Annotated in this window: 55 protein-coding genes (1 of these 55 cut by a window edge); 26 read left to right on the top strand and 29 right to left on the bottom strand. The window is 72.0% G+C overall.

The window, feature by feature from the left end:
* Positions 1-1,758, top strand: partial view of an Ig-like domain-containing protein gene (locus QRN49_RS09980; protein WP_284755481.1) — the 3' end only. The gene continues 3,777 nt to the left of window position 1, outside the view; 1,758 of the gene's 5,535 nt are visible here — the last part of the coding sequence; the start codon falls outside the window, past its left edge; its stop codon occupies positions 1,756-1,758.
* Between the two features lie 86 nt (positions 1,759-1,844).
* On the opposite strand, the gene QRN49_RS09985 is transcribed toward QRN49_RS09980, so the two are convergent.
* Together QRN49_RS09985 and QRN49_RS09990 are read right to left on the bottom strand one after the other, a co-directional pair.
* Complete coding sequence (locus tag QRN49_RS09985; protein WP_111024260.1) at positions 1,845-2,576, bottom strand: SOS response-associated peptidase; 732 nt, start codon at positions 2,574-2,576, stop codon at positions 1,845-1,847.
* A 108-nt stretch (positions 2,577-2,684) separates the two neighbouring features.
* Positions 2,685-3,326, bottom strand: a complete 642-nt coding sequence (locus QRN49_RS09990) for a hypothetical protein (RefSeq protein WP_284755484.1) — start codon at positions 3,324-3,326, stop codon at positions 2,685-2,687.
* A gap of 247 nt (positions 3,327-3,573) precedes the next feature.
* On the opposite strand from QRN49_RS09990, the gene QRN49_RS09995 reads away from it, so the two are divergent.
* Genes QRN49_RS09995 through QRN49_RS10005 form a run of 3 tightly spaced genes read left to right on the top strand, consistent with a single transcriptional unit; the run spans position 3,574 to position 5,384 of the window.
* Positions 3,574-3,999, top strand: coding sequence for an organic hydroperoxide resistance protein (locus QRN49_RS09995; protein ID WP_071404380.1), 426 nt, complete (start codon positions 3,574-3,576; stop codon positions 3,997-3,999).
* A 10-nt stretch (positions 4,000-4,009) separates the two neighbouring features.
* Entirely contained in the window at positions 4,010-4,396 is a 387-nt protein-coding gene (locus QRN49_RS10000) for a YchJ family protein (protein WP_284755487.1), read from the top strand.
* A gap of 34 nt (positions 4,397-4,430) precedes the next feature.
* Entirely contained in the window at positions 4,431-5,384 is a 954-nt protein-coding gene (locus QRN49_RS10005; RefSeq protein WP_284755489.1) for an SDR family NAD(P)-dependent oxidoreductase, read from the top strand.
* Positions 5,385-5,403: 19 nt separating this feature from the next.
* Here QRN49_RS10005 and QRN49_RS10010 read toward each other — a convergent pair whose 3' ends face one another.
* A complete protein-coding gene (locus tag QRN49_RS10010) occupies positions 5,404-6,270 on the bottom strand; it encodes a shikimate dehydrogenase family protein (RefSeq protein ID WP_284755491.1) in 867 nt (288 codons plus the stop codon).
* Positions 6,271-6,328: 58 nt separating this feature from the next.
* Here QRN49_RS10010 and QRN49_RS10015 point away from each other — a divergent pair, with 58 nt between their 5' ends.
* On the top strand, positions 6,329-7,336 hold the full coding sequence (locus tag QRN49_RS10015; protein ID WP_071404382.1) for an iron-siderophore ABC transporter substrate-binding protein: 1,008 nt from the start codon (positions 6,329-6,331) through the stop codon (positions 7,334-7,336).
* A 93-nt stretch (positions 7,337-7,429) separates the two neighbouring features.
* Here the strand turns inward: QRN49_RS10015 and QRN49_RS10020 are convergent, their stop codons facing one another.
* Positions 7,430-7,834 (bottom strand): DUF1304 domain-containing protein, encoded by a 405-nt coding sequence (locus tag QRN49_RS10020; RefSeq protein WP_084740587.1) that lies wholly within the window; start codon positions 7,832-7,834, stop codon positions 7,430-7,432.
* A gap of 60 nt (positions 7,835-7,894) precedes the next feature.
* Here QRN49_RS10020 and QRN49_RS10025 point away from each other — a divergent pair, with 60 nt between their 5' ends.
* Together QRN49_RS10025 and QRN49_RS10030 are read left to right on the top strand one after the other, a co-directional pair.
* Positions 7,895-8,218, top strand: coding sequence for a chorismate mutase (locus tag QRN49_RS10025; protein ID WP_111024253.1), 324 nt, complete (start codon positions 7,895-7,897; stop codon positions 8,216-8,218).
* Positions 8,215-9,303, top strand: coding sequence for a lactonase family protein (locus QRN49_RS10030; RefSeq protein ID WP_284755495.1), 1,089 nt, complete (start codon positions 8,215-8,217; stop codon positions 9,301-9,303). Before QRN49_RS10025 ends, QRN49_RS10030 begins: the two co-directional genes overlap by 4 nt.
* 16 nt (positions 9,304-9,319) lie before the next feature.
* On the opposite strand, the gene QRN49_RS10035 is transcribed toward QRN49_RS10030, so the two are convergent.
* Genes QRN49_RS10035 through purS form a run of 4 tightly spaced genes read right to left on the bottom strand, consistent with a single transcriptional unit; the run spans position 9,320 to position 13,605 of the window.
* The gene (locus QRN49_RS10035; RefSeq protein ID WP_182709610.1) at positions 9,320-10,240 is read right to left on the bottom strand and encodes a 2-hydroxyacid dehydrogenase; all 921 of its coding nucleotides are present in this window, start codon (positions 10,238-10,240) and stop codon (positions 9,320-9,322) included.
* 13 nt (positions 10,241-10,253) lie between these two features.
* The gene (gene purL, locus QRN49_RS10040; protein WP_284755500.1) at positions 10,254-12,635 is read right to left on the bottom strand and encodes a phosphoribosylformylglycinamidine synthase subunit PurL; all 2,382 of its coding nucleotides are present in this window, start codon (positions 12,633-12,635) and stop codon (positions 10,254-10,256) included.
* A 17-nt stretch (positions 12,636-12,652) separates the two neighbouring features.
* Positions 12,653-13,348, bottom strand: coding sequence for a phosphoribosylformylglycinamidine synthase subunit PurQ (purQ, locus tag QRN49_RS10045; RefSeq protein WP_027465024.1), 696 nt, complete (start codon positions 13,346-13,348; stop codon positions 12,653-12,655).
* A 5-nt stretch (positions 13,349-13,353) separates the two neighbouring features.
* Complete coding sequence (gene purS / locus QRN49_RS10050) at positions 13,354-13,605, bottom strand: phosphoribosylformylglycinamidine synthase subunit PurS (protein ID WP_017886272.1); 252 nt, start codon at positions 13,603-13,605, stop codon at positions 13,354-13,356.
* 178 nt (positions 13,606-13,783) lie between these two features.
* On the opposite strand from purS, the gene QRN49_RS10055 reads away from it, so the two are divergent.
* Together QRN49_RS10055 and QRN49_RS10060 are read left to right on the top strand one after the other, a co-directional pair.
* Positions 13,784-14,392 carry a PadR family transcriptional regulator gene (locus QRN49_RS10055; RefSeq protein WP_284755509.1) on the top strand — a complete coding sequence of 203 codons (609 nt, stop codon included), beginning with the start codon at positions 13,784-13,786 and terminating at the stop codon, positions 14,390-14,392.
* Positions 14,389-15,933 carry a DHA2 family efflux MFS transporter permease subunit gene (locus QRN49_RS10060; protein WP_111033672.1) on the top strand — a complete coding sequence of 515 codons (1,545 nt, stop codon included), beginning with the start codon at positions 14,389-14,391 and terminating at the stop codon, positions 15,931-15,933. Before QRN49_RS10055 ends, QRN49_RS10060 begins: the two co-directional genes overlap by 4 nt.
* A 95-nt stretch (positions 15,934-16,028) precedes the next feature.
* Here the strand turns inward: QRN49_RS10060 and QRN49_RS10065 are convergent, their stop codons facing one another.
* Together QRN49_RS10065 and QRN49_RS10070 are read right to left on the bottom strand one after the other, a co-directional pair.
* The gene (locus QRN49_RS10065) at positions 16,029-16,850 is read right to left on the bottom strand and encodes a cytochrome c oxidase assembly protein (protein ID WP_035808048.1); all 822 of its coding nucleotides are present in this window, start codon (positions 16,848-16,850) and stop codon (positions 16,029-16,031) included.
* Between the two features lie 166 nt (positions 16,851-17,016).
* Positions 17,017-18,330 carry an acyltransferase family protein gene (locus tag QRN49_RS10070; protein ID WP_284755514.1) on the bottom strand — a complete coding sequence of 438 codons (1,314 nt, stop codon included), beginning with the start codon at positions 18,328-18,330 and terminating at the stop codon, positions 17,017-17,019.
* Positions 18,331-18,499: 169 nt separating this feature from the next.
* Here QRN49_RS10070 and QRN49_RS10075 point away from each other — a divergent pair, with 169 nt between their 5' ends.
* The gene (locus QRN49_RS10075) at positions 18,500-18,964 is read left to right on the top strand and encodes a Fur family transcriptional regulator (protein WP_284755516.1); all 465 of its coding nucleotides are present in this window, start codon (positions 18,500-18,502) and stop codon (positions 18,962-18,964) included.
* Positions 18,965-19,059: 95 nt separating this feature from the next.
* Complete coding sequence (locus tag QRN49_RS10080) at positions 19,060-20,577, top strand: catalase (protein ID WP_284755518.1); 1,518 nt, start codon at positions 19,060-19,062, stop codon at positions 20,575-20,577.
* A 76-nt stretch (positions 20,578-20,653) separates the two neighbouring features.
* On the opposite strand, the gene QRN49_RS10085 is transcribed toward QRN49_RS10080, so the two are convergent.
* The 3 genes from QRN49_RS10085 to QRN49_RS10095 form a co-directional block, all read right to left on the bottom strand.
* Complete coding sequence (locus QRN49_RS10085) at positions 20,654-21,220, bottom strand: GNAT family N-acetyltransferase (RefSeq protein WP_071405850.1); 567 nt, start codon at positions 21,218-21,220, stop codon at positions 20,654-20,656.
* A gap of 110 nt (positions 21,221-21,330) precedes the next feature.
* Complete coding sequence (locus QRN49_RS10090; RefSeq protein ID WP_284755522.1) at positions 21,331-22,200, bottom strand: VOC family protein; 870 nt, start codon at positions 22,198-22,200, stop codon at positions 21,331-21,333.
* Between the two features lie 68 nt (positions 22,201-22,268).
* Positions 22,269-23,054 (bottom strand): SDR family oxidoreductase, encoded by a 786-nt coding sequence (locus tag QRN49_RS10095; protein ID WP_071405848.1) that lies wholly within the window; start codon positions 23,052-23,054, stop codon positions 22,269-22,271.
* Between the two features lie 127 nt (positions 23,055-23,181).
* Here QRN49_RS10095 and QRN49_RS10100 point away from each other — a divergent pair, with 127 nt between their 5' ends.
* From QRN49_RS10100 to QRN49_RS10115, 4 genes are read left to right on the top strand one after another with little or no spacing between them, the layout of a single operon-like run.
* A complete protein-coding gene (locus QRN49_RS10100) occupies positions 23,182-23,757 on the top strand; it encodes a hypothetical protein (protein WP_139196520.1) in 576 nt (191 codons plus the stop codon).
* The gene (gene lepB, locus QRN49_RS10105) at positions 23,754-24,401 is read left to right on the top strand and encodes a signal peptidase I (RefSeq protein WP_284755527.1); all 648 of its coding nucleotides are present in this window, start codon (positions 23,754-23,756) and stop codon (positions 24,399-24,401) included. Before QRN49_RS10100 ends, lepB begins: the two co-directional genes overlap by 4 nt.
* Entirely contained in the window at positions 24,377-25,216 is an 840-nt protein-coding gene (locus QRN49_RS10110) for a helix-turn-helix transcriptional regulator (protein ID WP_284755529.1), read from the top strand. The genes lepB and QRN49_RS10110 overlap by 25 nt, the downstream gene beginning before the upstream one ends.
* A 38-nt stretch (positions 25,217-25,254) precedes the next feature.
* Positions 25,255-26,112: a helix-turn-helix domain-containing protein gene (locus tag QRN49_RS10115; protein WP_209133104.1), complete on the top strand. Its 858-nt coding sequence runs from the start codon at positions 25,255-25,257 to the stop codon at positions 26,110-26,112.
* A gap of 33 nt (positions 26,113-26,145) precedes the next feature.
* Here QRN49_RS10115 and QRN49_RS10120 read toward each other — a convergent pair whose 3' ends face one another.
* Positions 26,146-26,685 (bottom strand): MmyB family transcriptional regulator, encoded by a 540-nt coding sequence (locus QRN49_RS10120; protein ID WP_284755531.1) that lies wholly within the window; start codon positions 26,683-26,685, stop codon positions 26,146-26,148.
* Between the two features lie 281 nt (positions 26,686-26,966).
* Here QRN49_RS10120 and QRN49_RS10125 point away from each other — a divergent pair, with 281 nt between their 5' ends.
* Entirely contained in the window at positions 26,967-27,698 is a 732-nt protein-coding gene (locus tag QRN49_RS10125; protein ID WP_284755533.1) for an alpha/beta fold hydrolase, read from the top strand.
* 81 nt (positions 27,699-27,779) lie between these two features.
* Entirely contained in the window at positions 27,780-29,399 is a 1,620-nt protein-coding gene (locus tag QRN49_RS10130) for an MFS transporter (RefSeq protein WP_284755535.1), read from the top strand.
* A gap of 22 nt (positions 29,400-29,421) precedes the next feature.
* On the opposite strand, the gene QRN49_RS10135 is transcribed toward QRN49_RS10130, so the two are convergent.
* Entirely contained in the window at positions 29,422-29,739 is a 318-nt protein-coding gene (locus QRN49_RS10135) for a hypothetical protein (protein WP_284755537.1), read from the bottom strand.
* Between the two features lie 88 nt (positions 29,740-29,827).
* Between QRN49_RS10135 and QRN49_RS10140 the strand changes: the two genes are divergently transcribed.
* Positions 29,828-31,060 (top strand): PP2C family protein-serine/threonine phosphatase, encoded by a 1,233-nt coding sequence (locus QRN49_RS10140; protein WP_284755539.1) that lies wholly within the window; start codon positions 29,828-29,830, stop codon positions 31,058-31,060.
* A gap of 199 nt (positions 31,061-31,259) precedes the next feature.
* On the opposite strand, the gene QRN49_RS10145 is transcribed toward QRN49_RS10140, so the two are convergent.
* The gene (locus QRN49_RS10145) at positions 31,260-32,129 is read right to left on the bottom strand and encodes a phosphoribosylaminoimidazolesuccinocarboxamide synthase (RefSeq protein WP_111024227.1); all 870 of its coding nucleotides are present in this window, start codon (positions 32,127-32,129) and stop codon (positions 31,260-31,262) included.
* Complete coding sequence (gene purD, locus QRN49_RS10150) at positions 32,126-33,394, bottom strand: phosphoribosylamine--glycine ligase (protein WP_284755542.1); 1,269 nt, start codon at positions 33,392-33,394, stop codon at positions 32,126-32,128. The genes QRN49_RS10145 and purD overlap by 4 nt, the downstream gene beginning before the upstream one ends.
* Positions 33,395-33,451: 57 nt before the next feature.
* Between purD and QRN49_RS10155 the strand changes: the two genes are divergently transcribed.
* Positions 33,452-33,823, top strand: coding sequence for a sterol carrier family protein (locus QRN49_RS10155; RefSeq protein ID WP_111224905.1), 372 nt, complete (start codon positions 33,452-33,454; stop codon positions 33,821-33,823).
* A 355-nt stretch (positions 33,824-34,178) separates the two neighbouring features.
* On the opposite strand, the gene QRN49_RS10160 is transcribed toward QRN49_RS10155, so the two are convergent.
* A complete protein-coding gene (locus QRN49_RS10160) occupies positions 34,179-36,767 on the bottom strand; it encodes a helix-turn-helix transcriptional regulator (protein ID WP_259475519.1) in 2,589 nt (862 codons plus the stop codon).
* 108 nt (positions 36,768-36,875) lie between these two features.
* On the opposite strand from QRN49_RS10160, the gene QRN49_RS10165 reads away from it, so the two are divergent.
* Positions 36,876-37,277, top strand: a complete 402-nt coding sequence (locus QRN49_RS10165; RefSeq protein WP_110858851.1) for a hypothetical protein — start codon at positions 36,876-36,878, stop codon at positions 37,275-37,277.
* A gap of 144 nt (positions 37,278-37,421) precedes the next feature.
* On the opposite strand, the gene purF is transcribed toward QRN49_RS10165, so the two are convergent.
* Entirely contained in the window at positions 37,422-38,879 is a 1,458-nt protein-coding gene (purF, locus tag QRN49_RS10170; RefSeq protein ID WP_027465037.1) for an amidophosphoribosyltransferase, read from the bottom strand.
* Positions 38,880-38,953: 74 nt separating this feature from the next.
* Between purF and purM the strand changes: the two genes are divergently transcribed.
* On the top strand, positions 38,954-40,069 hold the full coding sequence (purM, locus tag QRN49_RS10175; protein WP_110858852.1) for a phosphoribosylformylglycinamidine cyclo-ligase: 1,116 nt from the start codon (positions 38,954-38,956) through the stop codon (positions 40,067-40,069).
* A gap of 258 nt (positions 40,070-40,327) precedes the next feature.
* On the opposite strand, the gene QRN49_RS10180 is transcribed toward purM, so the two are convergent.
* Positions 40,328-40,546, bottom strand: a complete 219-nt coding sequence (locus QRN49_RS10180; protein WP_017886249.1) for a DUF3073 domain-containing protein — start codon at positions 40,544-40,546, stop codon at positions 40,328-40,330.
* Positions 40,547-40,704: 158 nt separating this feature from the next.
* Here QRN49_RS10180 and QRN49_RS10185 point away from each other — a divergent pair, with 158 nt between their 5' ends.
* On the top strand, positions 40,705-41,850 hold the full coding sequence (locus QRN49_RS10185) for an NAD(P)-binding domain-containing protein (RefSeq protein ID WP_284755549.1): 1,146 nt from the start codon (positions 40,705-40,707) through the stop codon (positions 41,848-41,850).
* Positions 41,851-41,978: 128 nt separating this feature from the next.
* Here the strand turns inward: QRN49_RS10185 and QRN49_RS10190 are convergent, their stop codons facing one another.
* From QRN49_RS10190 to QRN49_RS10205, 4 genes are all read right to left on the bottom strand, one after another.
* A complete protein-coding gene (locus QRN49_RS10190) occupies positions 41,979-42,419 on the bottom strand; it encodes a DoxX family protein (protein ID WP_071405836.1) in 441 nt (146 codons plus the stop codon).
* A gap of 120 nt (positions 42,420-42,539) precedes the next feature.
* Positions 42,540-42,815 (bottom strand): DUF3072 domain-containing protein, encoded by a 276-nt coding sequence (locus QRN49_RS10195; RefSeq protein ID WP_017886246.1) that lies wholly within the window; start codon positions 42,813-42,815, stop codon positions 42,540-42,542.
* A 158-nt stretch (positions 42,816-42,973) separates the two neighbouring features.
* Positions 42,974-43,657, bottom strand: coding sequence for a hypothetical protein (locus tag QRN49_RS10200; protein ID WP_284755552.1), 684 nt, complete (start codon positions 43,655-43,657; stop codon positions 42,974-42,976).
* An 83-nt stretch (positions 43,658-43,740) separates the two neighbouring features.
* Positions 43,741-45,990: an APC family permease gene (locus QRN49_RS10205; protein WP_284755554.1), complete on the bottom strand. Its 2,250-nt coding sequence runs from the start codon at positions 45,988-45,990 to the stop codon at positions 43,741-43,743.
* 130 nt (positions 45,991-46,120) lie between these two features.
* Between QRN49_RS10205 and QRN49_RS10210 the strand changes: the two genes are divergently transcribed.
* Positions 46,121-46,573 carry a MerR family transcriptional regulator gene (locus tag QRN49_RS10210; RefSeq protein ID WP_284755555.1) on the top strand — a complete coding sequence of 151 codons (453 nt, stop codon included), beginning with the start codon at positions 46,121-46,123 and terminating at the stop codon, positions 46,571-46,573.
* Positions 46,574-46,714: 141 nt separating this feature from the next.
* Here QRN49_RS10210 and QRN49_RS10215 read toward each other — a convergent pair whose 3' ends face one another.
* From QRN49_RS10215 to yczE, 3 genes are all read right to left on the bottom strand, one after another.
* A complete protein-coding gene (locus QRN49_RS10215) occupies positions 46,715-47,296 on the bottom strand; it encodes a PadR family transcriptional regulator (protein ID WP_071405831.1) in 582 nt (193 codons plus the stop codon).
* Complete coding sequence (locus tag QRN49_RS10220) at positions 47,293-48,174, bottom strand: DUF4097 family beta strand repeat-containing protein (RefSeq protein ID WP_284755557.1); 882 nt, start codon at positions 48,172-48,174, stop codon at positions 47,293-47,295. The genes QRN49_RS10215 and QRN49_RS10220 overlap by 4 nt, the downstream gene beginning before the upstream one ends.
* 200 nt (positions 48,175-48,374) lie before the next feature.
* Positions 48,375-49,058, bottom strand: coding sequence for a membrane protein YczE (gene yczE / locus QRN49_RS10225; protein ID WP_284755560.1), 684 nt, complete (start codon positions 49,056-49,058; stop codon positions 48,375-48,377).
* 61 nt (positions 49,059-49,119) lie between these two features.
* Between yczE and yczR the strand changes: the two genes are divergently transcribed.
* The 3 genes from yczR to QRN49_RS10240 all read left to right on the top strand — a co-directional run bounded on the left by yczR (position 49,120) and on the right by QRN49_RS10240 (position 54,992).
* A complete protein-coding gene (yczR, locus tag QRN49_RS10230; protein WP_284755562.1) occupies positions 49,120-50,571 on the top strand; it encodes a MocR-like transcription factor YczR in 1,452 nt (483 codons plus the stop codon).
* A gap of 175 nt (positions 50,572-50,746) precedes the next feature.
* Positions 50,747-51,421: a DUF6518 family protein gene (locus tag QRN49_RS10235; RefSeq protein ID WP_284755564.1), complete on the top strand. Its 675-nt coding sequence runs from the start codon at positions 50,747-50,749 to the stop codon at positions 51,419-51,421.
* 109 nt (positions 51,422-51,530) lie between these two features.
* A complete protein-coding gene (locus QRN49_RS10240) occupies positions 51,531-54,992 on the top strand; it encodes an efflux RND transporter permease subunit (protein ID WP_284755567.1) in 3,462 nt (1,153 codons plus the stop codon).
* Here the strand turns inward: QRN49_RS10240 and QRN49_RS10245 are convergent.
* Both QRN49_RS10245 and QRN49_RS10250 read right to left on the bottom strand, forming a co-directional pair.
* Entirely contained in the window at positions 54,989-55,285 is a 297-nt protein-coding gene (locus QRN49_RS10245) for a hypothetical protein (protein ID WP_111225321.1), read from the bottom strand. The genes QRN49_RS10240 and QRN49_RS10245 overlap by 4 nt on opposite strands.
* A 158-nt stretch (positions 55,286-55,443) precedes the next feature.
* Entirely contained in the window at positions 55,444-56,460 is a 1,017-nt protein-coding gene (locus QRN49_RS10250; RefSeq protein WP_284755570.1) for an alpha/beta hydrolase, read from the bottom strand.
* Between the last annotated feature and the right edge of the window lie 72 nt (positions 56,461-56,532).

A 56,532-nucleotide genomic window follows, 5' to 3' on the forward strand; every position in this document is an offset into this window, starting at 1 on the left:
ACCGCGGTCTCGAAGCCCGGCCACGGCACCGCCACGATCACCGGCAGCGCGACGACCGGCGGAACCGGCGGCGGCGCAACCGGCCCGACCGGTGCCAGCTCGGTCACGTACACGCCCGCCGGCGGGTTCTCCGGCACGGACACGTTCACCTACACGGTGACCGACCCGACCGGCGGCACCGCGACGGCGACCGTCACCGTGACCGTCACGCCGACCGCGGTCGCCGACGCCCTGCGCACCGCGGCGAACACCGCGCTGCCGATCAGCGGCGCGACCCTGACCGGCAACGACCGCGGCACCGGCCTCGCCGTCACCGCGCACGGCCGCGCTGAGCACGGCACCGTGACCGAGGGCACCGAGCCCGGCTCGCTCGTCTACACCCCGGCGAAGGGCTTCTCCGGCGCGGACACGTTCGAGTACACGGTGACCGACGGTGCCGGACGGACCTCGACCGCGACGGTCACGGTCGTCGTCGGCGTCGCCGCGATCGACCACTGGCACACCATGTCGACGAACCGCAGCATGCGCATGGCCGCCGACAAGGGCGTGCTGGTCGGTGACTCCGGTCGTGGGCTCTGGGCCGCCATGGAGACGAAGCCGTTCAACGGAACGCTGTCGCTCGAGAAGGACGGCTCGTACGTCTACACGCCCACGTCGAACTGGTCCGGCCGTGACTGGTTCACCTACTCGGCCAACGACGCCGACGGCACCGCGGCGTTCGCGCGCGTCATCATCGACGTCGCCCCGTCCGCGAAGGACGACAAGGCGACGACCACGGCCGGCAAGACGGTCCGGGTCGCCGGCCACGGCGTGCTCGGCAACGACCACGGTGACGCCCTGACGGTCGTCGCGGTGGGTCAGGCCCGTCACGGCACGGCCTCCATCGCCGCCGACGGCACGTTCGTCTACACCCCGGCGAAGGGCTTCTCGGGCACCGACACCGTCACGTACCGTGCGCAGGACTCGATGGAGCAGCAGGTCGACGCCACCGTCACGATCACGGTCGGCATCGCCGCAGCGGACGACACCGGGCACACCGTGTCCGGCACGCCCGTCACCCGTGACGCCCGCCACGGCCTGCTCGCCGACGACCAGGGCACCGGCCTCACCGCCGCCCCGGCCCGGAAGCCCGCCCACGGCACCGTGACGATCCAGCGGAACGGCGCGTACGTCTACACGCCGGCCGCCGGCTTCACCGGCACGGACGCCTTCACCTACACGGTGACGGACGCCTCGGGGCAGACGGCCACCGCCACCGCGACCATGACCGTGGTCGCCGTGGCGGTCGCCACCGACGACTCCGCCACCGGGATCGTCGGACACCGGGTCGTCGTGGATCCGCTCGACAACGACTCCGCCACCGGCGGCGCCGCGTTCGAGCCGGGCACGCTGCACCTGCTCCACCCGGAGTCCGGCACACCGACCGACCGCGTGGTCGTCGCCGACGAGGGCACGTGGACCATCCGCGACGGCCGGGTCGTCTTCACCCCGCAGGAAGGCTTCACCGGAACTACCTTCATCGGTTACGAGATCACCGACAGCGCGGGACAGACGGTCAGCGCGACCGTCACAGTCCGGTTCCCGACCGGGCTCGCCGCGATCGTCCACGGCACCGAGCTCGCCTTCACGGGCGTGACCGGGCTGGTCGGCCTCGGGCTCGCGGCACTCGCGCTCATGCTGGCGGGCGTGCTCCTGGTGACCCGACGACGGATCGCGGTCCGTGTCGCGCCGGGCATCCGCCGCAGCGCACGTCCGTAACAGGGCACCGGACTGGAGGCCCGGATCACCGCAGCAGACCCGCTGCGGTGATCCGGGCCTCCTGTCTGCGCGCGGGGCGCGACCGCCTACGCGACGGGCGCGATGAGCTGCGGTCCGTCGTTCCGCACGCTGTTCACCGTGCGGGAGACCTCGTACTGCTCCAGGCCCGCGGCCACCGCAAGCGACTCGTGGTCGAGCAGGGCGAGCAGGTCGTCTGAGCGGAGGTCGCCGCCGAGCCAGTCGTCGTAACCGTCGGGCGTCAGGAACGCGGGCATGCGGTCGTGGACCTCGCCCGGGGCGACGTGGGCGTCACGGGTGATGATCGCGAGCGACAGGCGCCACTTGTCCGGGTCGCCCTCGGGCTTCGTGGGGTCGGGCCAGGCGCTGACGACGCCGGCCATCGCCAGGGCGCCGCCGGGTTCGTGCACGAAGTGGGGTTCCTTGCCGTCCTCGCGCACCACCCACTCGTAGTACCCCTGCGCCGGGACGATGCATCGGTTCGTGGCGAAGGCCCGCTTGAACATGCCGCTCGTCGCGACCGTCTCGATGCGGGCGTTGATCGGCTTCGGGCGCTGCTTCTGGAAGTCCTTCGCCCAGCTCGGCACGAAGCCCCAGCTGATCTGCGGCAGCTCGCGTTCACCGTGCCGCTGGCGGACGGCGTACACGGGGTCGGTCGGGGCGACGTTCCAGCTCGGGGCGAGGCCAGGGTGCACCTCGCCGGTGTCCTCGTCGACGTGCTCGGTCCGGGCGGCGAGCTCGCCCATGAGCTCGGGCAACAGATCGGCCGTGGTGTCGGAGACGACGAACCTTCCACACATGCGCCCAGTGTGCCCGACGCCGCCGACAGTGGTGCGCGTCGGGGCGCGCCGTTCACGCTTCGTGAGCAGGAATGGTCGAGTGCCCGACAGCAACTCGACCGCTTCTGCTCACGAAGTGGGGCGTGCGGGCGTCTCGGGTGCGGGTGCGGGTGCGGGCTCGAGGGACTCGGCGGCCAGGCGGGCTCGTTCGGAGCGGCCGAGGCGGATGACGTACTCCGACAGCCCGACCGTGTACACCGCGATCCAGAGCACGTGGAACCAGCTGGCGGGCCCGAGGATGAACGCCCCGAGGACGGCGACGAGACCCGAACCGAGCAACGGTGCGACGCGGGCGAGCGTGCCGATCAACCCCCGCCGAAGCAGGACCGTGTCGGTGCGGACGATCTCGCGGTGCTCCGGCAGGACCGGCACCGGCCGACGCTGCACGTACAGCTGTGTGGCTCCCCGCGCGGCGAGCTGCCACGAGGGCCGCACCTGCCGACCGTTGATCGTCGTCGAGGGGTCCGGCGGCCGCCACGTCGGGATGTACGCGAAGGTGAGCAGTCCGACGCCGAGCGCCAGCAGCACCATCGCGACCACGCTGCGGACCGGAGTGGTCCCCGTCCAGTCGACCCGGGCCTCCAGGACGGCCATGCCGACCAGCGCGACGACCGCCGCGATGCCGGACCACAGGGCGGCACGACGGACGCGTGCCGGATCCAGCACGTCCGTGACGTGCCGACGGAAGACCTGCCACCCGATCTTGAACACTCATCATGTCTACCCGGTGCTGGTGCGGGGTGCCCGGGCGCTCGCGTTCGTGAGCAGAAGATGTCGGGTGCGGGCGGGGGACTCGACATCTTCTGCTCACCAAGCGAGGCGCTCGCATCCGCACCGCGCGCCGGCCCGCGCCGCCCCCACTCGGACACGCCCGAGCGCCCTGCGCCCGGAGCCACCGCACCCGCGACGTGGTGCTGCCGCTCAGGATTCGTCCAGGCGAGCACGGTGACCTCGGATCATGAGTCTCGACATCGTCTACACCGCCGCTGCCCACGCCACCGGAGGCGGCCGCGACGGACACGTCCGCAGCGAGGACGACCGGCTCGACCTCGACACCCGCCCGCCCAAGGAGATGGGCGGCAGCGGCGAGGGCACCAACCCCGAGCAGCTCTTCGCCGCCGGGTACGCCGCGTGCTTCCTCGGTGCCCTGCACGCCGCCGGCAAGGAGCTCGAGGTCGACACCACCGGCGCCGAGGTCTCCGCCGAGGTCGGCATCGGCGGCACCGGCGACGGCGCCTTCGGCCTCGCGGTGGAGCTCGACGTCTACGCCCCGAACGCCCCGCAGGAGCAGCGTCAGCGACTGGCCGAGCGTGCACACGAGATCTGCCCGTACTCGAACGCCACCCGCGGCAACATCACCGTCACGCTGTCCATCGTCGACTAGCGTTCGGCCGGTGGTCACCGACACGACGCGCTGCCCCTGCCTGAGCGGCAACCCCTACGGGGAGTGCTGCGGCCCCCTGCACGCCGGGGCCGTGGCGCCGACCGCGGAACGGCTCATGCGCTCCCGCTTCAGCGCCTTCGCGCTGGGCCTGCCGGAGTACCTGCTGCTCACCTGGCACCCGCGCACCCGCCCGGCGGGTATCGAGTTGGACCCGACCCAGCGCTGGACCCGGTTGGACGTGCTGGCGACCACCTCGGGAGGCCCGTTCGACTCCCACGGCACCGTCACGTTCCGCGCGTGGTGGCGTTCCGACGACGAGCGCGGCACGCTCGAGGAGACGAGCGACTTCGTCCGCGAGCAGGGACGATGGTTCTACGTGGACGGCGTGGTCGCCTGACGACTGCGCACCACGCCAGCTGACAGGAGCCCACATGCCCGCACGCGACCTCACCCGCTTCGGCGACCGGACCACGGCCGCCGAGGTCGTCGACGGCCTCGACCTGACGGGGCGCACGGCGATCGTCACCGGCGCTGCGTCCGGCATCGGCGTGGAGACCTCCCGAGCCCTCGCCGGAGCCGGGGCGCGCGTGACCCTGGCGGTGCGGGACGTCGATGCCGGCCGACGGGTGGCGGACGACATCGCCCGGACGACGGGGACGGAAGCACCGGCCGTCCTGGAGCTGCACCTGGACCGTCCGGCTTCCGTCGAGGCCTTCGCCGCAGCGTGGTCGGGGCCGCTCGACGTGCTCGTCGCCAACGCGGGCATCATGGACGCGCCCGAGTCGTACACGCCCGCCGGGTGGGAGTCGCACTTCGCGACCAACCACCTCGGGCACTTCGCCCTCGCGCTCGGGCTGCACGACTCCCTGGCCGCCTCGGGTTCGGCACGGATCGTCTCGGTGTCGTCGAGCGGACACGGTGGTTCGCCCGTCGTGTTCGACGACCTGTTCTTCCGCCGGCGTCCCTACGAGCCCGGACTCGCGTACGGGCAGTCGAAGACCGCCAACGTGCTGTTCGCCGTCGCTGCCGGCAGCCGGTGGGCCGCCGACGGCATCACCGCGAACGCCCTCATGCCCGGCGGGATCTGGACCGGGCTGCAGAAGCACTGGGACCCGGAGGTCCTGGCCGCCACGAAGATCGCCGCGGCCGATGCCGTGAAGACCCCGGAGCAGGGAGCCGCGACCTCGGTCCTGCTCGCCACCGCGCCCGAACTCGACGGGGTCACGGGCCGGTACTTCGAGGACTGCCACGAAGCAGCGGTGGTCGAGCGGATCGAGGACGGCCTGCACGGCGTGCTGCCATGGGCGCTCGATCCGGACCAGGCCGATCGGCTGTGGGACGTCTCCGTCGCGCTGCTCGACGCCGAGGCGCGGTCCCGCGGCTGAGCGAGGCTCCCGGGTCCGGCTAGCTGCCGATGACGGCGGGCAGGTCGACCGCGGTGCGCATCGCCCGGCGGACCCCGGCCTCGTCGGGGAGCAGCTCGTCCTCGTCACCGGTCAGGAAGAACCGGATCTGCCCGATCGCCTGCTCGGTGAGCATGTCGAGGCCGTTCAGCACGCGGCCCCCGGCCTCGGTCCACCGGCTGGCGACCACGGTGGGCCACGGTTCGTAGGCGACGTCGAACAGGACGGCGTCCAGCCCCGACGGACGGAACTCGAGCGGATCCGCGGCACCGCCCGGCAGCGTCGAGAGGACGAACCCGTGGTGGGTGCCGGCGAGTTCGGCCAACGGGTGGACCTCGAGCGTCACCCCGAGCCGGACGGCCAGGTCGACCAGCGCGTGCGTCTTCGCGGTGTCGCGGACGAACACCCGGACGAGCGATGCCCCGAGCCGGACGGCAGCGGTCAGGGCGCTCGCCGCGGTGGCTCCGCCGCCCAGGACCGTGGCCTCGCCGGGAAGGTGTCCGAGTGCCTCGACCGGGCGGACGAGCCCCTGCACGTCGGTGTTCGCGCCGGCTCGGACGAGCGTGGAGCCCTCGTGGCGGAACGCGACCGTGTTGGCGACCCCGAGCTCGTCGACGAGCGGGGTGGTGCGGTCGAGCAGCGGCAGCACCTCACGCTTGAGCGGCATCGTGAGGCTCAGCCCACGCCATTCCGGACCCAGCCCCGCGACGAACGCGGCGAGCTCGCCGGACGCGACCTCGTGCCTCCCGTACGTGAAGGGCAGGTCGAGCGCATCGTAGGCCGCAGCGTGGAGCGTGGGCGAGAGCGAGTGCGCGATGGGGGAGCCGAGCACCGCGAGGTGCGTGCGGCCTGGATCGGTGAACGCCACGGTCACCCAGCCTAGCCAGCCGTTTTCCTGCGCACCCCGTTAGGTTAGGCTACCCTTCGTGAACCGTTCTCCCTTGCGTCTCCGACGCGTGCTCGCCGCAGCCGGCGCCGTCGTCGCAGCGTCCCTCGTCCTCGCCGGCTGCGCGTCCGGCTCCGGCTCCTCGACCGACTCGGCGTCGTCGGGGTCGTCCGACGCCGCGTTCCCGGTCTCGATCACGACCGGCCTCGGCACCACCACCATCGAGTCGGCACCGAAGCGCGTCGTCGCGCTCGGGTGGGGCGACGCCGAGACCGCGCTCGAGCTCGGTGTGCAGCCGGTCGGTGCGAGCGACTGGCTCGCGTTCGGCGGCGACGGTGTCGGTCCGTGGCTCAAGGGTGCGTACGACAAGTCCCCGAAGATCATCCAGACGCTCGAGCCGAGCTACGAGGACATCCTCAAGCTGAACCCCGACGTGATCCTCGACGTGAAGTCCTCGGGTGACAAGGAGCGGTACGACAAGCTCTCCGCGATCGCGCCGACCGTGGCGATCCCGAAGGGCGGCGCGAACTACCTCGCGTCGACCGAGCAGCAGACGACCATGATCGCGAAGGCGCTCGGCAAGGAGTCCGAGGGCAAGAAGCTGCTCTCCGGCCTCGACGACGCCTACGCCGCAGCACGCAAGGCGCACCCGGACTTCGAGGGCAAGACAGCCGTCGTCGGTGCCTACAGTTCCGAGGGCTTCGGGGCGTACGCCTCCACCGACAGCCGTTCGACCTTCATGCGGAACCTCGGCTTCGAGATCCCGAAGGCCATCGACGAGCAGGCCGGCAAGGAGTTCTCCGTGCACCTGTCCGACGAGAACCTCGACCTGCTCGACGCCGACCTGACGCTGATCCTGCCGATCTACGTCGACGCGTCGGAGGCCTCGTCGAACAAGCTGTTCCAGAAGGTGCCGTCGGTCGAGGCTGGACACTCGATCGTCTTCGACGACAAGGACGTGTCGTCCGCGTTCTCGATGGGCACCACGGCTGCCATCGAGTGGGCGCTCGACAAGCTGCCGGCGCAGTTCGAGGAGAAGCTCGGCTAGCGCAGGTCTCGACCTGCACGCGAAAGCGACAGGGTGCCGCCGATGTCCGGTGGCACCCTGTCGCTTTCGCAGTTCGGGGGAGGGGGAGCTGGGCTAGACGCCGATGGTGGAACCCAGCAGCGCGAAGAGCAGCGCGATCAGGGGGAGCGTGCCCTGCTTGAACGCGGAGTTGACGTACTTGCGACCCGAGCCGACCAGGATCACCGCGGCACCGAGCATGCTCGCGGTCGAGAACACCACGAGGGTCCAGCCGCTCACGGTGTTGCCAGCCAGCACGAGCACGACGCCGAGGATCGCCCCGATCGCCAGGAACAGGTTGTAGAAGCCCTGGTTGAAGGCGAGCGAACGGGTCGCCACGGCTTCGGTCTCGGAAGCGATGCCGAAGATCCGGCGCGCTTGCGGACTGGTCCAGATGACCGATTCGAGGAAGAAGATGTACACGTGGATGAGGCCCGCGAGGACCGCACAGACACCCGAGATCACCAGCAGGACCGACATGTGCACATTCTCGCAGCAGCGGGCCGGGTTCCGCTGCACGTCCGCCAGTAGGCTCGGACCATGAACGACGACGTCACCCTGTCCGAGGCCGACGCGAGCGCCGTCGCCGAACTGCGGAGCATCCGGCAGAGCATCGACAACATCGACGCCGCCGTGATCCACATGCTCGCGGAACGCTTCAAGTACACGCAGCGCGTGGGGCACCTGAAGGCCGAGTCGGGCATGCCCGCCGCCGACCCGGACCGCGAACGGATCCAGGTCGCACGGCTCCGGTCGCTCGCCGCCGACTCCCACCTCGACCCCGCCTTCGCCGAGAAGTTCCTGAACTTCATCGTCGCCGAGGTCATCCACCACCACGAGCGCATCGCGGGCCGCGACGAATGAGCGCCGAGCTGCCGTCGCTGCTCATCGGGTCGTACACGGCGACCGGTGGCGGCAACGCCACGGGCATCTCGCTGGTCGACGCCGGACCGGTCGGAGCCGTTCCGGCGCCCCGGACCGTCGCGGTGCTCGACGACCCCTCGTTCCTGGCGGTCTCGGGTGACCGGGTCTACGCGGTCTCCGAGACGAACGACGGTGCCGTGTCGGCCTTCCGGCTGCAGGGCGGCGCACTCGAGCACCTGTGGGACGCCCCCGCCGGTGGGGACGCCCCGTGCCACGTGCGGGTCGACCCCTCGGGCGCGCTCGTCGTCACGAACTACGTCTCGGGCACGGTCACGGCGATCTCGCTCGCCCCGGCCGAGTCGCACGCCGCCTCGGTGACCGCCAGCGACGGCGTGGTGCTGCACGGGGACGCCGACCAGCGCTCCGTGCCGACCGAGGCCGTCGCGGTCGCCGTGCTGCCCGACGCGACGGGTCCTGACGACGACCGCCAGGACGGCCCGCACGCCCACCAGTCGATCGCCACCCCGGACGGCACGGTGCTCGTCGCCGACCTCGGCGGCGATGCCCTGCACGAGTTCCGCGTCACGGTGTCGGCCGACGGGGTCCCCACCATCGAGGCGCTCCGCGTGCACCACGTGACACCCGGCGCCGGCCCGAGGCACATGGCTTGGGTCGACGGTGGCCTGCTCGTCGCCGGTGAACTCGACGGGCGTGTGCACCGGCTGCGCCGTGACGACTCCGGGTCGTTCGTGACGGTCGCCGCCGTGCCGACGTTCGACGGCGCCGTGGGGGAGTCGCTGCTGAGCCACATCGAGGTCGACGAGGCCGGCCGCGTGTACGTGGCGGTGCGGGGGCGGGACCTGCTCGTGGTGCTCGACGCACGTGACGGCGGGCTCGCCGTCGTCGGGTCGGTGTCCTGCGGTGGGGTCTGGCCGCGGCACTTCGCTCGGGTGCCCGGGTTCGTCCTGGTGGCGAACCAGATGTCCGACGCCGTCGCCGTGCTGCCGCTCGACGCCGAGGGCATGCCCGGCGAAGCCGTCGCGCAGATCCCGGTCGGCACCCCGACCTGCGTCGTCCCGCTCTGACGTCGGGACCAGCCGGCTAGAACTCGATCAGGTTCTCGAACGGGCGACCCTCGGCCAGCGCGGCGACCTGCTTGCGCATCAGCTCGATCGACCGCGGCACGCTCAGGTCGGTGTTGCCGCCGACGTGCGGGGTGAGCACGGTGTTCGGCGTCGTCCAGAGCGGGTGCCCGGCGGGCAGGGGCTCCGGGTCGGTGACGTCGAGGGCCGCGAACAGCCGCTCCGACCGCAGCTCGGCGACCAGGGCGTCGGTGTCGACGACCTTGCCGCGCGCCACGTTCACCACGAGGGCACCATCCGGCAGCGCCGCGAGCAGCTCCGCGTCGACCAGGCGTTCGGTCTCGGCGGTGAGCGGCGCGATGAGCACGAGGACGTCGGTCGTCGGAGCCAGCTCGGGCAGCTCGCCGAACGCGTGCACGTGCCGGCCGTCCTGCTCGCGAGCGGTCCGGGCGACCACGGTCACCTCGGTGCGGAACGCCTCGAACCGGGTGGCGATCGCGGACCCGATCGCCCCGTAGCCGACGACGGTCACCCGGCGGTCGGCGAGCGATCGGGTCTCGCGGGAGTCCCAGACGCCGTTCGCCCGGTCGACCTGGAACGCCGAGATCTCACGGAGCGACGTCAGCGCGAGGCCGACCGCGAGCTCGGCGGTCTCGTCGTCGTGGATGCCGCGACCGTTCGCCAGCTGCGCGTGACCCGGCACGTGCGGGACGGCGTGCTCGTACCCGGCGCTCGGCAGCTGCAGCAGCTGGAGCTCGGGCAGGTCGTGCACGAACTGCCAGCGGTGCCGCCCCTCGAAGTAGAACGGCAGGAACGTGATCGCGACGTCGTCCGGGCGACCGTACGGCGACTCGACGTCCCAGACGTCCAGCTCGATGCCGTCCGGCACGGGGCCGAACCGGTCGACGAGCTCGGCGAAGGGCAGGGTGACGATCGGCATCCGCGACCCGGACCTAGGCGTCGGTGCGCGGGGAGAATGCACCGTCGGAGTCGAGCGGCCCGCGGCCGACGTACCCCTCGGTGACGTCCTCGACGATCACGTCGCCGAAGCGGGCCGGCAGCGTCGCGGCGTGGGTGCCGCGCAGCTCGTCGACCGTGGCCTCGAACGCGCCCTGGACCTCGAGCGTGCTCGACGTCGCGTCGGTCACGCCGATGCGCAGTACCGGGAAGCCCCGGCCGTCGCACATGCCCTGGAACCGCACGTCGTCCTCGCGGCGGACGGTCACGATGACGCGACCGGTCGACTCGGAGAACAGCGCGGTTGCGGTGTCGATGCCGTCGCGGGTCTCGAGCTCGTCGAGGACCACGCGGGCGCCGATGCCGAAGCGGAGCACCGACTCGGCGAGCGACTGGCCGAGGCCGCCGTCCGCCAGGTCGTGGGCGCTGGTGAGCAGCTGCTCGCCGGACGCCGCGTACAGCAGCTCGGCGAGGGCCTTCTCGCGCTCGAGGTCGACCGCCGGCGGACGCCCGCCCAGGTGCCCGTGCACGGTGCCGGCCCACGCGGAGCCGTCGAGCTCGAGGCTCGTGGTGCCGAGCAGGTAGATGTTGTGGCCGTCGTCCTGCCACCCGGACGGCACGCGCTTGGCGACGTCGTCGATGATCCCGAGCACGCCGACGACGGGCGTCGGGTGGATGGGGGTCGAGCCGGTCTGGTTGTAGAACGACACGTTGCCGCCGGTGACCGGGATGCCGAGCTCCATGCAGCCGTCCGCCAGGCCCTCGACCGCCTCGGAGAACTGCCACATGACCTCGGGGTTCTCGGGGGAGCCGAAGTTCAGGCAGTCGGTGACGGCGGCGGGGACGGCACCGGTGACGGCGACGTTGCGGTAGGCCTCGGCCAGGGCCAGACGGGCACCCTGCTTCGGGTCGAGCTGGCAGTAGCGGCCGTTCGCGTCGGTGGCGATGGCGACACCGAGCCCGGTCTCCTCGTCGACGCGGATCATGCCGCCGTCGTCGGGGAAGGACAGCGCGGTGTTGCCGAGCACGTAGGTGTCGTACTGGTTCGTGACCCAGTTCTTCGACGCCAGGTTCGGCGAACCGAGCAGGCTGAGGAACTGCGCCTTCAGCGCGGGGCCGTCGGCCGGTCGGTCGAGCGAGGCGGCGGTGTCGGCCTGCAGTGCGTCGATCCAGGTCGGGTAGGCGACCGGGCGGTCGTAGACCGGGCCGTCGACGGCGACGGTGCGCGGGTCGACGTTCACGATCTCCTGGCCCTGCCAGTCGATGACGAGTCGGCCGGTGCCGGTGACCTCGCCCAGCACGCTGGTCTCGACCTCCCACTTGCCGACGACGCTGAGGAAGTCGTCGAGCTTGTCGGGGCGGACGACCGCCATCATGCGCTCCTGGCTCTCCGACATCAGGATCTCTTCAGCGGTGAGCGTGGGGTCGCGGAGCAGGACGTCGTCGAGCGAGATGTGCATGCCGCCGTCACCGTTGCTCGCGAGCTCCGAGGTGGCGCAGGAGATGCCCGCGGCGCCGAGGTCCTGGATGCCCTCGACCAGGTCCTTCTGGAACAGCTCGAGGCAGCACTCGATCAGGACCTTCTCGGCGAAGGGGTCGCCGACCTGCACGGCCGGACGCTTGGTCGGGCCGCCCTCGGTGAAGGTGTCGGACGCCAGGATCGACGCGCCGCCGATGCCGTCGCCACCGGTGCGGGCACCGAACAGGACGACCTTGTTGCCGGCACCGGACGCGTTCGCCAGGTGCAGGTCCTCGTGGCGGAGCACGCCGACCGCGAGGGCGTTGACCAGCGGGTTGCCCTGGTACACCGGGTCGAAGTAGGTCTCGCCGCCGATGTTCGGCAGGCCGAGGCAGTTGCCGTAGAACGAGATGCCACCGACGACGCCGTGCACGACGCGTGCGGTGTCCTCGTGGTCGATCGCGCCGAAGCGGAGCTGGTCCATCACGGCGACGGGGCGGGCGCCCATCGAGATGATGTCGCGGACGATGCCGCCGACACCGGTGGCCGCGCCCTGGTACGGCTCGACGTAGGACGGGTGGTTGTGCGACTCGACCTTGAAGGTCACCGCCCAGCCGTTGCCGACGTCGACGACACCGGCGTTCTCGCCCATGCCGACCATCAGGTTCTTCGTCATCTCCGGCGTGACCTTCTTGCCGAACTGACGGAGGTAGTTCTTCGAGGACTTGTAGGAGCAGTGCTCGCTCCACATCACCGAGTACATCGCCAGCTCACCCGAGGTGGGGCGGCGGCCGAGGATCTCCTTGATGCGGGCGTACTCGTCCGGCTTCAGGCCCAGCGCGTCGTACGGCTGCTCCTTGTCGGGGGTGGCTGCCGCGTCCTGCACGGTGTCGGGCTTCGGGCGAACGGGTGTCGTCACGGTGTCGTTGTTCCCTGTCACTTGACGAGCGCGTGCTCGATCACGGAGGTGAAGAAGGTCAGGCCGTCGGTACCCGAGGCCATCGCAGCGGGGGTGTCCGGGCCGAAGCCGGCCTCGGTCGCGTGCTCGGGGTGCGGCATCAGGCCGACGACGTTGCCGCGCTCGTTCGAGACGCCGGCGATGTCGTCGATGGAGCCGTTCGGGTTCACGCCGACGTAGCGGAACACGACCTGGCCGTTGTCCTCGATGCGCTTGATGGTGTCGGCGTCCGCGACGAAGCGGCCGTCGGCGTTCTTCAGCGGGATGGTGATCTCCTGCTGGGCGCTGAAGCCGGAGGTCCAGGCGGTCGCGGTGGTCTCGACGCGGAGCTTCTGGTCGCGGCGGATGAACTGCTGGTGCGCGTTGCGGGTGTGCGCTCCGGGGACCAGACGGGCCTCGGCCAGCATCTGGAACCCGTTGCAGATGCCGAGCACGGGCATGCCCTTGCCGGCGGCGTCGATGACCTCGGCCATGATCGGGGCCTTCGCGGCGATCGCGCCGGCACGCAGGTAGTCGCCGTACGAGAACCCACCGGGCAGCACGATGGCGTCGACGCCCTGCAGGTCGTGGTCGCCGTGCCACAGGGCGACGGGGTCGGCACCGGCGAGACGGACGGCGCGCTGGGCGTCGCGGTCGTCGAGCGAGCCGGGGAACGTGATGACGCCGATGCGCATCCGGGTCACTGGCCTTCGACGGTCACGGACACGACGTCCTCGATGACCGCGTTCGAGAAGACGTCGGCTGCGATGTCGCGGACCTCGGCGAGCTTGGCATCGTCGACGGGGCCGTCGACGGTCACCTCGAAGCGCTTGCCGATGCGGACGTTGGTCAGGTCGGCCTTGCCGAGGCGGGCCAGGGCGTTGCCCACGGCCTTCCCCTGGGGGTCGAGGATCTCGGCCTTGGGCATGACCTCGACGACGATCGTTGGCACGTGTTCTCTCCAGCACTTCAGGGGTGGGGGGACGCGACCAGTCTACGGGGCGCGCGCGACACGCCGGGACGGCCACGGGCCTCCAGACCGGCCCTTGCTGTGCGGTTGTTCATGTCTGTTCCAACGCGTATATTCCACTTCGAATAGTCAACAACGAACAAGCGGACTGGAGGCACGTGTGCCGTCGCTCACGCCACTCGCGTTCGCCGCGCTCGGGCTCCTGGCCGAGGGGCCGACGCATCCCTACGAGATGTTCCAGACGATGACGCACCGACGGGACGGCCGGAACGTCAAGGTCCGGCCCGGCACCCTGTACCACCAGGTCGGCCGCCTGGTGGAGCTCGGCTTCGCCGAGGTCGTCGGGACCGACCGGGCGGGCAACCGTCCGGAACGCACCACCTACGCCATCACGGACGACGGGTGGGCGGCGCTGCACGACGGGCTCGTCCGGCTGATCGCCGAACCGGCCGAGGAGTACCCCGTCTTCCACCTGGCCGTCGCCGAGATCGAGAACCTGTCGGTCGACGAGGCCGAGTCCGCCCTCCGTGCGCGGGTCACCGCACTCCAGGCCCAGCGCGACGAGGCGGACGAGATCCTCGGGATCGTCCGAGCGAAGGACCTGCCCGAGCGGTACTGGCTCGACGTGTCGTACGTGCGTGCCATGCTCACGACGCAGATCGAGTGGCTCGCCGCCACGGCCGACCGGATCGCCGCCGGCCACATCTCCTGGGACGCCTCCGTCGCGTCCGCAGACACCACCACGAACAGCAAGGAAACCACTCGATGACCACCGTCACGCCTCCGCGGACGACCGAGAAGAAGCCGTGGCCTGCCCTGTGGGCACTCGTCGTCGGGTTCTTCATGATCCTCGTCGACTCGACCATCGTGTCGGTCGCCACCCCCACCATCGCCCAGGAGCTCGACGCGGACATCAACTCCGTGATCTGGGTGACGAGCGCCTACCTGCTCGCCTACGCCGTGCCGCTGCTCATCACCGGCCGGCTCGGTGACCGCTTCGGCCCGAAGGTCATGTACCAGATCGGCCTCGTGGTCTTCACGCTCGCCAGCCTGTGGTGCGGCCTGGCCGGCTCGATCGAGGTGCTGATCGTCGCCCGCGTCGTGCAGGGCCTCGGCGCCGCGATGATGAGCCCGCAGACCATGTCGGTCATCACGCGCATCTTCCCGCCGCAGAACCGCGGCGCGGCCATGGGCCTCTGGGGTGCCGTCGCCGGTGTCGCGTCGCTCGTCGGCCCGATCGTGGGCGGCCTGCTCGTCGACGGCTTCGGCTGGGAGTGGATCTTCTTCGTGAACGTCCCCGTCGGTGTCGTCGCGTTCGTGCTCGCGCAGCGCTTCGTGCCGTCGTTCGAGCGGCACGGACACCGCTTCGACTACCTCGGCATCTTCCTGTCGGCAGCGGGCCTGTTCCTGCTCGTCTTCGGCATCCAGGAGGGCGAGACGTACGACTGGGGCGTCATCGCCGGCCCGATCTCGGTGTGGTCGCTCATCATCGTCGGCCTCGTGGTGCTGGCCGGCTTCGTCGTCTGGCAGGGCGTGCAGAAGGGTGAGCCGCTGCTGCCGCTCGGCCTGTTCAAGGACCGCAACTTCACGCTGGCCAACGTCGCCATCACGGCCGTCGGTGTCGCGATCGCCTCGTTCGCGCTGCCGATCATGCTGTGGGCCCAGGACGTCCTGCGCTTCTCGCCGACCCAGGCCGCACTGCTCCTCGTGCCGCAGGCCGTGCTGTCCGCCGCGCTCGCGCCGATCGTCGGGAAGAACCTGAACCGCTGGAACCCGCGCTGGGTCGCCTCGTTCGGGCTCGCCTGCTTCTCCGTCGGCCTGTTCTGGTTCGGTGCCCTGCTGTCGAGCGGTGCCGAGTGGGGCTGGGTGCTCCTGCCGAGCGCGCTCCTCGGTCTCGCCAACGCCTGCATGTGGGGACCGCTGTCCGTCTCGGCGACGCGCAACCTGCCGCCGAAGCTGGCCGGTGCCGGCTCGGGTGTCTACAACACCACGCGTCAGATCGGTGCGGTGCTCGGTTCCGCCGGCATCGCCGCCCTGATGGAGGCCCGGATCACCGCGAACTTCCCGGCGTCGTCCGGTGGAGCCACTGCCGGTGGCGCGGAGCAGCAGGTCGGCGCGCTGCCGGGCTTCCTGCTCGAGCCGTTCTCCAAGGCCATGGGCGAGTCGCTCTACCTGCCGGCGATCGTGCTGATCGTGGCCATCGTCGCGGCGCTGTTCCTGGCGAAGCCGAAGCAGACCGTCGCGTGGCAGCAGACCGGCTCGGTCACCACGCAGCCCGACGCCGAGCCCGCTGGGGCCCCGTCGAAGTAGGGCACGAGCGCACTTCGTGAGCAGGAATGGTCGGGTCGCCTTCGGGCACCCGACCATTGCTGCTCACGAAGTGGGACGAGGCGCACCCCCGCCCGTCACCTGCGGCGCTGCAGGTGCGCTCGGGTGAGCTCGTCCATCTGCTCGTCGGTCAGGGCGTCGACGGCCCGGGCCTCGCGGCGGTCGGTCCGCTGCCACCGGATGAACAGGGCGACGAGCACGGGGATGTCCGCCACCTCGGCGATGAACCACAGCAGGTCGCCCGCCAGGTGCTGGTCCTGCAGCGGCGACGGGTACCAGGCCCGCCCGACCACCGGCACGAGGGACCCGTCGAGCACGTGGTTCGTGATCCGCAGCACGATGCCGGGCACCGCGTCGACGACGAGCTCGACGAACGCGAGCAGGAACTCGGCCGTGGCGAACGTCGACGAGACGAGCACGCCGACCTCGGACAGCGGTGCGAGCAGGCCGAACCCGAGCGCCGGCACCGCCACGGTGATGACGGCGGCCCAGGCGGGGGACTCCCGGATCACCGCCGAGAACGGGGTGAGCAGGACGGCGAACAGCGCGAGCGCGACCAGCGGAGCGACGATCGCGTTGCCGAGCAGGCGCACCGGACGTGACCCCATGACCGCGTCGGCGACCTGCGCGAGGCGAGCCGGGCCTCCGATCCGGAGCAGTGCGACGGGCGCACCGAGCGCGGCGAAGGTGGGGACCGCGAAGAACAGCAGGGCGGCCCGCAGGACGAACGCCCAGCGCAGCCGCTCGTCGTCGACACCGACGATGCCGAACTGCAGGACGCCGAACAGCACGAGCGCCGTGGCGAAGGCGAGCGTGCGCCACCACGGCCATCGGGCACCCCGTCGAGCCGCGCCGACGACCCACCGGCCGTAGGCGACCGCGGCGACGACGAGGAGCACCGCCGCCAGGGGGTCGAACCGCCAGGTGCTCCAGAACTCGGGTGTCGACGGCGTGGGGAGCCTCCTGGGGATCAGGCGGACTCGTCCTTCGTGCCGCCGGAACCATCCTCCGTCCGCCCGAGGCCCGCCGGGGGTCCGTCGTGGCCCCGCGACGGTGAGAACCGGTTCAGATCCGGGCGACCCCGGGTGCCGGGACGGTCCGTGACAGCAGCCAGACGCCCACCGGCACGGCCACGGCACCGACGAGTGCGACGGCGAACGACAGGTGCAGCTGCATCACGAGGAACGCCGGGCCGATCGTGCAGAGGGCGGCGACCGCGACGACCGGCCAGGACGGACGGTCGGCCGACGGCAGCAGCCGGGGGAGCGGCCGGTCGAACCAGCGCAGGGCCCGGGCCACCCCGATCGCGACGGCGAGCACCACCACGAGTGCGACGATGCGCGACGCCCACCACGGACCGGAGCCCGGCGCCGGGAACGGCACCCCGACGAGCAGGGCGATGCCGTTCAGCGCGATGAACAGCGGCAGGTGCCACAGGTAGATCGTCATGCCGTCGCGGCCGAGGACGAACACGGCGCCGAGGGCTGCCCGCGTGCGCATCAGCCGGGTGAGCGGCGCGTGCACGAGCTGGACCAGGCAGGCCTGCGCGATCGCCAGGAACGCCAGCGGGAGCATCGGCGGGTTGAGGTCCTGCAGCATGTCGGGTGCCCAGAGCCCCACCGAGGTCATCGGCACGAGCACGGCGTACGCGACGACGGCGATGCCGAGCAGGAGCACCTTCGACCGTCGAGCGAACCAGCCGTCGGCCCAGAGGAACCCGAGCTGCTGCGCGAAGAGCCACACCGGGCCGAGGTTGAGCAGCCCGACCTCGGCGACCCCGGTGGCCAGGCGGACGGCGTCGACCGCCCCGGCGAGCACGAGCAGCACGGCGAGGGTGGCCCACGGTGCTCGCTCGTGCAGGCGCATCATCACGGGGACGCAGCACTGGGTGATGCCGTAGGCGGCGAGGAACCAGAGCGGTGAACCGATGCCGAACGCGACCTCGGCCAGGAGCTCCGGCGGCGTCCCAGCGGCCGTGGCGACCCCGAGCCCGAGCGCGAGGAACACGAACAGCGGCACCGCGGGCCGGAACAGCCGCACCAGGCGGATGGCCAGGTAGTCGCGGGCGGGGCTCGGCGCACCACGGGCGACGGTGCTGCGCCAGCCGACGGCACTCGCGAACCCGCCGACCACGAAGAACAGCGGCATCACCTGCCCGACCCAGGTGGCGGCGACGTACCAGGGGAGTTCCTGCAGCGGGCTCGTCACCCGCACCCCCTGGTCATCGGCGGCGACGCCGACCATCGTGACGTGCACGATGACGACGAGGACGACGCAGGCCGTCCGGATGAGGTCGACGACCAGGTCCCGCTTCGCGATGATCCCCCGGACGTCCGCGGTGCTGTTCGCCTGTTCAGGCAGACCCTGGCTCGTGGACATGTCCGGACGTTAGCGTGCGGAACGGTCGGTCCGGTGTCGTCCCAGCTGATCGCGACCGGATCGTGACACTTCGTATTCCGGTGGCGGCATGCGTCCCCTCGCTGGTCGGCAGCAGAAGCTCGTGTACAGTGAACGCGTTGTCTTGATTCCTGCAAAAGAAAGGCTCAGCATGGACGCCGACGCCGATCTGCTCCGTTCCTCGGGGCTCCGGGTCACGACCCCGCGACTCGCGGTGCTCCGAGCGACCGACTCGATGCCGCACGCCACCGCGGACGACATCGTCACCGCGCTCGCCGTGGCGCTGCCGACCACCAGTCACCAGGCCGTCTACGGCGTGCTGAACGCCCTGACCGGCGTCGGACTCGTCCGCCGCATCGAACCGGCCGGCAGCCCTGCACGGTACGAGCGCCGCACCGGTGACAACCACCACCACATCGTCTGCACCCTGTGCGGCGCGATCGAGGACGTCGACTGTGCGGTCGGCCACTCGCCCTGCCTGACACCGTCCGAGACCCACGGCTTCGCGGTCACCACCGCCGAGGTCACCTACTGGGGCATCTGCGAGCGCTGCGCAGCGGCGGAGCGCGACGACGCGGAGCGCGACGACCCAGACGTCGCCCCCACGCCCGCCTGACGGCGACCGCCCACCGCACCGGCCGCACGACGCGCCGGACCCCGAACCACCCGAGCACCCCTGACCGAACCAACGTCCCACCTCCAGGAGGAACCGTGTCCGACCAGAACACGCCGACCGGCACCCCGACCACCACGACCAACAGCGGCGCACCCGTCTCGAGCGACGAGCACTCGATGGGCGTCGGGGCCGACGGCCCCCTCGCGCTGCACGACCACTACCTGGTCGAGAAGCTCGCCCAGTTCAACCGCGAGCGCGTCCCGGAGCGGGTCGTGCACGCCAAGGGCGGCGGCGCCTTCGGTACCTTCACCGTCACGCAGGACGTCTCGCGCTTCACCCGTGCCGCGTTCCTGCAGCCGGGCAAGCAGACCGAGATGCTGGCCCGCTTCTCCTCCGTCGCTGGTGAGCAGGGCTCCCCGGACACCTGGCGCGACCCCCGCGGCTTCGCGCTGAAGTTCTACACCGAAGAGGGCAACTACGACCTCGTCGGCAACAACACCCCGGTGTTCTTCATCCGCGACGGCATCAAGTTCCCCGACTTCATCCGCTCGCAGAAGCGCCTGCCGGGTTCGCACCTGCGCGACCACGACATGCAGTGGGACTTCTGGACCCTGTCGCCCGAGTCGGCGCACCAGGTCACGTGGCTGATGGGCGACCGCGGCCTGCCGGCGAGCTGGCGCGAGATGGACGGCTTCGGCTCGCACACCTACCAGTGGATCAACGCCGCGGGCGAGCGCTTCTGGGTGAAGTACCACTTCATCACCGAGCAGGGCCACAAGACCCTGACGCAGGAGGACGCCGACCGCATCGCCGGTGAGGACGCGGACTTCCACATCCGTGACCTGCACGCCGCGATCGAGCGTCAGGACTTCCCGCGCTGGACCCTCAAGGTGCAGGTCATGCCCTACGAGGACGCCGCGACCTACCGCTTCAACCCGTTCGACCTGACGAAGGTGTGGCCGCACGCGGACTACCCGCTCATCGAGGTCGGCACGATGGAACTCAACCGCAACCCGGAGAACTACTTCGCGCAGATCGAGCAGGCGACCTTCGCCCCCTCGAACTTCGTGCCCGGCATCGCGGCGAGCCCGGACAAGATGCTCCTGGCGCGCATCTTCAGCTACGCGGACGCCCACCGCTACCGCGTCGGCACGAACCACGCCCAGCTGCCGGTGAACGCCCCGAAGAACGAGGTCCACTCGTACTCCAAGGACGGCGGCATGCGCTTCGACTTCCAGAAGTCCGAGGTGCCGGTGTACGCGCCGAACTCGCTCGGTGGGGCGCACGCCGACCCGAACGCGACCGACGACGCCCCGGGCTGGGAGTCCGACGGTGCGCTGCAGCGTTCCGCCGCGACCCTGCACCCGGAGGACGACGACTTCGGTCAGGCCGGGACGCTCGTCCGCGAGGTCCTGGACGACGCCGCCCGTGAGCGCCTGGTCGGCAACATCGCCGGCCACGTCTCGAAGGTGACGCGCGACGACCTGCGCGAGCGCGTGTTCGCCTACTGGACGAACGTCGACGGCGACCTGGGTGCGCGCGTGCGTGCCGCGGTCGCGCCGAGCGCGCCGGGCTCCAACGAGGACCCGGAGAAGGTCGCGGTCGAGGCGTAAGCCTCGCTGCACCACCTGACGGACGGGAGGCCCGGTACCAGCTGGTACCGGGCCTCCCGTCCGTTGGTCGTTGCGTCTAGACCTGCTGCCCGTTCAGCCAGATCGGGCCGGCGGGCCAGTCCTCGAGCTGCGCTGCCACCGGCAGCGCCATCCAGCCGCCCTGCTCCGTGTTGCTGACGCCCGCGCCCTCGGCGGTGAACGCCGAGAAGGTGCCGACGGCCTCGGGGAACTCGTGCCAGCCGAGCTTCGCGTAGAAGGGGATCCGGTCCTCGCCGGCGCCGAGGAAGCCGAAGGGGACGCGGAGTCCCTCGAGGACCGCCGCGGTCCGGGTCATCAGCTCGCGGCCGACGCCGGTGCCCTGCAGTCGGGGCGACACGGCGACCAGGCCGGTGTCGCCGACCAGGACGTCTTCGCCGCCGACGGAGATGTACATGCGGCGGATGCCGACGTGGGCCAGGACGACCCCGTCGGCGTCGTGCGCGAGCACCCGGCGTTCTGGCTGCATGCCGGACCAGCTCCGGCCGCCCACGTACCAGTGCGACCAGTCGGGGAAGGCCTGCCCGAGCAGCGCTGCGATCGCTTCGTGGTCGGGGAGCGACAGCGTGCTCTCCTCGACCACCTCCCACCGGATGTCGTCAGTCACGGGTCCATCCTGCCGGTCCGGCGGCCGGTGTGGGGAGGTTTCGCGCTGGGCGACACCTCGCGGGTCCGGGCGCGCGTGGGGTGTCGGTCAGCGCGAAGTGCCGCGACGTGTCAGCCGCGACCGGGCGTGGTCACCTCGATGCGGTTCGCCCAGGGGTCGTCGAACGCGACTGTCCGGCCGTCGTCGGCGAGCTCGACGCCGCCGTGCCGCATGCGTTCGGTCAGGGCGCCGAGGTCGTCGGCCGCGGGGACCTCGATGCGCACGAGCCCCAGGCCGAGTGCGAGCTGTCGACGCCCGGCGCCGCGGGAGTTCCAGGTGTTCATGGCCATGTGGTGGTGGTACCCGCCGGCGCTGACGAACAGTGCCTCGCCGAAGCCGGCGGTGGTCTCGAAGCCGAGGGTGTCCACGTAGAAGGAGCGTGCGGTGGCGACGTCGCCGACGGACAGGTGCACGTGGCCGACCTTGCCCGGGCGTGCCGCGGCGGTGTCCAGGGCGTCCTGCGTCAGGTGGGACTGCAGGAACGCGTTCGGGTCGACGTACTTCGTGTCCATGTCGACCATGCCGTGCGTCCACGACCACTCGGTGCGGTCGCGGTCCCAGTACAGCTCGACGCCGTTGCCCTCGGGATCGGTGAAGTAGAACGCGTTGCTCACCAGGTGGTCGGCGCTGCCGGTGAAGCCCGCCGGGTACTGCGTGGCGACCGAGTACAGCGCGGCGGCCAGGTCGGCACGGGTGTCGAACAGGATCGCCGTGTGGAACAGGCCGGCCTCGCGGGGTCCGGCGTGCCGCATCGCGGGTGCGTGCTCGAGGACCACGATCGGCGTGCTGCCCCGGCCGAGCACGGCGACGCCGCCGTCGTGGGAGAGCAGCGACAGCCGCACGCCGTCGCGGTAGTACCGGATCATCGCGTCGAGGTCGGCGACGCGGAGCGTGACGGCGCCCATCCCGGTGTCGGCCGCGAGCAGTTCGTGCGTTTGCATGCACCTAGTGTGCGCCGAATTGGTTGACGCGTCAACCAATTCGATGACGCGTCAACCAGATCGGTGCGTCAGGCGCTGTTCGAGATCCCGCCGTCCGACTTCAGCAGCTGTCCGTTCACCCACGCGCCCTGCTCCGAGCAGAGGAACCCGACGAGCGCGGCGGTGTCCGACGGGCGTCCGAGTCGGCCGAGCGGGGTGCCCTCGACGGCCCACCCCTTGACCTCGTCGGACATCCAGCCGGTGTCGTTCGGGCCCGGGTTCACCACGTTGGCGCTGACACCGAGGCTGCCGAGCTCCTTCGCGGCGCCGAACACGATCCGGTCGAGCGCGCCCTTCGACGCCCCGTACGGCAGGTTGTACGCGATGTGGTCGCTCGTCAGGGCGACGATCCGGCGTCGGTCGCGCGGTGCGGCGTCCCCGGCGCGCTCGAGCCCGGCCGCGTAGGCCTGCACGAGCAGGAACGGGGCGCGGGCGTTCACGGCGAAGTGGCGGTCCCACGACTCGACCGTGGTGGTGCGGAAGTCGGAGTCGACGGACTCGCAGTGCGACATGACGAGGGCGGTGACCGGGGCGCCGGCTTCCGCCTCGGCGCGGCCGACGAGTGCGGCCGCCTGCTCCGGGTCCTCCAGGTCGACCGGGAGGCGCGTCACCCGTGCTCCCGCCGCCTCGCACTCCTGCACCACCGACTCGACCCCGTCCGGGTCCGCCCCGCCGCTCACGCGGTCGTCGTAGGGCCCCCACCACGAGATGGCGAGGTCCCAGCCGTCGGTCGCCAGCCGGGTGGCGAGCGCTGCGCCGATGCCGGCTCTGCGGCCCACCCCGGTCACCAGGGCGAGTGGTCGTGCGGACGTCATCCGTGCCTCCTGTCCGGCGCTCCGTCGCACCGATCGGCACCCAGTCTGCCGGAACCGGCCACCCGTGTGACCATCGCACCCGGTGTCCTGTCGGCGGACGGCCGACCGCTGGGGCCAAGATGGACGGATGCCACGCACACGACGGCCCTCCCGACCGGGGCGCGGACCCCGCGGCGGTCGCCCGGACCCCCGCGACCTGCCGCTCGAGCACGTCCGCGACCGGATGTCGTCGTACATCTACGGCAACATCACGGTGCTCGCCGTCGCGATCGCGGTGAACCCGGAGCAGATCCACCACGGCGCCGCGGTGGCGACCGTCCTGGCGACCGCGGTGCTGACGTACCTGGCGCACGTGCTCGCGCACCTGGTCGCGCACGGGCTCGGCGACGACGGCGAGGAGTCCGCTGCGGACCGCGCTGCGCGCCGCGACTCGGTCGCGACGATCGTCCGGAACGCCAACCCGATCGCGACCTCCGGGCTGATCCCGGCGGTGCTCTACGCGGCTGCCTGGATCGGGTGGCTGCCGGCCGAGTGGGCGCAGATCGCCGCGACCGTGATCCTGGTGGTGCGCATCGGGCTGGTGGGCGTGTTCATGCAGCGGTTCAGCGGGAAGCAGCCCACGTTCCTCGGGCTGTGGGGCGGGATCGTGCTCGCCGCGGTGGCGTTCGTGATCGGTGTCGTCAAGGTGGTGTTGACGCATTGAGTGACACGCACGCCCACGCCGAACCTCACTCCGAACCCGCCCCCGACAGCGAGCCGAAACGCGGCGGGCTGCGGTTCCTGCGCGACCTCGTCATCATCGTCGTCGTGGCGCTGTTGGCGTCCTTCCTGGTGAAGGCGTACCTGGTCCGTTCCTTCTACATCCCCTCGGCCTCGATGCAGAACACACTGCTCATCGGGGACCGGGTGCTCGTCAACGAGCTCGTGCCCGGGGTCGTCCCGCTGCAGCGCGGTGACGTCGTGGTGTTCCAGGACCCGGGCGGCTGGCTCGGCATGGGCCAGGGCGATGACCTGATCAAGCGGGTCATCGGCCTGCCGGGCGACACGGTGTCGTGCTGCGACGCCCGGGGCCGTCTGTCGGTGAACGGGCACGCGGTGGACGAGCCCTACGTCGTGCTCGAACGCGGGTCGGACCGCGTCGCCGGGAAGGACTTCGAGATCACCGTGCCGGAGGGGCGCATCTGGGTGATGGGCGACAACCGCTACGACTCCGCGGACTCGCGTGTGCACGGCACCGTGCCGGTCGACGACGTAGTCGGGCGCGCCTTCGTGACCACGTGGCCGATCTCGCGGTGGTCGGTGCTGTCCCGGTACGGCGACGAGTGGGACCGGGTCCCGACGCCGTGACCGCGGACGACGAGGGCTTCCGCTACGAGACCGGCGGGGACGACGACCTGTCGATCCACCGGATCGCGACGCCGGGCAAGCGGTCGGGGACGATCGGTCCACGCCCCGACCACGTCGTGTTCTGGCTCGCCGACGGCCGGGCCAGCCTGACCGCGGACGACGGCGAGCACTGGGAGGTCGGCGCCGAGCGGCCGATGATGCTCTCGGCGTCCGTCGCGTACGGGTTCGAGACCGACGCGACCGCCACGACGCTGCTGCACCTGTCGCCGTCGCTGCTCGGCGACACGGGGGAGTCCTCGGTGTTCGGGCAGCCGGACGCGGCCGATCCGGCACTCGAGCCGCTGCGGGCACTGCTGCGCGAGGCCTCCGGGCGCATCCTCGACCCGGCCCTGCCCGCCGACGACCGTGCGGCCCTGAACCGGCGGATCGCGACCGTCGTCCTGTCGACCTTCGCCCGGTCGCGATCGGACGTCGCGGACCGGATGCGGCGGGCGATCGGCTTCGTGCACGACCACGCCGACCGGACGCTGACCGTGGCGGACGTCGCAGCGGCCTGCGACCTGAGCGAGCGCGGCCTGCAGGACCTGTTCCGCCGTCGTCTCGGCGTCACCCCCATGCAGTACCTGCGCGAGGTCCGGCTCGACCGGGTGCACCTGGAGCTGGGGCGGCCGGGTTCCCGCGCGCTGCTCGTCAGCGAGGTCGCGCGGCGGTGGCGGTTCACCCACCTCGGGCGGTTCGCGGCGTACTACCGGGAGCGGTTCGGGGAGCCGCCGCACCAGACCATCGCGCGGAGCGGCACACCCGGAGAACGGTAGTTCTCGCGTTCTTTGCGGATTCCGGCTATCCTGCTCGCGTGGATGCGCGACGGTCCGAACTGGGGCAGTACCTCCGCGCCCGTCGGGCACTCGTCCAGCCCGAGGACGTCGGCCTCACCCGCGAGCCCGGACGACGAGTGGACGGCCTGCGCCGTGAAGAGGTCGCGCGGCTCGCGGGCATCAGCCCCGAGTACTACCTGCGGCTCGAACGCGGCCGCGACCACCAGCCGTCCGACCAGGTGCTCGTGGCGCTCGGCCGGGCCCTGCGGCTCGACCACGAGGCCGTCGACTACCTGCGCCGCCTCGCGCACGCCGAACGCCGCCGCCCCGAGGGGGTCGTGCCGCCGGGACTCGACGACTCGGTCCGGTCGCTGCTCGCGCAGTGGTCGCACACCCCGGCGTTCGTGATGGACCGCAACCAGGACATCATCCTGTCCAACGCCCTGGCGAGCGCCCTCGGCCCCGGCTACATGGAGCCGGGCGCGAACCTCGTCCTGCAGATGTTCTCCGAGGCGTCCCGGCAGCACGCCGCCGACTGGGACCGCACCGCGCACCGGGTCGTCGCCGCGCTCCGGCTGCACGCCGAGCCCGAGGACCCCCGGCTGCAGGAGATCGTCGGCACGCTGACCCTGCAGGACCCGGAGTTCGCCCGCATCTGGGCGCGGCACGACGTCGCCGTGCAGCGCACCGGGGTCTCGCGGCACTGGATCGACCCGATCGGGTGGGTCGAGTTCCGCTGGCAGAACCTCGCGATCCCGGGCAGCTCGCACGTACTCGTCACCTTCTGGGCCGACCCCGGCACGCCGGCAGCCGCGGCCGTCGCGTACCTCGCCGCGCAGGTGCAGCAGGGCACCGCGCGCCGGGAACCGGTCGCGGGCGAGACCGCGGTGGGGTAGCCGAGCGGTCGTCACGGTGGCCGCGCTCGCCGGTCAGGCGGTCGTCGCGCCCTCGTCGAGCAGCCCGCGGAGCGTCGTGAGCCGTGCGGCGGACTCCTCGTCCGCCGCCGTCCACACCACGAGCACGTGCTCGGGGTCCTCCAGCCGACGCAGTTGCTCCCACCGCAGGTCGATCCGGCCCACGAGCGGGTTCTCGAACGCCGACTCCCCGCGGCGAGTCGGCCGGACCGCTCCGCCAGCCCACTCGGTCGCGAACGTCGTGCTCCTGGCCATCAGCTCGCCCAGGAGTTCCTGGAACCGGTCGTCGGCGTCGTGCTCGTCCAGCGAGTCCCGGAGCATCGCGGCGGTGCGGTGCGCCTCGGCCTCCCAGCCGTCCACCGAGTCCTCGACCCAGGGGTTCAGGAAGGTGAACCGCGCCAGGTTCGTGCCGACGGTGAGGGACGCGGACAGGGCACCGGCGAGCCGGTTCGCCGCCACGACGTCCAGGTGGCGGTCGAAGACCACGACCGGCTCGGCGAGCGCGTCCACGAAGTCCTGGGCCGACGTCGTCGTCGTGCCGTCCTCGTGTTCCATGCGATCACGCTAACCGGCCGGGCCGTGGAGCAGGGGGGAGAAGGGGGCCCCGGCGGGGACCCCGTCGCGGTGCCTCCGCCCCGCAGGGGGACCCCGGCGCGGTGTGTCCGACCGTCGGAGGGCACCGTGCGCCGCACCCGGGGCCGCCGGCACGCGCTGTCGTCGGGGGTGACGGGCAACGACAGGGACACGACGACGCAGCACCCCCAGCCCTAGCGTGACGACGCCGGGACCCCCGGTCCCCGCACCACCCAGACGTTCGTCACGAAGGAGACCCGCACATGGCTGCACCGACCATCGTCCTCGTCCACGGCGCGTTCGCCGACTCCGCCAGCTGGGCACCCGTCACCCGCGAGATGCTCGACCGCGGCCACACCGTCCTCGTCCCGCCGGTCTACAACCGCAGCCTCGCCGAGGACGCCGCCTCGATCCGCGCCGTCGCCGAGCACGTCGACGGGCCGGTCGTCCTCGCCGGTCACTCGTACGGCGGGGCCGTGATCACCGTCGCCGGCGAGGCCGAGAACGTCGTCGGACTGGTCTACGTCTCCGGCTACGTGCTCGAGGTCGGCGAGAGCCTCGGGCAGCTGCAGGGCGGGTTCCCCGACTCCGACCTCGCCGCGAACCTGGTGTACACGCCGTACCCGGTCGCCGGCGCCGAGGACGGCACCGACGTCTCCGTCGCGATCGACGCGTTCCCGCAGGTCTTCGCCGCCGGGGTCGACCCGCGCGTCGCCGAGGTGCTCGCCGTCTCGCAGCGCCCGCTGTCCGGTGCCGCCTTCGGCGAGCCGGCGTCCGCCGCCGCGTGGAAGACCACCCCCGCGTGGGCGATCGTCTCGTCCGACGACCACACCATCAACCCCGAGGTCGAGCGCTTCGGCTACTCCCGCGCCGGCATCACCGACGTGACCGAGATCGCCGCCCCGCACCTGGTCATGCAGACCCACCCGAAGGACGTCGCCGACGTCATCGAGCGCGCCGTCGCCGCGACCAGCGCGACCGACGCCGCCGCCTGACCCGACCATCCCTGGAGGCGCGGCGTGCGCCCGACGCGCACCGCGCCTCCAGGATCTCCCCGTCCCACCCCAGGAGGCGACGTGACCACGGAACGCACCACCCCGGCACCCCGCGGCGGCGCCCTGGCGCCGCTCGCGATCCCGGTCTTCCGCGCCCTGTGGATCGCGGTGCTGGTGAGCAACATCGGCAGCTGGATGCAGACCGTCGGCGCGCAGTGGCTGCTCGTCGACGAGCACGCCGCACCCGTCGTCGTCGCCCTCGTGCAGACCGCGTCGAGCCTGCCGGTGCTGCTCGTCGGGATCCCCGCCGGGGTGATCGGCGAGTTCGTCGACCGACGGAAGCTGCTCATCGGCGTGCAGGCGTTCCAGGTGGTCGTCGGCGTCGTGATGACCGTGCTCACCGCGACCGGCGACATGACCCCGGCGCTCCTGCTCACCGTCACGTTCCTGCTCGGGACCGCCTCGGCGCTCCAGCTGCCCGCGTACCAGGCGCTCGTGCCCGAGATCGTGCCGCGCGCCGCGATCACCGACGCCGCGGCGCTCAGCTCCGTCGGCGTCAACGTCGCCCGGGCGATCGGACCGGCGCTCGCCGGGGTGGTGATCGCGCAGCTCGGCGTGCCGTTCGTGTTCGCCGCCAACGCGCTGTCGTTCGCGCTCTTCCTGGTGGTGCTCGTCGCCTGGCGCGGCTACCAACGCCCCGAGACGCGGGCCGAACCGTTCATCGACGCCACCCGCGCCGGGCTGCGGTACGTCCTGCACGCGGCCGTCGTCCGCCGGCTGCTCGTGCAGCTCGCCGTCTTCATGGTGCCCGCGAACGCGCTCTGGGCACTCCTGCCGCTCGTCGCCGACGGCTCGCTCGGGCTGTCCTCCGGCGGGTACGGACTGCTGCTCGCCGCCGTCGGCATCGGGTCCGTCGGCGGGGCGTTCCTGATGCCGGCGGTCCGTGCGCGGCTCGGCATCGGCCGCACGGTCGGCATCGCCTCGGTGGTGTTCGGTGTCTGCACCACCGTCGTCGCGCTCGTCCCCGTGCTGGCGGTCGTACTCGTCGCGCTGCTGGTCGGCGGGGTGGCCTGGATCGCCGTGGTGACGACGCTGAACGGCACCGTGCAGGCGTTCCTGCCCGCCTGGGTCCGGACCCGCGGGCTCGCCGCCTACCAGCTCGTGCTGTTCGGCTGCACCGCGATCGGTGCGGCGCTCGCCGGCGCGGTCGCCACGCCGCTCGGGGTGACGGGGGTGCTCGCCGGGGCCGGAGTCCTGACCGCGCTCAGTGCCGCGCTGCTGCTCGTGTCCGGGTTCCCGGTGCTCACCGACCGCCAGCGTGCCGTGACGCCGATGCCGTTCGGGGACGAGGTGTTCGTGGCGGACGACCACGGCACTGCGACGGGGGAGACCCTCGTGCTGCTGCACTGGACGGTCCCCGCGGACGCGGTCGACGAGTTCCGAGCACGTGCCGAACGGCTCGGGCGGAGTCGTCGGCGGACCGGTGCCCGTGACTGGAACCTCTACCGGGACGCCGCGACCGGGCCGGACGCCTGGGTGGAGGCGTTCCGGGTGGGCTCGTGGCAGGAGCACGTCGACCAGCACGAGGTCCGGCAGACCGGGGACGACGCGCGGACCCTGCAGGCGGTGCGCGAGGTCGCGGGCGAGCCGCGGGTGGAGCACCTGGTCGCGGAGGGGGTCGGCAGCCCGTCGTCTGGGTGACGGGTGGGGTCAGCGGCCGGTGTCAGCAGCCGGTCGTGGTGAGGGTCACCGTCGCGACCACGCCGTCGGACACCTTGGTCGTCTGCGGGCAGAGGTCGCCGGCGCGGACCGTGACCTTGCCGAGGGGAACGCCCGCGAAGTCGGCCGTGCCGCCCGGGAACACCCGCTGGTGCTCGGAGAGCTTGCCGGTCGAGGCGAACACCTTGACCTCGTAGGGGTGGTCGGCGGCGTTCGACGACACCGTGACCGACACCTGGCCGGTGGAGTCGTGGGCGCCACAGCCGGCGAGGGCCAGGAGCGCGGCCACGCCGAGGACGGTTGCGGGGACGACTCGGAGCACGACGACCAGGGTACGCCGCCGCGCCCGACCACTTGCGCCCTCCGGACTGGGGCCAGGCCCTGTCCGTTCCGCGCGTTACCGTGGGAGCATGCAGCCGGAAACCGCGATGTCCGTGCCCGCGACGACCGGGGCCCATGCCGTTCGGCGAGCGGCCCTGATCGCGGCACTCGACGTGGTCGACGGTGGCGTCGAGGAACGGTTCGAACGGATCACCCGGATCGCGCGCGAGGCCCTCGGGGTCTCCGGCTCGTTCCTCAACCTGGCCGGCGAGACCACCCTGACCATCAAGTCGCAGCAGAGCGACGCAGCCTTCGGCCCGGTCATCCCGCTGCAGGACACCTTCTGCGGCCGGACCCTGGGCGAGCAGGGGCCCGTGGTCGTCCCGGATGCCCGGGTGGACGCCCGGTACGCGGACCTGCCGATGGTGCTCGGCGATCCGAACGTCCGGTTCTACGCCGGTGTCGGGCTCCGTGCCGGCGACGACGACCTGAAGATCGGCACCCTCTGCCTGATCGACCCCGAGCCGCGCACCCTCGACGCCGACGAGCTCGAACTGCTGCAGGAACTCGGCATCTGGGCAGAGCGCGAACTGCTCGCCGGAGCCGACGAGGACCGCCTGCGCACCGTGCTCAACGGCCTGCAGCCGGCCGAGGTGCAGGTTCCCGGCTACCGGATCACGGGGATGTCGATCCCGCACGGGCTCGTCTCCGGTGACTTCCACGACTGGCACCGTTCCGGCGAGGACTCGGTCCACCTGACCGTGTCGGACGTCATGGGCAAGGGGATGTCCGCCGGGCTCCTCGCCGCGAACATCCGCGGAGGCCTGCTCGCCCGCGGCGACCAGGACCCGGGCACCGCAGTCGCCGAGCTCGAGGCGCAGGTCGCCCCCGAGCTCAGCCGTGCCGAGTCCTTCGCGACGATGTTCCACGGCCGGCTGACCCCGTCCACCGGGCGACTCGACTTCGCCGACGCCGGCCACGGGCTCGTGCTGCAGCTCCGTGACGACGGTGCCGAGCGGATCCTGCGGTCGTCGGACCTGCCGATCGGGCTGCACCCCGCAGGGATGCCCCGCGCGGCCGGCTCGCTCGTGCTCCGGCCCGGTGACGTGCTCATCGTCGTGACGGACGGCGCGCTCGAACTCTGGGACTCCACGCTCGCGGCGCTGTCGGAGCTCGGATCGCTGTACCGGGAGTCCCCGGATGTCGAGACGTTCCTGCAGCGGGTGCGCGCGCGTGTCGCCGAGCACGACCCGGGCGACGACCTGACCGTCGTCGTGGTGGCGCGCGAGGCCGTCGGCGCTCTCGAGGCGCTCGAGTCCTGAGCGGTCGAGGACCGTCGGCTGGCTCGTCGGCGGTCGCGCGGCGGGTCGTCGCCGGTCGAGTGGTCGCGACGTGTCGTGGGTGGGCCGCCGAGTGGTCGCGAACCGTCGGTTGGCGGGGCCCCGGCCGACGGTTCGTGACCGCTCGACGGACGTGAGCGGGGTGTCGTGACCGCCGGCTGGGCGCGGGCCGGGTGCGGCGTCAGGCGCCGAGGCGCTCGATCAGCTCGGCGTAGCGCGCCGCGGTGCGCTCGACGATCTCGTCCGGGAGCACCGGCGGCGTGCCCTGGCGGTCCCAGTGCGCGCTGAGCCAGTCCCGCACGATCTGCTTGTCGAACGAGTCGGTGCGGTCGGCGGAGCGGGCGTCCCAGTAGCGGCTGGAGTCGCTCGTCAGGACCTCGTCGGCGATGCGGATCCGGCCGGTGGCGTCCTGCCCGAACTCGAACTTGGTGTCCGCGATGACGACGTCCCGCTCGAGGGCGATGGCCGCGGCCTCGGTGTAGACGTGCAGCGAGAGCTCGCGCAGGGTGGCCGCGGTCTCGGCGCCGACCAGGTCGACGGTCTGCTCGTACGAGATGTTCTCGTCGTGCTCGCCCTGGGCCGCCTTGTACGCCGGCGTGTAGATCGGTTCCGGCAGGCGGTCACCGTTGGACAGGCCCGCGGGCAGCGCGACGCCGCACACGCTGCCGGTCTCCTGGTACTCGGCCCAGCCACTGCCGACCAGGTACCCGCGCACGACGCACTCGACGGGGAACATCGTGAGCGGCATGACGTGCATCGACCGTGCCTCGACCTCGGCGGGCACCGGGGTACCACCCGAGGACGGGCCGATGATGTGGTTCGGGACGTCGCTCAGCTGGGTGAACCAGAACCGCGACAGGCGGGTCAGCAGTTCGCCCTTGCCCGGGATCGGCGGCTCGAGCGCGAAGTCGTACGCGCTGACCCGGTCCGAGGCGACGAGCAGCAGCTCGGACGCACTCGCCAGGTCGGCGGTGCCCTCGGGCACGTAGAGCTCGCGGACCTTGCCGGACGAGACGTGCCGCCAGCCGGCGATCGGCGCGGGGGCGCTCACTTCGCGACCTTCGCGGCGATGTCGGTGCGGAACTGCGCGCCCTCGAGCGTGATGTCGCCGAGCCCGGCGTAGGCGCGCTCGCGTGCCTGGGCGAAGTCCGACCCGGTCGCGACGACGCTGAGCACCCGGCCGCCCGTGGCGACGAGTGTGTCGTCGAGGACGCCGGTGGCGGCGTGCGCGACGGAGACGCCGTCGCGGGCGTTCGCGTCGTCGATGCCGGTGATGGGTCGGCCGGTCTGCGGGTTCTCCGGGTAGCCCTCGCTCGCCAGGACGACGGTCACGGCGACCTCGTCGCGGAACACGGGTGCGGGCACGGCACCGAGCTGCCCGGTGGCGGCGGCCAGCAGGAGTTCGCTGAGCGGCGTGGCCAGGCGGGGGAGCACGACCTGCGTCTCCGGGTCACCGAAGCGTGCGTTGAACTCGATCACGCGGACGCCCTGCTCGGTGACGATGAGCCCGCAGTACAGGAGCCCGACGAACGGCGTGCCCTCGTGCTCGAGGCGGCGGACGGTCGGCAGCGCGACGAGCTCGGTGACCTCGTCGACGAAGGCCCGCTCGGACGGCCAGCGGTCGGCGAGCCACGGCAGCGGCGAGTACGCACCCATGCCGCCGGTGTTCGGTCCGAGGTCGCCGTCGGCCAGGCGCTTGTAGTCCTGGGCGGGGCTGAGCGCGCGGACGTCGTGCCCGTCGCTCAGGAAGAACAACGAGACCTCTTCGCCGTCGAGGAACTCCTCGACCACGACGTGTCCGTGCTGGAGCCAGTAGGTGGCGTGGTCGATCGCGGCCTGGCGGTCGTCGGTCACGAGCACGCCCTTGCCGGCGGCGAGCCCGTCCGCCTTGACCACGTACGGGGCGCCGAGCTCGTCGATCGCGGCGACGGCTTCGTCCGCCGTGCCCGCGTAGACCGGACGCCCCGTGGGCACACCGGCCTCGCCCATGATCCGCTTGGCGAACGCCTTCGAGCCCTCGAGCTGCGCGGCGGCCTTGCCCGGCCCGAACACCGGGATGCCGCGGGTGCGCACCGGGTCGGCCACACCGGCGATGAGCGGGGCCTCGGGGCCCACGACGACGAGCTCGACGTCGTTCTCGATCGCGTACTCCGCGACGAGCGCACCGTTGGTGGGGTCGAGGGAGACGGTCTCGACGTCGGCGGCGATGCCGGCGTTGCCGGGCGCTGCCGTGATGACGTGGCCCGCATGCTCAGCGAGGAGGGCCGTGATGATCGCGTGCTCGCGGGCACCGGAACCGAGGACGAGGATTCGCACCCGATCACCCTACCCAGCCCGACTCGCCGCCCGCGATGCGAGGGCTAGCCTGTGGAGATGCCACCCAGGAGGATCGAGGACGCCGACGGGCGAGCGGCACTTGCTGCCGTGCGTCGTGGGGAGACGGCCCGACCGGCCGTCGCGACCGCGGTTCGGTGGACGTTGCAGTGCCTGGCGGACGAGGTGCCGGGCAACAGCGTCGAGGTGCGGGTGCCGCCGTTCGCCGCCGTCCAGGCCGTGCCCGGACCCCGGCACACCCGTGGCACACCGCCGAACGTGGTCGAGACCGACGCCACCACGTGGCTGGCACTCGCGTCCGGCGAGCTGACCTGGTCCGAGGCGGTCGCGCAGTCACGCGTCAGCGCCTCGGGCTCGCGCGCCGACCTGACGGCGTTCCTGCCGGTCCGGCTGCCCGCCCCCGGCGCCTGACCCTGCGAGTCGCCGGCACCGGACCGCCGGCACCGGACCGCCGGCACCGATCCGCAGGCACCGAGCCGCCGCGGCGGAAGCGCCTGCGGAGAACTCCCGCGCGAATTAGGTAGTGCCTACCGATGCGCCCGCATCGACCGGGTTCCTAAGCTTGAAGTCGCCGGGATTCGGACCCGACCCGAACGGGTCCGAACCCGGCGACAGGCACCAAGGTACGCGATGTTCCACACAACGTGTCAATCGTGGCGGCGCGTCGTGCTGCAATCCGCAACGTTCTTGCGTGCGCGACAGCCGACGCGGAACGCGGAGGCGGCCGTGCCGAGTGCGGAACCGGCCGTGCCGAGTACCGAGCAGCTCAGAGCAGCTCGCTGAGCTCCGACCGCGCGTGCAGGTCCCACTTCGCGAAGACGCGCGACAGGTGCGCGTCGATCGTCCGCGTCGAGAGCCCGAGGGACTCCGCGATCCGCCGGTTGCTCAGTCCCTGGGCGGCGAGTTCCGCGACCTCGTACTCGCGCTTCGTCAGCGGCGGTTTCGAGTGCCCCGCGGTCACGGAGATGCCGTGTGCTGCGAGCAGTCCCTGCGCCGTTATCACCCGCGTACGGTCGCCGGCGCGCACGGCGTCGGCGTACTCGATCACCGCGGCGGCGAGCGGTCCGTCGACGCGGGTGGCGGCGTCGCGCATCCGCTCGAGCGAGCCGGTCGAGTCGCGTCCCTGCGACATGCCGACCGCGTGGTGCAGGGCGTACCCGTACATCACGTGCGTCCACGAGCCGTTGGCCGTGCTGCGCTCGATGATCTCGTCGGCGTGCTGCAGTCCGGCCGGGTTGCCGAGCACGGCCTCGGTCCAGGCGATCGACACGGCGACCTGCTCGCCGGTGATGCGCATCGCCCGCTGCGGGGTGCTCCGGGCACGTTCGAGCGCGCTGGAGGCTTCTTCCGCGCGTCCGCCGTACGCGAGCGCCAGGGCCAGACGTGCCCAGGGGTAGGCCGCGAACCCGCCGTGGTCGGCGATGTCGTACCGCTCGCAGGCCGCCGAGAACGCGGCGACGGCATCGTCCCAGCGGCGCTGTGCGATCGCCAGGTTGCCCTGACCGATGAGCTCGAGCGTGAAGTCGTACTTCAGGTAGGGACTGGACCGCCCCGCGGGCACCTCGATGATCAGGTCGTCCAGGTCGCCGCGCCACATCTGCACCTGGTGCAGGACGGAGGAGTTCTCGCCGACGCTCCAGGGTGCTGCCTCGACGTGCGCCACGGCGGTGGCCAGGGCACGGTGACCGAGCGCGGACGCGTCGTCCAACCGGCCGGCGGTCGCCAACGCCATCACGGCGCAGGGTGCGACGGCGAGGAACGACATCGGCATCGTCGGGGCGTCCACGATGCCGCTGCGCTCGATCTCGGCCCGGACCTCGGCGAAGTCGCCGCCCCAGCCCTGGTGTGCCATCCGCAGCAGCCGCAGCCGTTCGACGGCCTCGTCGGACACGACCAGGCGAGTGGCGGCGTCGGTCAGGGCCACGGAGGCCGCGACGTCGTCGTCGTGGAACTGGCGGATGTTCGCCAGCGTCTCGCACGCTTCGATGACGGCCTCGTCGGTGACGTCGCCGACGTGTCGCTTCGCCACGCCCCAGGCCGCTTCGGCGTCGGCGCGGCCGGCTTCGCGGCCGTCCGAGTACGAGTACGCCAGCGAGCGGAGGCAGTGTGCCGTGACCTGCTCGGTCGGCGTGAGCGTCGTGCGGAGCGCTGCCGAGGCCAGGGCGATCCCGCTCTCGTGCTCCTGCAGCCGCACGGCGACCTGCGCCGCGTCGAGCAGCTGGTCGACCGACGGCAGGACCCCGCACTCGAGCGACCACAGGGCGGCACGCAGGCGTGCGGCAGGCGGTGCGCCCTCGGGCCGGTCGGTGCGGAAGGCGTTGGCGCGCGCGAAGAGTGCCGTTCGCCGGGCCACCGGCACCAGGGTCCGGATGACCTCGCCGACGAGCGGGTGCGACGGCCGGACGACCGCGGCGCCGTCATCGAGCGAGTCGATGCGGACCAGGCCGAGCGCGACGACCCGGTCGACGTCCCCGCCGGTCACCAGGCCGAGCAGGCGCGCGAGCGGGATCGGGTCGGCGAGGGCGACGATGTCGACGACGTCGCGCAGGTCTTCCGGCAGCGACCCGAGCTCGGTGCGGTACATGTCGGCGAGGCTGTCCGACGCGGTCACCCGCCCGCGCCAGTACCACCCGGTCGCGGTGTGGTCGAGGGCGCCGGAGACCCGCGCCGCACGGACCACCTCGCGCAGGTACAGCGGGTTGCCGGCGGTGGCGCGGTGGACGCGCTCGGCCGAGGCGTTCTCGAGCGGCGAGCCCAGTGCCTCGGCCACGAGCGCCGCGGTCTCGTGCAGCGTCAGGGGCTGCAGGTCGATGCGCTCGAGCAGGTCGTCCTGCCACAGTGCGCGGAGCGGCTCGGGGAGCGCCGTGAAGTCGCGGCAGGTCAGGACGAGCCGGGCGCCCTGCCGGCGGACCAGCCAGGCGACGTACCGCGCGGAGATCGCGTCGAGGTGGTCGGCGTCGTCGACGCGGAGCAGGACGTCGCGGTCCACGAGGTCCTCGATCGCGCGGAAGCGCTGCTCGGCGCCGGTGTCGTCGGACAGCTCCGAGATGGACGCCGGCAGCTCGCCGAAGCGCTCGGCGACGGCGCCGAAGGGCATCGACCGGCTCGCGGCGACCGCCGTGATCGGCACGACGACCGTGCGGCCGGTGCCGTCGCGACCGGCGACTCGGTCGGTGACCCGCGCCGCGGCGGTGCTCTTGCCGATGCCGGGGGCACCGACGAGCGCGACGCTCCACCGGTGCTCGGCGACGACGGCGACGGCGCGGTCTTCTTCTGCGCGCTGCGCGACGGGCCAGGCCACGCGGGCGGGGGCGGCCGGTCGGCGTCGGCGGGCGGGTGCGGTTCGTTCACGCATCCGACACACCTCCTCCGCTTGGGATACCGACCAGTAGCGTCCATCCTCTCCCGGATCGGTCGCCGCGCACAGGCCGCGGGACGTCCCACAGTGGGGGACAATGGACGGGTGAGCAACACCGATCAACCCGACGAGCAGCCGCTCCCCACGCCGGCACCGGCTCCCAGCGCGGTCGCCAGCCCCGACGAGGTCACCATCCGCCGTGCACCGAAGTTCGGCGTGTTCATCGTCGGCGGTGCCGTGCTCGGGTTCCTCGCGACCCTCGTCGTGGTCGCCCTCACCATGAACCTCGGCGGCCAGCGGGACCAGACCAGCTTCGGCAGCCTGGTCGGCTACTTCAGCCTGTGGGGCGTCACGATCGGCGCCTTCGTCGGTGCGGTCGTCGCCGTCGTGTTCGACCGGGTCTACGCCCGACGGTCGGCCCGCCTGACGGCGGAGCGCGTCGAGGTCGAACTGCCGCCCGAGACGGTCGACGGTGAGCTCGACGACCACGGTGACCAGCGGCCGTAGCCGCTCCCGACCAACGGACTGGAGGCCCGGTGCCAGCTGGCACCGTCCCTCCAGGCACGGCCGTCACCCCGCTGGCGCGGTGCGCCGGTACCGGCTGGTGGGGCCCACCTCCCGTCCGTCGTCTGGTCGCGTCTCGGACGCGACCTAGCTGAGCTGGTTCGCCTCGACCCAGGACAGGTACTCCGGGCTCACGGTGCCCGTGACGTACTCACCCGTGAAGCAGCTCATCTCGAGGTCGGTCACGTCCGAGCCCTCGATGATGGCGTCGCGCATGTCCCCGACCTCCTGGTAGATCAGGTGGTCGCTGCCGAGCACGCGGTTGATCTCCGGGATCTTCCGGTCGTGCGCGATGAGCTCCGCGCGCGTCGGCATGTTGATGCCGTAGACGTGCGGGAACCGGACAGGGGGAGCGGCGCTCGTGAACGTGACCTCGTTCGCGCCCGCGGCCCGGGCCATCTCGACGATCTCGCGGCTCGTGGTGCCGCGGACGATCGAGTCGTCGACGATCAGGATGTTCTTGCCCTTGAACTCGGACGACATCGCGTTGAGCTTCTGGCGCACCGAACGCTTGCGCTCCGCCTGCCCCGGCATGATGAAGGTGCGGCCGACGTAGCGGTTCTTGTAGAACCCCTCGCGGTACTCGATGCCGAGCTTCCGGGCGACCTGCATGGCCGCCGGACGGCTCGAGTCCGGGATCGGCATGACCACGTCGATGTCTCCGGTCGGCGCGTACTGCTCGATGGTGTCGGCGAGACGGTTGCCGAGGCGCAGACGCGCGTCGTAGACCGAGATGCCGTTCATCACCGAGTCGGGACGCGCCAGGTAGACGTACTCGAACGAGCACGGCACCAGGCGCGGGTTCTTCGCGCACTGGCGGGCGTGCATCTGGCCGTTCATCTCGATGAAGACGGCCTCGCCCGGAGCGATGTCGCGGACGATCTCGTAGCCGCCGGACTCGAGCACGAGCGACTCGCTCGCGACGACCCACTCCGGCTGCCCGGCCTCGTCGAACTTGTGGCCGAGGATCAGCGGGCGGATGCCGAACGGGTCGCGGAAGGCCAGCAGCCCGTGCCCGGCGATGGTCGCGATCGTGGCGTAGGAGCCCTCGACCCGCTCGTGCACGCGCTCGACGGCGTCGAAGACCTGACCCGGGTCGAGGTTCGCGCCGCGGACCTGGCCCTGCAGCTCGTGCGCCAGCACGTTCACCAGGAGCTCGGTGTCGCTCGTCGTGTTCAGGTGACGACGGTCGATGTCGAACAGTTCACGCGTGAGCTCCCGCGTGTTGGTGAGGTTGCCGTTGTGGACGAGGACGATGCCGTAGGGCGCGTTCACGTAGAACGGCTGGGCTTCTTCTTCGTTCGTCGCGGCGCCCTTGGTGGCGTAGCGGACGTGTCCGAGCCCCATGGTGCCGAGGAGGGCACGCATGTCGCGGGTGCGGAACGCCTCACGCACGTGGCCGCGGGTCTTGTGCATGTGGTGCACGTGACCCTCGACCGTGGCGATGCCCGTCGAGTCCTGCCCGCGGTGCTGCAGGAGGAGCAGTGCGTCGTAGATGGATTGGTTGGCGGGGCCCTGCGCAACAAGGCCGACGATGCCGCACATTCGCGGGTGTGCTCCAGATCAGTAGAATCGGGGGGTACCGCACAAGTCTGCCATGTCACCGCGAAGGACTCCGCATGCCCAACCCGTACGCCGAAGCCGGAGTGGACACCGCTGCCGGTGACCTGGCCGTCGAACTGATGAAGTCCGCGGTCGCGGCCACCCACAACGCCTCGGTCCTCGGTGGCGTCGGCGGGTTCGCCGGGCTCTACGACGTCTCGTTCCTGAAGGACTTCTCACACCCGTTGCTCGCGACCTCGACCGACGGCGTCGGCACCAAGGTCGCCATCGCGCAGGCGATCGACAAGCACGACACCATCGGGCAGGACCTGGTCGGCATGGTCGTCGACGACATCGTCGTGGTCGGCGCGAAGCCGCTGTTCATGACCGACTACATCGCGTGCGGTCGCGTGGTGCCGGGCCGGATCGCCGACATCGTCGCCGGCATCGCCCGCGGCTGCTCGGAGACCGGCACCGCGCTGGTCGGTGGCGAGACCGCCGAGCACCCGGGGCTGCTCGGCCCGGACGACTACGACGTGGCCGGTGCGGCGACGGGTGTCGTCGAGGCCGACGCGCAGCTCGGCGCGCACCTGGTGCAGGACGGCGACGTGGTCCTGGCGATCGAGTCGTCGGGGCTGCACTCCAACGGGTACTCGCTCGTGCGGCACATCCTGGCGTCGCGGGGCGTCGGCTTCACGGACCAGCTGCCCGAGCTGAGCGGCGTCGGGTTCGGCGGCGCGGTCTCCGTCGGCGAGGCCCTGCTCGAGCCGACCCGCCTGTACACCGCACCGCTCCTGGCACTGCTCGAGCAGCACCCGGGCGCGGTGCACTCGCTCTCGCACGTGACCGGTGGTGGCATCGCCGCGAACCTGGCGCGCGTGCTGCCCGTCGGCTCCTGGGTCGAGGTCGACCGTTCCACCTGGCAGCCGCTCCCGGTGTTCCGGGTCCTGGCCGACATGGCCGGCACCCCGATCGAGGACACCGAGGGCACCTGGAACCTGGGCATCGGCATGTTCGCCGTCGTCTCGGCCGGGGCTGCTGCCGAGGTCATCGCCTCGCTCGGTGCCGCCGGCATGCCCACGTGGCCCGTCGGCACGATCGCCACGTCCGCGCGGGACCTGACCGGGTTCGAGCAGGGCGCCAAGGGTGTCGACGGCGGCGCGGTCCGGCTCGTCGGGAGCTACGCGGGCTGACCCGCCGGGCGGGGCTCCGGGGCGGGCGGCTCCGGCTCCGCCGCGCCGTGGTGCGTGCGGCGAGTGGTCACGAACCGTCGCCTGGCGGGCCTGCAACCGACGGGTTGTGACCGCTCGGCATCGTGCCCGAGGGGAGTCGTGACCAGCCCGAGGGGAGTCGTGACCAGTCGGGGCCGGGACCCGAGCGCGCCGACGGGGGTCCGGGCACGCAGAAACGCCGCGCTGCCCGAGGGCTGCGCGGCGTCGCTGCGAGAGAGGTCAGGCGGACTTGTTCTGGTCTGCCTGGGTCTCGAACTCGTCTTCGTCTTCCGCCGGTTCCGGACCGTACTGGTCCGCCCAACGGTCGACGTAGTTCTCGTCGGAGTGTTGTCCGGCGGAGAGCTCCTGCTCGAGCGCACCGTAGTTCGTCTGCGGGCTGAAGTACTTCAGCTCACGGGCGACCTTGGTGTGCTTCGCCTTCTGACGGCCGCGCCCCATGCGTGACCCCCTCGTTCGGCTCTGGTCCGGTCCTGGCGAATGACGGAAGATCACTCGGGGAACCAGACGGTTCGTGGTTTGAAATCTGCCGATCACTCTACCATGTACCTCGATCTGGACGTCGCGCGACGGCTGGCCCGCACAGCAGAATCGAAGTGATGACGGAACCCCTCGAGACCCCGGTCGACCAGCACACCCGCGTGGTGGTGATCGGCGCGGGGCAGGCGGGGCTCTCCGTGGGATACCACCTGCGCCGCCTCGGGCTCGTCCCCGGCAGCGACCTGGTGATCCTCGATCGCGCGCCGAGCACCGGTGGGGCCTGGCAGTTCCGGTGGGAAGCCCTGCGGCTCGGAGCAGCACACCGGGTGCACGACCTGCCCGGCATGCGCGCGATGGGCCTGGAGTTCGACGACGCCGACCGGTCACGACCCGCGCGGGACGTCGTCGGGGAGTACTACCGACGCTTCGAGCAGCACTACGACCTGCGGGTCCGGCGCCCGGTCTCGGTGACGTCCGTCTCGCGCATCGACGGCGACGACGGCGTGGCGGGCGGCGCTCCGGCGGACGGCGGCCTGTGCGTCACGACCCGGAGCGCCGACGGCACCGTCACGCGCATCCGTGCCGAGGTCGTGGTGAACGCGTCCGGCACGTGGGGCACCCCGTTCGTGCCGTGGTACCCGGGGCGCGATGTGTTCCGCGGGCGGCAGGTCGACACGACCGAGTACCGCAGCGCCTCCGAGTTCGCCCGCCAGGACGTCGTCGTGGTGGGCGGTGGGACGAGCGCGATCGGGTTCCTGCTCGAACTCGACGGCGTCGCCCGTTCGACGCGGTGGTTCACCCGGCGCCCGATGGTCTGGGCCGGGACCGCGTCGCTCGACGTCGAGTCCGCGGTGGCCGCCGTCGACGAACAGGACCGGGCTGCCCGTGCCGGCGAGGTCCTGCCGAGCATCGTCAGCGGTACCGGGGTCCCGGTCTCACGACGGATCCGCGCCGGCATCGACCGCGGCGTGCTGCGCGACGAGCCGATGTTCACCCGGATGGACGAGACCGGGGTGGTACGGGCAGACGGCACCCACGTGCACGCCGACGCGGTGGTCTGGGCGACGGGGTTCCGGGCCGACCTGCGGCACCTCGCCCCGCTGCACCTGCGGACCACGGCGGGCGGCGTGGTGGTCGAGGACGGCCGGTCGGCCGAGGAGCCGCGCTTGTTCCTGGCCGGCTACGGTCCCCAGGCATCGACCGTCGGTGCGAACCGGGCCGGCCGACGCATCGCCCGCCAGGTCATGGACGCACTGGCGGGCTGAACGGCCCTGCGGCCCCTCGCACCGTGCGAGGGGTCATGTGAACGGTGCGAGGTCCCGTTCTCGGTGCGGCCCTCGCGAGCTCGCACCGAGTGCGGAACCTCGCACCAGACGAAACCGGGACGCGCGGCTCAGGCGGGCAGGGGCTCCTCGACGCCACGACGACGGCGTGACGACTTCAGCACCAGGGCATCGAGCGAGAACCGCCCGGGCCCGGTCAGCGCAACGGCGAGCGAGGCCACCGCGAGCACGAGCACGTACTCGAACCCGCCGTCCTGCGAGTAGAAGCCGGCGGTGCCGTGGGCCAGGAACCCGGCGACGACCATGTCGACGGCCAGCAGCACGCCGACGACGCGGGTCGCGACGCCGAGCACGAGCAGGACGCCGCCGACGAGCTCGAGGCCGGCGACGAGGGGTGCTGCGACCTCGGCGAGGGGGACGCCCATGCCCGAGAAGCCCTGCACCACGTTGGGGATGCCCTGGGCGAACTTCTGGGCGCCGTGGGCGATGAACACCACCCCGAGGACGATGCGGAGCGCGGTCAGGCCGATGGAGGTCGATGTCGTTCGCATGGCCACGAAGGTAGCCGGTGACGCGTCATCGATCGTCCTCGAACAGGGGACTGACCGCGCTTCGCCAGAACATGCCCAGAGCATGCCCAGACAGCGGTCCGCCGAAGGGCGGACTGCTTCTCAGGAATCGGCGCCGCGGCCGGTCTGCTGCTGGAGGCGGTCGATGTGCTCCGACGCCTGCGCCTTGGTGAGGTCGGCGGGGAGTTCCTCGCCGGCTTCACGGGCCAGGGTGTCGAGGTAGCTGCGCTGCGGTCCGGTCATCGGCTCGTCGCCGGTGACCCACTGCTCGGGGTCCTTGCTCGCGTCGGTGGAGGGGTCGGGTCGGGGGCCGCCGAGGGTCTCGCCCTGGATCGGTGCGTCCGGGGTCTGCTGCTGGTCGCGGTCTGCGTCACTCATGTCCGCGACGGTACGCCGCACACCCGTCACGACACGCAGCAGCGGCGTCCCCCGAAGCGGCCCAGCGGCCCAGCGGCACAACGGCACACGGCACGCATCGAACCGAAGCCGCTCAGCGGCCCAGCGCGCACGACGGCACGCATCCGCACCGAAGCGGCTCAGACGACCGTCGCCGCGTACCGCACCAGATCGGACCCGACGGCACTCGTGGCGATCGGTACGACGCGGTCGTCCCGCCGGACCCAGATGGTCGCCGCACGCTCGTCGATCCGGTCGACCTCGTGCAGCTCGCCGTCGAGCAGCACCGACGCCGTGACCCGCACCCGACCGCTCGCCGGACGTGGCGGCAGCCCGACCACGTCGTCGCCGTACGCCGGGTGTTCGCCGGGCTGCAGGAACGGGGACACCGGGGCGGTGACGACCTCGAGTCCCTCGTCGACCGCGGTCACCGCCACCAGGCGGACGGCCTGGTCGGTCGGCAGTGGCACGTCGATGACGGGCTCGGCGGTGGGGCCGGCCAGTGCGCGGAAGGCGGGCCGGCCGTCGGGGGCGAGGTGGGCCTCCAGGCCGTCGATCCGGACGCGACCGCGCCCACGGGAGTCGGCGTAGACGCCGGGCTCGATGCCGGACTGCCGCGCCTCGAGCCGGGTGAGGACGACGCGGTCCGGGCGGTACCAGTCGCGGAGCGCGGCCGGGTCCACCCATCCGACGCTCGGGACGCCGCGGGAGAGCGCGGCGGACTCGTCGGCGGCACGCTCGTCGCGCGCGCCGAGGGGGTGCTCGCCGCGCACGGCGACGAGTCCTTCGAGCGGGCTGCCGGCCGGCGGCTCGTGGTCGAGCACCTCGACGCGCTTCGAGACCTTGCCGCCGGGTCCGTCGAACGTGGCGAACGTCCGCAGGTCACTGATGGTCTTGGGGCCACATGCTACGACTCGTCGGCTCCCCGTCGCGGCGGGGAGGGCACGAGGGCGTGGAGCTCGCCCGTGCAGAGCGCGGGGTCGACGCCCTCGGCGGGGCCCGCCGGACGGGTCGCGCGGCGCGGCTGGATGCTGTTGCGCTCGGCGGACCGGAGCAGGCGGTCCTCGGCCGAAGCCGAAACCGAAGCCGAAGCCGAGCCCTCGGCCGACGAACCGGGCTGCGCGGGGCGGCGGAGTGGGGGCCGGACGGGTTCGCCGCGGCGCTCCTGGCCGGGCAACGGGCGGGAACGGCGGCCGTACAGCAGCTCGGACGAGTCGAGGAGCCACGGCACCAGGGCCACGGTGACGCCGTGCACGAGCAGGAGCTTCTTGCGGATACGGCGGCCGCGGTGGTTGTGGAGCAGGCCCTCCCACCAGTGCCCGACGATGAAGATCGGGGTGTAGACGGTGACGACCTCGGAGCCGTGCTCGGCCCGGTGCGCCTTGATGTACTTGATCAGGGGCATCGAGATGTCGCGGTACGGGCTCGGCACGATCGTCAGGGGCACCTGGATGCCGTACTCCGCCCACTGGTCACGCAGACGCTGGGACTCGGCGTCGTCGATCGCGACGTGCACCGCCTCGATGCTCGCGTGTTCGGCGGCGATCGCGTAGTCGAGCGCCTTGAGCACGGGCTTCTGCAGCTTGTTCACCAGGACGATGGCGTGGTCGCCGGTGGCGCCGAACTTCGTCTCGACGTCGGCCTCGATCTCGTGCGAGACGTCGCGGTAGTAGCGGTTCACGCCGAGCATGAGCACGTACAGCACCGGCATGATCAGGAAGACCAGCCAGGCGCCGTGGGTGAACTTCGTGATCGTGACGATGACGAGCACCACGAGGGTGAAGGTCGCACCGATCGCGTTGATCGTGCGGGAGCGGACGACCTGCCCGCGGTTCACGGCAGGGTCACCCACGGGCACCGTCCCGTCCCGATCGGCCCGCAGCAGCCGTGTCCAGTGCACGACCATGCCCGTCTGTCCGAGCGTGAACGACACGAAGACACCGATGATGTAGAGCTGGATGAGGCTCGTGACGTTCGCCCGGTAGACCACGAGCAGCGCCGCGGCGACGAGGGCCAGGACGATGACGCCGTTCGAGTAGATGAGCCGGTCGCCGCGGGTCGAGAGGGCCTTCGGGGCGTACGAGTCGCGCGCCAGGATCGAGCCGAGCAGCGGGAACCCGTTGAAGGCCGTGTTCGCCGCGAGGAGCAGGACCGCCGCCGTGGTCGCCTGGATCACGAAGAACAGCACCGAGTTGTTGCCGAACGTCGCGGCCGCGATCTGCGCGATGAGCGAGCGCTGCGGGGTGGTGGCGCAGTTCGCGAAGCCCTGCAGGTCGCAGGCACGCTCGGCGTAGTGCACGTGCGACACGAGCGCCAGGGTGATGAGCCCGATGAACAGGACGATCGCGATGCCGCCCATCGCGACCAGGGTGGCCTGCGCGTTCTTGATCTTGGGCCGGCGGAACGCCTGGACGCCGTTCGCGATGGCCTCGACGCCGGTCAGCGCCGAGCAGCCCGAGGCGAAGGCGCGGAGGAGCAGCAGGATGAACGCCGCCTGCGTCGTGTGTTCCACGTTCTGCACGGTGTACGCCGCGGACTCGGCGACGGGGGCGTTGCCGGCGGCGACCCGGACGAGCCCGGTGACGACCATCACGAAGACGCTCGCCACGAACAGGTAGGTCGGGATCGCGAAGGCCTTGCTCGACTCCCGCACACCTCGCAGGTTCGCGGCGGCGAGCAGCACGACGAACAGCAAGGCGAGCTCGACGCGGAAGTGGTCGAGCATCGGGAGCGCCGAGATGATGTTGTCGACACCGGAGGCGACCGACACGGCCACCGTCATCACGTAGTCGACGAGCAGTGCACTCGCGACGACCAGCCCGGCCTTCTCGCCGAGGTTCCGGTGGGCCACCTCGTAGTCGCCACCACCGGACGGGTACGCCTTGATGAGCTGCCGGTACGAGGCGACGACGACCACGAGCAGCAGCACGACGAGTGCGGCGACCCACGGCGCGAACGTCAGGAAGGCCATGCCGCCGAGCAGCAGGATCATCAGGAGTTCCTGCGGCGCGTACGCGACAGAGGACAGCGGGTCACTCGCGAAGATCGGCAGGGCCAGGTGCTTCGGGAGGAGCTGTCCTTCGAGCTTCTCAGAGGGGAGGGGATCCCCGATCAGTCGTGCTTTCAACGACCGGATCTCGTTCGTCACGAGCGGCAAACCTACTCAGTTCCGGGCGCGAGTCAACACGGTTCGCCTGCCGCACATTCCCGGTCGGCTGCGGGCGCGCCACCCTGGGTGTCGCGCACCTCTCACGCTTGACGCTGCGTCAACCAGTACAGTCGCCAGCATGAGCGCATCGACAGGCCCGGGTGACGCAGCTGCGAAAGCTCCCCACGCCATCACCGAGGTGGCGCGTTCCGCCGGTGTCTCGAGCAGGACGCTGCGGCACTACGAGGCCGTCGGGCTGCTGCCGGCGACGGCGGTGGGTGCGGGTGGCCTCCGGCGCTACGACGACCGTGCGCTCGTCCGGCTGCAGCGCATCCTGCTGCTGCGCGGGCTCGGACTCGGGCTGCCGGAGATCGCGCGACGGCTCGACGACGAGGGCGACGACGTCGCGGCGCTCACGGCGCACCTGACGTGGCTCGAGCACGAACGGGACCGGCTGGCCCGGCAGCTGGCCGCGGTCCGCACCACCGTGGCGCGCGTCGAGCACGGGGAGGACCTGACGGCGGGCGAGGCGTTCGCCGGCTTTCCGCCGACGCGGCTGCCGGCTCCCGATCCGCCGGGTGCGGGGCGCTGAGGAACCAGGTTCCGGACACCGCACCGCGCATCTGCACGGTGCTGTGTCCGGAACCTGGTTCCGCGGGTGACGTCGGGCCGACAGGCGGTGCGGACGACGGCCGGGAGGCCCTGGTCGCCACCACCTGTCGGCCGCGGGCCGTCAGAGCGACTTGCGCAGGGCCTCCAGGCCGTCCCGCAGACGCGTCACGGTGTCCGCACCGAGCGTGCCGCGGGTCGCCCGACGGCGCAGGTCTGCACGCACCTGCTGCCGGAACGACGACAGCGCCATCTCGAGCTCGCGCAGGGCACGGGCGCTGTCCGAGGGCACGGACACGGGCTCCTCGGCGGAACCGGTCGCCGGGCTCTCGGCGGCGGCGGCCAGGTCGGCACGGAGCGACCGCATGGCCTCACCGACGGACGCACGCACGCCGTCGGCCAACGACTTCACCGAGTCGCTGACCCCGGACTCGACCGTGGCGATCTCGTCGGCACGTGCCGCGAGCTCGGCGCGGCCGGCGTCCGTGATCGCGTATACGGTCTTGCGGCCGTCGGCGGTCTTCGTGACCAGGCCGTCGTCCTCGAGCTTCGCGAGCCGGGGGTAGACGGTGCCGGCGCTCGGCACGTAGGTGCCGCCGAAGCGGTCGCCGAGTGCCTGGATGAGCTCGTAGCCGTGCATCGGGTGGTCGGCCAGCAGGACGAGCAGGTAGAGGCGCAGGTGGCCGTGGGCGAAGACGGGGCTCATTCGGGCACCTCGCTCTCGTTCGTCGGGGCGGTCGCGTTGGTCGGCGGCGTGTTCGGCGTCGTCGGGGGCGTCGGCTCGGCGACCGGCGGGGCGTGCAGCACCGCGATGTCGCCGGAGACGGAGTTCACCCGCAGGTCGAGCCACTGGCCGGACAGCTCGCCGCCCTGCTTGACGTACGAACCGCGCACCCCGCGGATCTCGGCGTCGTCGAACTGCAGCTTGCCGGTCGCGGTGTTCACCGTGCACTTGTAGGCGACGCCGTCCGCCAGGCGGACGCTCACCGACCCGGACACCGTGTTGACGCGGGCAGACTCGGGGACCCCGTGCAGGTCGAGCACGACGTCGGCCGAGACGCCGTCGGCCTGGAACCGCGGGATCTCGCCGGTGGCCACGACGTCGCCGGAGACGGTGTGCACCGCGAGCGCGCCGTCGAGGTCGCGGATCGTGGTGGCGCCCGAGACAGCGTTGACCGTGACGTCACCCGCGACGCCGTCGACGACCAGGTCACCGGACACCGTGTTGAGGGTGGCTCCGCGGTTCGTGCCGGACAGCAGCGCACCGGCCGAGACGACACCGAGCGTGATGCCGGCGTCGCGGGGGACCAGGATGCTGACGTCGGCGTGGGCCTTGCCGCGGAAGGACTTCAGGAACCCGATGGGGTCGTCCCACCGGACCTGGGGGTGGTCGACGGTGAGGGTGTCGCCGTCGACCTCGATGAGCATCTGCTTGCCGGACACGCTGTGGATCTCGACCCGGGCCGTGGGTTCGTCGTGTGCGACGACGTCCACCTGCCCGCCGACGAGGCCGACACGCACGGTGCGCACGATGCCGGTGTCGATGACCTTGGGCTCGTCGACGAGCCACTTCTCCTGCGCCATGTTGCCTCCTGGAACTCGCGATGTATCGCGTCTGTGGAGGTCACGCTATATCGCGTTCGTCGCGGCCGCAAGGGGTCGCACGCGATCGCCGGGCGATCGCCGGGCGAGTGCCGGGCGAGCGCCGGGCGAGTGCCGGGCGAGTGCCGGGCGATCGTGAGCAGGAACGGTCGGGTGGGGGCAGTGGACCCGACCGTTCCTGCTCACGAAGCGGGCGTGGCGGGGGTGGGGCGGGCCTCCAGGGTGGGTGTGGCGACGTTCGCTGCGGGCTCCACCGACGTGCGCTCGGGGCTCCACGGGAACCGGCGGAAGTGCGGCATGAGCGGCTGGACCATCGGGCCGATCGCGAACGCCGCGATGACGGTGCCCGCGCCGACGTCCCCGCCGAGGATCCACCCGACGATCACGACGGTGACCTCGACCAGGGTCCGGGCGAGCCAGATGGGCCAGCCGAGCCGCTGGTGCAGGCCCACCATCAGGCCGTCCCGTGCCCCGGTGCCGAAGCCCGCACCGATGTAGAACGCCGTCGCGACCGCGAGCAGCACGAGTCCCGCCGCGAACAGCCCGATCCGGGCGACGATCCCCGACGGCTCCGGCACCAGCCAGAGCACCAGGTCGGCACTCGGCCCGATCGCCAGGGCGTTCAGCAGCGTCCCGATGCCCGGCTTCTGGCGGAGCGGGATCCACAGCAGCAGGATGACGCCGCTCGACACCACCGTGATGACGCCGAACGACCACGGCACGACGTTCTCGAGCCCCTGGGTCAGCACGGTCCACGAGCTCACGCCGACCACCGCTCGGACCTGCAGTGCGGTCGAGGCGCCGTAGAGGAACAGTCCGACGAAGAGCTGGACGAAGCGCAGGGTGAGGGCGGTGTGGCGGGGCATGTGGCCATCGTCCCGACAGATTGGCCTGCAGGTCGAGAGCCAATCGCGCTACCGTGGACCCGTGCCCCCTGTCCTGATCAGTGCCCGCGCCGCCGCCCACCTGCTGACCGACTGGCGCGCCGGGACCGACGCCCCGGCCTACGAGGCGCTCGCCGATGCCCTCCGGGTCCTCGTCATCGACGGACGGGTCGCCCAGGGCGTCCGGCTGCCGGCCGAGCGCGGCCTGGCCGCGGCCCTCGGCGTCTCGCGCACCACCGTCGCGAACGCCTACGCCCGCCTGCGCTCCGACGGGTTCCTGGTGTCCGTCCGTGGCTCCGGCAGCGTGGTCCACCTGCCCCGTGACCTGGTCGGCCGGCCCGACCCCGAACGCCTGGGCGGAGTCGTCGAGGGGGACCTGCTCGACCTGCGCAAGGCGGCCCTGCACGCGGCCCCCGGCATCGACGAGGCGGTCGAGCGGGCGGTCCGGCACGTCCCGGCGGCGCTCGCCGGGATCGGCTACGACACCGTCGGCGACCCCGGCCTCCGCGCCGCGATCGCCGCGCGCTACACCGAGCGCGGACTGCCGACGGAGCCCGCCCAGGTCATCGTCACGATCGGCGCGCAGCACGCGATCGCCCTGCTCGCGCGCGTGCTCGTGCGCCGGGGCGACGCCGTGCTCGTCGAGTCCCCGACCTACCCGCACGCGCACGAGGCCTTCCGCGAGGCCGGCGGCCGCCTGGTCGGCGTCCCCGTCGACGCGCGGACGGGGTGGGACGCCGCCGCGCTCGAGACGACGCTGCGTCGCACCGCGCCCTCCGTCGCGTACGTCATGCCCGAGCTCCACAACCCGACCGGTGCGACCATGACCGCGTCGACCCGCCGGATCCTGCTGTCGGTCGCGTCCTCGGTCGGCACGATCGTCATCGCCGACGAGACGATGGGGGAGCTGCGGATCGACGGGGAGCCGTCGCCGCCGTTGGCGGCGGCGGACCCGTCGGGGTCGTCGGTCGTGATGATCGGGTCGGCCGCAAAGGTCTTCTGGGGCGGCCTGCGGATCGGCTGGATCCGTGCCGACCCGGCGCTGCTGCAGCGGCTGCTGCTCGCCCGCCCGACGGGCGACCTCGGCACCCCCGTGCTCGACCAGCTGGTCGTGCGCGAGCTGGTCCCGCGCACGGCGGCCGTCCTGGAGGCGCGGCGTGCGTCCCTGCGCGAAGGTCGCGACGCGGTCGTGGGGGCGCTCCGGGCGCGGCTCCCGGAGTGGGACGTCCCGGCACCGGCGGGCGGGTTGACGACGTGGGTGGGGCTCGGCCGACCGGTGTCGAGCGCGCTCGTGCTCGCCGCACGGGCCGAGGGTGTGGTGCTGGCCTCGGGCGGGGTGTTCGGCCCGGACGGCGGGTTCGAGCGGTTCCTGCGGGTGCCGTTCACGATGGCCCCGGCGGATCGGGGGCGGTTGGTCGACGTGCTGGCGCGGTCGTGGGAACGGGTGGGCGGCGAGACGAGCGGGGTGCGGGGGTCGTTGGCGGCGGTGGTCTGAGCGGTGCGTCGTCCGGGGGTCGGCGTCATGCGGGGCTCGGGGCTTGCGGGGCTCGGCGTCTTGCCGGGCTCGGCGTCTTGCCGGGCTCGGCGTCATCCTCTGGGGTGAGGTCGGGTCGGGGGTTCTCGCTCCTCGGGGTGATGCGGCTTCGGTGGGGTCCGGCGAGGCTGGTGCCATGAACGCGACCCTGTCCGCCGGAACCCGCTCCGCTGTGCCGATGTCCGTCGAGCCGCCCGCGGCGGTCCCCGCCGTGGTGCGGGTCACCATCGCGCTGAGCGGGGCGTTCCTGGCGGGCGTCCTGACCTCGTTCGGGCAGGCCGTGCCCGCACTCGCCTCCGTGTCGAACTCGGCCGGACCGTGGTTCCTCGTCGCCGCGCTGCTGTGCCTGGTCGCCGGAGCACGAGGGGGCCGGGTCGCCCTGCCGTTGGCGATGGTGCTCGGCGTCGTGCTCCTCGAGCTCATGCACGTCGGGTACTGGGCCACGACGGTCCTGCGCGGGTTCCCCGACGTGCTGTCGATCACGAACCCCTGGGTGCTGCTCGGGGTACCGGCCGGGCTGCTGGCCGGAGCGGCCGCCGTGGCGGTGCGGTCCCGCGACGCCCGGTGGCGCGCGGGGGCGTTCGGTGTGACGGCCGCGGTGCTCGTCGGTGAGGGGATCCGCGGGCTGCTGCAGGTCGCCGCGACGACGGGGCACGTCACCTGGGCCGTCGAGATCGTCGTCGGGGTGGTGCTCCTCGGCATCGGGGTCGTCGGCACCCGCTCACCCGTCGCGCGCGTGGTGGCGCTCGGCACCGGGGTGGTCGGGACGGTCGCGGTGCTCGGGGCGTACCTGTTGCTCGGCGGGTTCTGATCCTGCAGTCCTGATCCGACGGCGGGTCCTCGCCGCTTCGTCCTGATCCGACGGCGGGTTCTGGCTGCCAGCCGAGCGTTCGTCGGTCGGTCCTGCGAGGATCGATGACGTGCACCTCCTCTCGGTCTTCAGCCTGCGCAACCGGGCCCTCATCGCGCTCGTCACGATCGTGGTCGCGGTCTTCGGCGGCATCGCGCTCTCGAGCCTCAAGCAGGAGCTGATCCCCAGCGTCGAGTTCCCGCAGGTCGCGATCGTCAGCGCCTACCCCGGCGCCACGCCAGAGGTCGTGTCGAACGACGTCTCGACCAAGATCGAACAGGCGATCCAGGTCGTCCCGGACCTCGAGTCGACCAGTGCGACCTCGTCGACCGGGCAGAGCGTGGTGTCGGCGTCGTTCCAGTACGGATCGAACCTGGCCAGCGCCGAGGACAAGATCCAGACCGCGGTGAACGCGCTGTCGCTGCCCGACTCGGTGCAGACGCAGATCGTCACCGGGTCCTTCGACGACCTGCCCGTGCTGCAGGTCGCCGTCTCGGCGTCCGGCAACCAGGAACAGCTCGTCGACCGGCTGCAGGCCTCGGCGATCCCCGACCTCGAGAAGCTCGACGGCGTGCGGCAGGCGGACGTCTTCGGCAACCCGGGTCGTCGCGTCGTCATCACGCCGGACCAGGACGAGCTCGCCGCCCGCGGCCTCAGCCAGACGGCGATCTCGGATGCGCTCGACGACAACGGCACCCTGATCCCCGGCGGCACGATCACCGAGGACGGGTCGACCCTGTCGGTGCAGACGGGCGAGCGGATCGCTTCGCTCAAGGACATCCGCGCGCTGCCACTCACGAGTTCGTCGAGTTCGTCGAGTTCGGACGGGTCCGGGTCGGCTGCCGCCGGTGCCGACGGGACAGCCTCGTCCGGTGACGGCACGGCTGCGGGTGCGACCGGCGCCGGTGCGACCGGAACCGGCACGGGTGCGACCGGCACGGGTGCGACCGGCACCCCTCCCACCGGTGACGCCGCGACGGGCGGGTCGACGACCGCGGCCACGCCGACGGACACCACCCTGGGCGACGTCGCAAAGGTCGCCATCACCGAGTCGCCGCGCACCTCCATCAGCCGCGTGGACGGGCAGCAGGCCCTGACGATCTCGATCACGAAGACGCAGGAAGCCAACACCGTCGACGTCTCGAACACCGTCCGCGACGCCCTGCCCGGCATCGAGGACAAGATCGAGGGCGACCCCCGCTTCACCGTCGTCTTCGACCAGGCGCCCTACATCCAGCAGTCCATCGACTCCCTGGCCGAGGAAGGCCTGCTCGGGCTCGCCTTCGCGGTGCTCGTCATCCTGGTCTTCCTGCTGTCGTGGCGCTCCACGCTCGTCACCGCGATCTCGATCCCGACGTCGGTGCTCCTCGCCGCGATCGGCATGCGCGCCGCCGGGTACACGCTCAACATCATCACGCTGGCGGCCCTCACGATCGCGATCGGCCGCGTGGTCGACGACTCCATCGTCGTCATCGAGAACATCAAGCGGCACATGCTCCCGGGCGTCGACCGCGGCCAGGCCGTGCGGGACGCCGTGCGCGAGGTCGCCGGAGCGGTCACCGCCTCGACCCTGACGACCGTCGCGGTGTTCCTGCCGGTCGCCTTCGTCGCAGAACTCGTGGGGGAGCTGTTCCGACCGTTCGCCGTGACGGTCACCCTGGCGCTCGTCGCGTCGCTGTTCGTCTCGCTCACCATCGTGCCGGTGCTGGCGTACTGGTGGCTGCGCCCACCGAAGGCGAAGCCGGGCGACGCGACGGCGGCAGCGGGAGCACCCACGGACGCGGAAGCGGCACCGTCGGCGATCGATGCCGAGCGCGCGCACGAGGGCGACCGCTCGGAGGGTGCGCTCGCCTCCGCCGCGGACCTGCACGACGCCGGCCGGGTCGACCGTCTGCGCCGCGTCTACCTGCCGGTGCTCCGGTGGGTCGTCCGCAAGCCGGTCGTCGTCATCCTGCTCGCCGTGATCGTGCTCGGTGGAACGGTCGCCACGCTGCCGTTCGTCACCACGAACTACCTCGGCGACTCGGGGCAGAACACGTTCACGGTCACGCAGGACCTGCAGGCCGGTTCGAGTCTCGCCGTCCAGTCCGAGTCCGCACGCAAGGTCGAGCGGGCGCTGCAGGACGTCGACGGCGTCGAGACCGTGCAGACCACCATCGGCACGAGCGGCCAGTCGATCCAGGCGGCGTTCGGCGGGGGCGGCAGCGCCTCGGTGCAGTACGCTGTCACGACCGACGCCGAGGCCGACCAGCCAACGATCCAGGCCGACGCCCGGAAGTCGATCGGGGCGATCGAGGACGTCGGCGAGGTCACCATCGCGTCGTCCGGCGGCGGGTTCGGTGGCAGCAGCGACATCGAGGTCGACGTGACCGCGCCGACCCAGTCGCAGCTCGAGACGGCGTCGCGCCAGGTGCTGCAGACCATGCAGTCGGTCCCGGACACCACGGGCGCCACGAGCAACCTGTCCGCGGCGGAACCGTTCCTCGCCGTCCGGGTCGACCGCCAGGAGGCCGCGTCACTCGGCCTCACCGAGACCCAGGTGGGTGGCCTCGTCGCCGCCGCGGTCTCGCCGCGGGACACCGGCAGCATCGAGATCGACGACGCGACGCTCGACGTCTACATCGCCGACCCGGAGCCGCCGACCACCATCGCCGCGCTCCGTGCCCTCGACGTGCCGACGAGCACCGGCACGGTCCCGCTGTCCGACGTCGCCACGGTCGAGGAGTCCGAGGGCCCCACCACGGTCACCACGACGAACGCGGCCCGCACCGCCACGATCACCGTGACGCCGGACGCCACGAACCTCGGTGCGGCCGTGCAGTCCGTCACGACCGCCGTCGACGAGCTCGACCTGCCGAAGGGTGCGACCGCCTCGATCGGTGGCGTCGCCGCCAGCCAGTCATCGGCGTTCTCGCAGCTCGGGCTCGCGGTGCTGGTCGCCGTGCTGATCGTCTACGTGATCATGGTCGCGACGTTCCGGAGCCTGCTCCAGCCGCTGCTGCTGCTCGTGTCGGTGCCGTTCGCGGCGACGGGCGCGATCCTGCTGCAGATCGCGTCGGGCGTGCCGATCGGTGTCGCGTCCCTGATCGGTCTGCTCATGCTCGTCGGCATCGTCGTGACGAACGCGATCGTGCTCATCGACCTCGTCAACCAGTACAGACGGCGCGGGTTGCGGGTGCGCGAGGCCCTGATCGAGGGCGCCACACGACGCCTCCGTCCGATCCTGATGACGGCGATGGCGACGATCTTCGCGCTGCTGCCGATGGCGATCGGGCTGACCGGCAAGTCCGGCTTCATCTCGCAGCCGCTGGCGCTGGTCGTGATCGGTGGCCTGGTGTCGTCGACGCTGCTGACGCTCGTGGTGTTGCCGGCGCTGTACTTCGTCGTCGAGCGGGCTCGCGAGCGCAACGACGACCGGATCGCCGCGGGCAAGACCCGGAAGCAGGCGCGCGCCGAGCGACGCCAGGAACGCGTGGAACTCCGGCAGGAACGACAGCGGCGACGAGCGGCGCGTTCCGGCAGCGCTGCTTAGCGGCGGTACTCGGCGTCGATGGCGGCGAGGGGCGAGACGACGACGCGCTCGGTCCGCTCCTCGCGCTCGACCGCTCGGAACCACGACACGAGCACCAGGGTCAGCGTCACGAGGAACACCACGGCGGCGGCCTGCGACACGACGGCCAGCTGTCCGGTGACCGAGGCGTACCCGCCGAACGACACGGCGGCGACGAACGACAGCCCGAGCAGCAGCTCCCCGAACGTCTGCAGCGCAGGGCGGTCCCAGCGGGTCGCAGCGGCGCGGGCAGGGCGGGTCGAGGTGTCGGTCACCCCCGAAGTCTGCGGCCAGGGGGTCGGCAGCGGCAGTCCCGACTCCGGGTGGCACCCACCCGGGGCACGCGGTCGGTCTCCTGCGCCGACAACCGACAACCGACAACCGGCAGCCGGCAGCCGGCAGCGCCAGCCGGCAGCTGGTCGGCCGCCCGCGGTCAGCCCAACTGCGTCCGCAGGAACGTGACCACGCGGCGGCTCATCGCCTCGTCGAGCTGGGCGATCGAGTGGGCCGTGCCCTCGACCGCCACGAACGTCACCGGGACGTCGTGGGACCGGAGCGTCGCGGCGAACTCCTGCGACTCCCACATCGGGATGAACTCGTCGGTGGAGTGCCCGATGAAGAACGGCGCGGTGTCCGAGGTGACGTGGAACTCCGGCGAGGCCCGCGTGGCCGCCGGACACCTGGCGTACGACCGGCACCCGAGGTAGAGCAGCTGCTTGCGCTGGAAGGCCGCGGACACCCCGTCGGGCTCGGTGGACCGGGTGGTCAGGTTCGTCGGCCCGCTCAGGTCGACCACGGCACGGATCCGGTCACCGTCGGCGTACGCGGCGGAGTCGTGGTCGGTGACGGCGAGCATCGCGGCGAGGTTGCCGCCGGCGCTCCCGCCGAACACGCCCACACGCTGGGAGTCGACGTCGTAGGTCTCGAGCGTCGCGGGACGGAACACGTAGTCGAGCGCACGGCGCACGTCGTCGAGCCCCGCCGGGAACGGGTCCGTCGGGGCCAGGCGGTAGTCGACGTTGAACGTCACGAAGCCCTCGGACGCCAGGTACTTGCACACGGACCGGTACGCGGCCGTCGCCTTGTCGCCGTGCGACCAGCTGCCGCCGTGGATCATCAGGACCGCGGGGCGTCCGGTGGTGGCCTCGACCGCTTCGGCATCAGTGTCGGCGGTGGCCGAGGCGGACGGCGTCGCGGTGGGCGTCGCCGTCGTCGCGGGGTCGCTGTCGGCGGGCAGGCACACGTCGAGGCGCTGCAGCGGGTCGGTGCCGTAGGGCACGTCGGCCACCACGTCGATGCCGTGGTACCGCAGCGACAGCGGGTAGATGACGCTGTCCGCGGTCACGGTGGCGTTCTCATCGCCGACCGGGTCCGTGCTGCAGGACGCCATCGCGCCGAGCGCCACGACCGCGGCGACGAGCGCGAGCACTGAGCGGCGGCCGGACTTCATCACGTCCACGCTAGCCGCCCCGGGGACCGCCGACGTCACCCGAGCGGAGGATGGCAGTGCGAGGATGAGCAC

The organism is Curtobacterium sp. ME-Dv--P-122a, from assembly GCF_030209645.1.
GTDB classification, from domain to species: Bacteria; Actinomycetota; Actinomycetes; order Actinomycetales; family Microbacteriaceae; genus Curtobacterium; species Curtobacterium flaccumfaciens.

What these genes read in the sequence shown, in the direction of transcription:
- QRN49_RS10140 (WP_284755539.1), top strand. Translation starts at nt 29,828, where the DNA reads ATGCAGCCGGAAACCGCGATGTCCGTGCCCGCGACGACCGGGGCCCAT.
- QRN49_RS10060 (WP_111033672.1), top strand. Translation starts at nt 14,389, where the DNA reads ATGACCACCGTCACGCCTCCGCGGACGACCGAGAAGAAGCCGTGGCCT.
- QRN49_RS10070 (WP_284755514.1), bottom strand. Translation starts at nt 18,330, where the DNA reads ATGTCCACGAGCCAGGGTCTGCCTGAACAGGCGAACAGCACCGCGGAC.
- QRN49_RS10125 (WP_284755533.1), top strand. Translation starts at nt 26,967, where the DNA reads ATGGCTGCACCGACCATCGTCCTCGTCCACGGCGCGTTCGCCGACTCC.
- QRN49_RS10190 (WP_071405836.1), bottom strand. Translation starts at nt 42,419, where the DNA reads ATGCGAACGACATCGACCTCCATCGGCCTGACCGCGCTCCGCATCGTC.
- QRN49_RS10235 (WP_284755564.1), top strand. Translation starts at nt 50,747, where the DNA reads ATGAACGCGACCCTGTCCGCCGGAACCCGCTCCGCTGTGCCGATGTCC.
- purQ (WP_027465024.1), bottom strand. Translation starts at nt 13,348, where the DNA reads ATGCGCATCGGCGTCATCACGTTCCCCGGCTCGCTCGACGACCGCGAC.
- QRN49_RS10215 (WP_071405831.1), bottom strand. Translation starts at nt 47,296, where the DNA reads ATGAGCCCCGTCTTCGCCCACGGCCACCTGCGCCTCTACCTGCTCGTC.
- QRN49_RS10210 (WP_284755555.1), top strand. Translation starts at nt 46,121, where the DNA reads ATGAGCGCATCGACAGGCCCGGGTGACGCAGCTGCGAAAGCTCCCCAC.
- QRN49_RS10160 (WP_259475519.1), bottom strand. Translation starts at nt 36,767, where the DNA reads ATGCGTGAACGAACCGCACCCGCCCGCCGACGCCGACCGGCCGCCCCC.
- QRN49_RS09995 (WP_071404380.1), top strand. Translation starts at nt 3,574, where the DNA reads ATGAGTCTCGACATCGTCTACACCGCCGCTGCCCACGCCACCGGAGGC.
- QRN49_RS10095 (WP_071405848.1), bottom strand. Translation starts at nt 23,054, where the DNA reads ATGACGTCCGCACGACCACTCGCCCTGGTGACCGGGGTGGGCCGCAGA.
- yczE (WP_284755560.1), bottom strand. Translation starts at nt 49,058, where the DNA reads ATGCCCCGCCACACCGCCCTCACCCTGCGCTTCGTCCAGCTCTTCGTC.
- QRN49_RS09985 (WP_111024260.1), bottom strand. Translation starts at nt 2,576, where the DNA reads ATGTGTGGAAGGTTCGTCGTCTCCGACACCACGGCCGATCTGTTGCCC.
- QRN49_RS10185 (WP_284755549.1), top strand. Translation starts at nt 40,705, where the DNA reads ATGACGGAACCCCTCGAGACCCCGGTCGACCAGCACACCCGCGTGGTG.
- QRN49_RS10220 (WP_284755557.1), bottom strand. Translation starts at nt 48,174, where the DNA reads ATGGCGCAGGAGAAGTGGCTCGTCGACGAGCCCAAGGTCATCGACACC.
- QRN49_RS10100 (WP_139196520.1), top strand. Translation starts at nt 23,182, where the DNA reads ATGCCACGCACACGACGGCCCTCCCGACCGGGGCGCGGACCCCGCGGC.
- QRN49_RS10090 (WP_284755522.1), bottom strand. Translation starts at nt 22,200, where the DNA reads ATGCAAACGCACGAACTGCTCGCGGCCGACACCGGGATGGGCGCCGTC.
- purF (WP_027465037.1), bottom strand. Translation starts at nt 38,879, where the DNA reads ATGTGCGGCATCGTCGGCCTTGTTGCGCAGGGCCCCGCCAACCAATCC.
- QRN49_RS10035 (WP_182709610.1), bottom strand. Translation starts at nt 10,240, where the DNA reads ATGCCGATCGTCACCCTGCCCTTCGCCGAGCTCGTCGACCGGTTCGGC.
- QRN49_RS10075 (WP_284755516.1), top strand. Translation starts at nt 18,500, where the DNA reads ATGGACGCCGACGCCGATCTGCTCCGTTCCTCGGGGCTCCGGGTCACG.
- QRN49_RS10195 (WP_017886246.1), bottom strand. Translation starts at nt 42,815, where the DNA reads ATGAGTGACGCAGACCGCGACCAGCAGCAGACCCCGGACGCACCGATC.
- purM (WP_110858852.1), top strand. Translation starts at nt 38,954, where the DNA reads ATGCCCAACCCGTACGCCGAAGCCGGAGTGGACACCGCTGCCGGTGAC.
- QRN49_RS10180 (WP_017886249.1), bottom strand. Translation starts at nt 40,546, where the DNA reads ATGGGGCGCGGCCGTCAGAAGGCGAAGCACACCAAGGTCGCCCGTGAG.
- QRN49_RS10020 (WP_084740587.1), bottom strand. Translation starts at nt 7,834, where the DNA reads ATGTCGGTCCTGCTGGTGATCTCGGGTGTCTGTGCGGTCCTCGCGGGC.
- QRN49_RS10025 (WP_111024253.1), top strand. Translation starts at nt 7,895, where the DNA reads ATGAACGACGACGTCACCCTGTCCGAGGCCGACGCGAGCGCCGTCGCC.
- QRN49_RS10030 (WP_284755495.1), top strand. Translation starts at nt 8,215, where the DNA reads ATGAGCGCCGAGCTGCCGTCGCTGCTCATCGGGTCGTACACGGCGACC.
- QRN49_RS10120 (WP_284755531.1), bottom strand. Translation starts at nt 26,685, where the DNA reads ATGGAACACGAGGACGGCACGACGACGACGTCGGCCCAGGACTTCGTG.
- QRN49_RS10250 (WP_284755570.1), bottom strand. Translation starts at nt 56,460, where the DNA reads ATGAAGTCCGGCCGCCGCTCAGTGCTCGCGCTCGTCGCCGCGGTCGTG.
- QRN49_RS10155 (WP_111224905.1), top strand. Translation starts at nt 33,452, where the DNA reads ATGCCACCCAGGAGGATCGAGGACGCCGACGGGCGAGCGGCACTTGCT.
- QRN49_RS10005 (WP_284755489.1), top strand. Translation starts at nt 4,431, where the DNA reads ATGCCCGCACGCGACCTCACCCGCTTCGGCGACCGGACCACGGCCGCC.